29 protein-coding genes and 4 pseudogenes are annotated in these 57,671 nt (G+C 69.8%); 7 read left to right on the forward strand and 26 right to left on the reverse strand.

Going from position 1 to position 57,671, the window contains the following annotated elements:
• Positions 1 to 733: 733 nt before the first annotated feature.
• A pseudogene (locus AB0915_RS14620) lies at positions 734 to 1,015 on the forward strand (IS630 family transposase); the annotation flags it as partial.
• Positions 1,016 to 1,064: 49 nt separating this feature from the next.
• Here the strand turns inward: AB0915_RS14620 and AB0915_RS14625 are convergent.
• The 5 genes and pseudogenes from AB0915_RS14625 to AB0915_RS14645 all read right to left on the reverse strand — a co-directional run bounded on the left by AB0915_RS14625 (position 1,065) and on the right by AB0915_RS14645 (position 4,164).
• Positions 1,065 to 1,463, reverse strand: a complete 399-nt coding sequence (locus tag AB0915_RS14625) for a hypothetical protein (RefSeq protein WP_366691419.1) — start codon at positions 1,461 to 1,463, stop codon at positions 1,065 to 1,067.
• Positions 1,464 to 1,691: 228 nt separating this feature from the next.
• Positions 1,692 to 2,081 (reverse strand): hypothetical protein, encoded by a 390-nt coding sequence (locus tag AB0915_RS14630; protein WP_366691420.1) that lies wholly within the window; start codon positions 2,079 to 2,081, stop codon positions 1,692 to 1,694.
• 32 nt (positions 2,082 to 2,113) lie between these two features.
• Positions 2,114 to 2,515: pseudogene (locus tag AB0915_RS14635) on the reverse strand (transposase); the annotation flags it as partial.
• Positions 2,516 to 2,691: 176 nt separating this feature from the next.
• Positions 2,692 to 3,048 (reverse strand): annotated as a pseudogene (locus AB0915_RS14640) (AAA family ATPase); the annotation flags it as partial.
• A gap of 3 nt (positions 3,049 to 3,051) precedes the next feature.
• Positions 3,052 to 4,164, reverse strand: coding sequence for a transposase family protein (locus tag AB0915_RS14645; protein WP_366691421.1), 1,113 nt, complete (start codon positions 4,162 to 4,164; stop codon positions 3,052 to 3,054).
• A 770-nt stretch (positions 4,165 to 4,934) separates the two neighbouring features.
• Here AB0915_RS14645 and AB0915_RS14650 point away from each other — a divergent pair.
• Positions 4,935 to 5,246: a hypothetical protein gene (locus AB0915_RS14650; protein WP_366691422.1), complete on the forward strand. Its 312-nt coding sequence runs from the start codon at positions 4,935 to 4,937 to the stop codon at positions 5,244 to 5,246.
• A gap of 455 nt (positions 5,247 to 5,701) precedes the next feature.
• Here AB0915_RS14650 and AB0915_RS14655 read toward each other — a convergent pair whose 3' ends face one another.
• The 3 genes from AB0915_RS14655 to AB0915_RS14665 form a co-directional block, all read right to left on the reverse strand.
• Positions 5,702 to 7,144, reverse strand: a complete 1,443-nt coding sequence (locus AB0915_RS14655; RefSeq protein ID WP_366691447.1) for a PQQ-binding-like beta-propeller repeat protein — start codon at positions 7,142 to 7,144, stop codon at positions 5,702 to 5,704.
• Positions 7,145 to 7,225: 81 nt separating this feature from the next.
• Positions 7,226 to 8,593 carry an IS1380 family transposase gene (locus tag AB0915_RS14660; RefSeq protein ID WP_366691423.1) on the reverse strand — a complete coding sequence of 456 codons (1,368 nt, stop codon included), beginning with the start codon at positions 8,591 to 8,593 and terminating at the stop codon, positions 7,226 to 7,228.
• A gap of 273 nt (positions 8,594 to 8,866) precedes the next feature.
• Complete coding sequence (locus AB0915_RS14665) at positions 8,867 to 9,154, reverse strand: hypothetical protein (RefSeq protein WP_366691424.1); 288 nt, start codon at positions 9,152 to 9,154, stop codon at positions 8,867 to 8,869.
• A 109-nt stretch (positions 9,155 to 9,263) separates the two neighbouring features.
• On the opposite strand from AB0915_RS14665, the gene AB0915_RS14670 reads away from it, so the two are divergent.
• Positions 9,264 to 9,473, forward strand: coding sequence for a hypothetical protein (locus AB0915_RS14670; protein WP_366691425.1), 210 nt, complete (start codon positions 9,264 to 9,266; stop codon positions 9,471 to 9,473).
• A gap of 679 nt (positions 9,474 to 10,152) precedes the next feature.
• Here the strand turns inward: AB0915_RS14670 and AB0915_RS14675 are convergent.
• The 3 genes and pseudogenes from AB0915_RS14675 to AB0915_RS14685 form a co-directional block, all read right to left on the reverse strand.
• Positions 10,153 to 10,469 (reverse strand): annotated as a pseudogene (locus tag AB0915_RS14675) (aldehyde dehydrogenase family protein); the annotation flags it as partial.
• 25 nt (positions 10,470 to 10,494) lie between these two features.
• Complete coding sequence (locus tag AB0915_RS14680) at positions 10,495 to 11,472, reverse strand: alpha/beta hydrolase (protein ID WP_366691426.1); 978 nt, start codon at positions 11,470 to 11,472, stop codon at positions 10,495 to 10,497.
• 190 nt (positions 11,473 to 11,662) lie between these two features.
• Positions 11,663 to 13,153, reverse strand: coding sequence for a radical SAM protein (locus tag AB0915_RS14685; protein ID WP_366691427.1), 1,491 nt, complete (start codon positions 13,151 to 13,153; stop codon positions 11,663 to 11,665).
• Positions 13,154 to 13,844: 691 nt separating this feature from the next.
• Between AB0915_RS14685 and AB0915_RS14690 the strand changes: the two genes are divergently transcribed.
• The 3 genes from AB0915_RS14690 to AB0915_RS14700 are packed head-to-tail and all read left to right on the forward strand — an operon-like array spanning position 13,845 to position 14,743.
• Positions 13,845 to 14,054 carry a hypothetical protein gene (locus tag AB0915_RS14690; protein WP_366691428.1) on the forward strand — a complete coding sequence of 70 codons (210 nt, stop codon included), beginning with the start codon at positions 13,845 to 13,847 and terminating at the stop codon, positions 14,052 to 14,054.
• Between the two features lie 54 nt (positions 14,055 to 14,108).
• The gene (locus AB0915_RS14695) at positions 14,109 to 14,366 is read left to right on the forward strand and encodes a hypothetical protein (protein ID WP_366691429.1); all 258 of its coding nucleotides are present in this window, start codon (positions 14,109 to 14,111) and stop codon (positions 14,364 to 14,366) included.
• 8 nt (positions 14,367 to 14,374) lie between these two features.
• A complete protein-coding gene (locus AB0915_RS14700) occupies positions 14,375 to 14,743 on the forward strand; it encodes a hypothetical protein (protein WP_366691448.1) in 369 nt (122 codons plus the stop codon).
• A gap of 308 nt (positions 14,744 to 15,051) precedes the next feature.
• Here AB0915_RS14700 and AB0915_RS14705 read toward each other — a convergent pair whose 3' ends face one another.
• From AB0915_RS14705 to AB0915_RS14715, 3 genes are all read right to left on the reverse strand, one after another.
• Positions 15,052 to 16,263, reverse strand: a complete 1,212-nt coding sequence (locus AB0915_RS14705) for a hypothetical protein (protein ID WP_366691430.1) — start codon at positions 16,261 to 16,263, stop codon at positions 15,052 to 15,054.
• 296 nt (positions 16,264 to 16,559) lie between these two features.
• The gene (locus AB0915_RS14710) at positions 16,560 to 17,270 is read right to left on the reverse strand and encodes a response regulator transcription factor (protein WP_366691431.1); all 711 of its coding nucleotides are present in this window, start codon (positions 17,268 to 17,270) and stop codon (positions 16,560 to 16,562) included.
• Positions 17,267 to 18,532 (reverse strand): histidine kinase, encoded by a 1,266-nt coding sequence (locus AB0915_RS14715; RefSeq protein WP_366691432.1) that lies wholly within the window; start codon positions 18,530 to 18,532, stop codon positions 17,267 to 17,269. Before AB0915_RS14715 ends, AB0915_RS14710 begins: the two co-directional genes overlap by 4 nt.
• 325 nt (positions 18,533 to 18,857) lie before the next feature.
• Here AB0915_RS14715 and AB0915_RS14720 point away from each other — a divergent pair, with 325 nt between their 5' ends.
• Positions 18,858 to 21,359, forward strand: coding sequence for an ABC transporter permease (locus tag AB0915_RS14720; protein WP_366691433.1), 2,502 nt, complete (start codon positions 18,858 to 18,860; stop codon positions 21,357 to 21,359).
• A 362-nt stretch (positions 21,360 to 21,721) separates the two neighbouring features.
• On the opposite strand, the gene AB0915_RS14725 is transcribed toward AB0915_RS14720, so the two are convergent.
• From AB0915_RS14725 to AB0915_RS14780, 12 genes are all read right to left on the reverse strand, one after another.
• Positions 21,722 to 23,350, reverse strand: a complete 1,629-nt coding sequence (locus tag AB0915_RS14725) for an MDR family MFS transporter (RefSeq protein ID WP_366691449.1) — start codon at positions 23,348 to 23,350, stop codon at positions 21,722 to 21,724.
• A gap of 109 nt (positions 23,351 to 23,459) precedes the next feature.
• A complete protein-coding gene (locus AB0915_RS14730) occupies positions 23,460 to 23,942 on the reverse strand; it encodes a MarR family transcriptional regulator (RefSeq protein ID WP_366691434.1) in 483 nt (160 codons plus the stop codon).
• A 248-nt stretch (positions 23,943 to 24,190) separates the two neighbouring features.
• Positions 24,191 to 25,558 carry an RICIN domain-containing protein gene (locus AB0915_RS14735; protein WP_366691435.1) on the reverse strand — a complete coding sequence of 456 codons (1,368 nt, stop codon included), beginning with the start codon at positions 25,556 to 25,558 and terminating at the stop codon, positions 24,191 to 24,193.
• Positions 25,559 to 25,752: 194 nt separating this feature from the next.
• Complete coding sequence (locus AB0915_RS14740; RefSeq protein ID WP_366691436.1) at positions 25,753 to 26,895, reverse strand: class I SAM-dependent methyltransferase; 1,143 nt, start codon at positions 26,893 to 26,895, stop codon at positions 25,753 to 25,755.
• Between the two features lie 274 nt (positions 26,896 to 27,169).
• The gene (locus AB0915_RS14745; RefSeq protein WP_366691437.1) at positions 27,170 to 28,090 is read right to left on the reverse strand and encodes a type VII secretion system-associated protein; all 921 of its coding nucleotides are present in this window, start codon (positions 28,088 to 28,090) and stop codon (positions 27,170 to 27,172) included.
• Positions 28,091 to 28,222: 132 nt separating this feature from the next.
• Positions 28,223 to 52,594: a hypothetical protein gene (locus AB0915_RS14750; RefSeq protein WP_366691438.1), complete on the reverse strand. Its 24,372-nt coding sequence runs from the start codon at positions 52,592 to 52,594 to the stop codon at positions 28,223 to 28,225.
• Between the two features lie 6 nt (positions 52,595 to 52,600).
• On the reverse strand, positions 52,601 to 52,936 hold the full coding sequence (locus AB0915_RS14755) for a hypothetical protein (protein WP_366691439.1): 336 nt from the start codon (positions 52,934 to 52,936) through the stop codon (positions 52,601 to 52,603).
• A 5-nt stretch (positions 52,937 to 52,941) separates the two neighbouring features.
• Positions 52,942 to 53,466, reverse strand: coding sequence for a YbaB/EbfC family nucleoid-associated protein (locus tag AB0915_RS14760; protein ID WP_366691440.1), 525 nt, complete (start codon positions 53,464 to 53,466; stop codon positions 52,942 to 52,944).
• Positions 53,463 to 56,138, reverse strand: coding sequence for an AAWKG family protein (locus tag AB0915_RS14765; RefSeq protein ID WP_366691441.1), 2,676 nt, complete (start codon positions 56,136 to 56,138; stop codon positions 53,463 to 53,465). Before AB0915_RS14765 ends, AB0915_RS14760 begins: the two co-directional genes overlap by 4 nt.
• A 57-nt stretch (positions 56,139 to 56,195) precedes the next feature.
• Positions 56,196 to 56,663: a type VII secretion system-associated protein gene (locus AB0915_RS14770; RefSeq protein WP_366691442.1), complete on the reverse strand. Its 468-nt coding sequence runs from the start codon at positions 56,661 to 56,663 to the stop codon at positions 56,196 to 56,198.
• A 98-nt stretch (positions 56,664 to 56,761) separates the two neighbouring features.
• Positions 56,762 to 57,085, reverse strand: a complete 324-nt coding sequence (locus AB0915_RS14775; RefSeq protein ID WP_189281189.1) for a WXG100 family type VII secretion target — start codon at positions 57,083 to 57,085, stop codon at positions 56,762 to 56,764.
• Between the two features lie 67 nt (positions 57,086 to 57,152).
• Entirely contained in the window at positions 57,153 to 57,488 is a 336-nt protein-coding gene (locus AB0915_RS14780) for a hypothetical protein (RefSeq protein WP_366691443.1), read from the reverse strand.
• Positions 57,489 to 57,671 lie beyond the last annotated feature (183 nt).

Consider the following 57,671-nt stretch of genomic DNA (forward strand, 5'->3'; position numbering starts at 1 on the left):
TCCGCTTCGCGATCTGGGAGCAGGCCACCGGCACCGCCGGCCTGCCCGCCACGGCCTGAGCGCGGAGCCGGAACCCGGCCCCAGCACGCCCCGACGCCCCACCAAGCGCCAACACCCTCGACAACGTGACAACGCCATCTGGCGGGACGGCCGACTGGACTTCGCGGCCGCGCAGTCCCGGGCCGCGTCGTCTGTGAGCCGGGCCCGAGCCCTGGCGGTCCGGCACCGAGCCTCATACGCGCATCTGCCAGGACTCCCACGTCGGACACCGCTGGATCGACACCATCAGCATCTCGGACACCGTCAACGACATCGACGGCATCCTCCGCGTCTACTACACCGACAACACCTGACCGTCACCGATCACGAGGGGCCACATCCAGCAGAAGAACTCCTCAGCGCGACCGGCGGGCTCCGCGCTGCACGTCACGCTTGAACCCTCGAAGGCCGTCACGGAGGTTCACATATTCCAGCGCGGCGACTATCCCGGCGCCGACCCAGCGCAGGACGCGAACCGCAACGCCTCCCAAGTCATGCACGATCTTCCCCTCCCCAAGGATCGGTGTCCTGGCCAAAGCTACACAGGCCCGCAGCTGTGTGATGGCCAAGCCGACCGTGGTGACACACGCTCGTACTCCCCAACCTCCCCACACCTTCCAAAACCAGACCATCTGGGGAAAAAAGCAGCCCTGGCCGATTTCAAAGAGCCTCATCACCCTTCACCCGTTGGTCGCTGCGCAAACTTGTCTCCTACCTGCGCAAAGTCCACGGCCGGATGATCCGCATCGGCCGCGAAGCATTACGCTGCCTGCTCGCCCGCCGCGGCATCACCTTCCAGCGCACCAAGACCTGGAAGGAGTCCCCGGACCCGGAACGCGACACCAAACTCGACCGCATCGAGCACGTCCTGGACCGCTTTCCGGACCGGGTCTTCGCGTTCGACGAGTTCGGCCCGCTCGGCATCCGCCCTACCGCGGGTTCGGTCTGGGCCGAACTACGACATCCCGACCGGCTGTGGCGGACGCCCGCTTACGACGGCGGCCTGACCTAAATGCTCCAGGCGGTCAGACCACCAGCGCCGCGTGCAGCGCACTGAATGTCTCACGAAGTTCCACCGTGGCGATCGGATCGATCTCCATCTGCAAATGACACACGTCGTCGTCACCGTTGGGAGTCAGGCGCACGAAAAAGGCGAAACCGTCCCCGACTGGCTCCGCCTTCAACGTCAGCGGATTGTTCCGACCGGGAGTCACCGCCGCCGAAAAGCGCACACCCGACGGCGCGCGCAGGCGAGAGAGTATCCGCGCCACGAAGTCCACGACCTCCGCAGCGCTGAGATCCGCAGTGAAGTCAGCTGTCAGCCAGGAGCACCAATCCGCCGTGACCTGCCAGCTGTCCGAGCCGGTCCGAGCCAGTTCCAGCCACACATCATCGTTGCCGAGGCGTATCCGCGGCTGTTCCATCGTCGCCCTCCGACATCCGTGCCTGGGCTCAAGATCCTATTGGGCAGATCTCCGTCGTCGCACGCCATCCACCCTCCCAGCAACCCGGCGAACCTTCCCGGTCAGAGCACTAGATGATCAATTCCAAGGGATGCCTGCGGAGGGTGTGGGGTGGGCGGCGGCCGAAGCCACCGCGAGACGGTCAGGCGGCGGGCTGCCGGCCCTGGTTGTCGAGGTGGCAGCGGGCGGTCAGGCGTCAGGGTCGACTTCGGGGTGTGTGAACCGCACGGGCTTGCCCAGCGACCGGGCGTAGGCGATTTCGGCTCGGGTGCTGTCTCCGATGTAGTCGCCGACTACGAGCACCTCATCAGCGAGCCGGATCTTCGCCCGGTGCAGATCGTCGAGTCGAACCTTCAGCGCCTCGGCCTCGACAGGATCGGACCAAAGTTCGTGCGGCGACTTCAGGTCACAGCCCGGTTTGACGACAATCTTTCCGGCTTTGGTCTCCCGCAGATCGGCCTCGGTCATCTCGGTCATGAAGCGGGTGGAGCCGCAGATCACGACGATACGCGGGAGGCTCAACAGCTTCTTCGCGTCGGCGAGCTTCTCCTCGGGGGTGAGCAGTTGCGGGTATGACACTGGTTCCTCCTAGGGCCTGTTCTGAGTTGAGATCACTCGGTGGGGCGGAGGCTGCGGATCCAGATGAGGGAGCCGCGTAGATGGAGCCCTGCGAGGTAGCTGGCGGAAGTCTTGTCGAAGCGGGTGGCGAGGCCGCGCCAGTCCTTGATCTTGTTGATGCAACGCTCCACGCTGTTGCGCTCCTTGTAAAGATCGACGTCGTGGCTGACGGGCCGTCCGCCCCGGCGTCCCTTCTTCTTGCGGTTCGCGGCCTGGTCCTTCTTCTCCGGAATGACGGCCTTGATGTTGCGTTTGCGCAGGTGGGCGCGGTTGGCGCGGTTGGCGCGGGAAGAATATGCCTTGTCGCCTGCGACGGCGTCCGGGCGGGTGCGGGGGCGGCCGACCGGGCCGCGTACCTTGATGCCGGCCAGGACGGCGGTGAACTGGGGTCTGTCGGCGCCCAAATCGGGCTTACCCACGGGGTCTGACCTGCGCAAACAGCCCGTTCGCGGAAAGGGAGGTTCACACCTCCGGCAGTACCTCCGGCGCAACCCCGGGCGCACCCGTACAGACAACGGTGCAGACAGCCCTGGGTGCAACCCCAAAAGGTGCAGACCAGGACATGCGTCTCCTCCAGAGCGCCGCGCAGCATCCGGTCGAACTCAATCGGCTGCGCCGGCGGGCGGCCCTGCAGGCCGAGGGCGTGGAACAGCTCGTGGCGCAGGTCTCGGGTAGAGGGGCGCGCCCGGAACTGGATCCGGCGCGTCAGCTTCGGCGCGAGCTCACGCAGCGAGGTGTTCACCGCCAAGGACTTGCCCCGGCCTGCCTGCCCGTAGATACAGATCATCGCCCGCGCCTCGATCGCGGCGCGGATGTTCTCCCGCACCATCAGCAGGGCACGCGTCGAGACCACCTGAGCTCCCGGCAGACGCATGAAGTGGTCCTCCCGCTCCCGGGGCAGCCGGCCCTTACATTCAGCAGTCGCCATTCCTCAACGCTCCTCGCTGTTCCCAGGTACGCCGGCCACTCCAGGCGGCCCGCAGTCAGCCGCTTGCCCAGCGTCCGTTTGCGAGTCGGCCGCCCGCCGAGGGCGGAGAATCGGGCGCGCCCACGAGGACGGGGGCTCCCTCGGCGGGATCAAGTCCGGCAGTGCACGGGCCGCCAAATCCGTCGCTTTCGCCCGGGCGATCTCCGCTTCGGCCTGACCGGAGGTGACCGTGCGCCGCGGACGGGGAGCGGAAGCCGTGGTCGTGGCCGTATACCGGGTCCGGCGCAGCTTCTCCGCCGCCTTCAAATCCGCCTTCAGTCCGCGGGCCTTCTGCTCCCTGACCGAACTCAGCGCGCGGCGCTGCTCCAGCGTCGCCGCCTGGGCCAGATAGGCCGTCCCCAGATGCCGGCCCCACTCCTCGGCGGCGAACACCTCGATCTGCCCGTCATAGTGCGGCAGATACCGCAGGCGGACCAGCGTGCCGACGTTCCCGGCCATCCACGGCGCGATATAGGCACGGCGCCGCCAGCTGATCCCCTTCGTCGTGATCTTCCGTTGCCGGCCGTCGTCCTCCAGCGCGAAGAACGCCAGCCGCTCCTCCGCCACCTCCTCGACCGGAGTCGGATCCGACTCCCACGCCACCAACGGCGTCAGCCCGTCCGCAAGACCCGCAGGGTGATGCTCGGTGTTCCACCACGCCACCCAGTCCAGCAGCACCTTCACGAAGTCCGGATACGAGAGCAGATCCTCGACCCGATCCGGGCGGTACACCTCCGCGGGGCGAGCACGATGCGTATAGCCCGGCAGCGAGACCAGCAGCATCTCCTCCACCGCACCGTTCAACGACTCGATGGTGCCCTTCCGGTACGGCTTGTACGCCGGAAGATCATCCACCGGGACCGCGAACGCGCCTAGCGCACGCTCCACCGTCCGGCACAGGAACTCCTTGCCGCGGTCCACCCGCACCACGGTCGGCAGACCACCGCACGGCCCGTAGGGCTCGGCGCGGCTGATCCCCGTCCGCAGCGCCGCCAGCACCGCGTCCCGGGCCGGCTGATGCGGAGTGAGGGCCACCCCCACGATGACCTTCGTCGCGACATCGATGAACCACGTCACCCACGGACACGCCGCGGACCCCTCCAGGTCCACCCGCACCGGAAGCCGCTTGTGATCACCCTCCCAACAGGCGTTCCGATGCGTCGCGGGGCGCTTCCCGTACACGTCATACCGGCGCCTGGCAGCCTCGCCTCCACGCAAACCAGCCCGCTCCCCCGCGGAAAGGTCGCGCGCTACCGCACGCTGCAACGTCGCCAACGACGGCACCGCCTCCGAATCCCCGGCCGCCCGGGCCTCAGAAAGCAACTCCCGGTGCACCGGAGCCACGTTTCCGCCCCACACCGCCAAAATCGCCCGCACGTGAGGGGTGACCGTGAAATGCGGCCGCGGCAGGGGCCCCGTCCGGCCCTGGCTACGGGCCGCCTCAACCCAACGGCGCACCGTGCGGACCGAAACCCCGAGCCCCGACGCCACCAAACGCACATGAGCCGACGTCAGCCCACCCTGGGCGTCCAACGCCATCAAACGGGCAACCGCGCCCTCACGCCCCAACCTGGACGGGAGTACCCCACCGACCAGCCCGTCGTCTTCCGGCAGCACAGCCACCGCACACCACCACCCCGGCCCGCCCCCCGGCCAACAAAACGGCTCATCCCCATGACACCGCCAGAAAACTCACTACAGGACTAAAAGCCGCGAACCAGAGAAAACGGCCAATGACCTGCGGTACAAGGCCCCCAGACCGGCCCCCGGACCCCCGCCACACCCCTGGTAGCCCGGTCTCTGACTCATCACCACGCAGATCAGTGCTCGGGTGATCTGATCAGGGCATGACCGACGAGCACTGCGTGACGCGCGACCACATCGAACTGTGGAACGGACGGGTGCTGCCGGACGGCCTGGCGTCCGTCGGCCTCGGCACTGTTCTCCGGGGTTCAATGCTGCCCATCGTGGTCTGGCTGGGAGTCGCCGCCTTCGTGTACTTCATCTACAACCCAGTCGTCGCCGCAGTCGAAGGAGGGCTCTTCCTCGCCTTCAGCCTGCTCGGCTTCACACTCCGAAGAAGGTCCGGACACTCCGCAAAGTGCAGCTTGTACGGCGCGATCGGCGGGGTACTCGACAAGTCGATGGCAGGGTTCTGAGACCGGACAACAACGGCCACCCACGAGCCCGGACGCCAACCACACCCCACAGACACCACACCCCGCTGCCCAGCGACAACGCACACCGATGACACCGAACACACCGCATCAAAATGACACCACCAGGAGGAGACCCACCCTGACCAGCAACAACGACAACAACCCGCGATGACAACTACCCCAGCGGCCAAACGACAATCACCCGCGGTGTCGCAAGCGGTGTGACGATTCGGCCGTTTGTGAGAATGTGAGTACTCGACCGTGGATCGTGGACGACGAGTTGTGGGCGCAGCTGTACGCCACCGAACACCCCAGGCGCGGGGCCCAGTTCGTTAGATCCAGCCCGGGCCGCCTCACCGGTCCGCCGCCGGCTCTATGCCGCTCGGCGCCTGATCACGTCGCTCGGCGCCCGATTTCCCGTGGGCCGGCACCCGGTCAGCAAAGTACGGAAAAGGTCAGCGGCTGACCCTGAGGAGGGGCGGCGTGACGCCGGTCCCGTCGGGGTTGACGAGGAGCCAGCCGCCGTCGCGGCCGGGCACAAGTTGAGCGGCCTCGGCGACGTCGTCGGCGCCCTCGCGGATCAGCGGCCCCTCGGTGAGGTGTCCGGTGCGCGGGTCGAGGGAGCCGATCCGCCCGCCCGCGAGGACGGCGAGCTGGTTCCCGGGCAGCCGGGTGAGGGCCGTGACCGGCCCGCCCGCCCCCGCGTGCCACAGACGCCGTCCGCCGCCAAGCCCGTAGCCGGACACGGCGCCGGGGACGGCCTCGCCCGGCTTCGTCACCGCGGTCACCAGAACGTCCCCGACGACCGCGGCGCGGAGCGCGGGCCGGGCGTCGAAGCCCCGTCCGGCGCCCACGGCCATGCGCAGGTCTTCCTCGCGCCCCGAGACCTTCACCGACCCGCGCAGGCGGTCCTGGTCGTCGAAGGCGAGCACAGCGTCGGTACCGCGGTCGTCCTTCTCCTTGAGCCAGAGCGCGAACGGCCGGGCGGAGAGGACCATGGCCGCCTCCCAGCGGCTCTCCGCCGGCAGCGCGGTACGCCGTACGTGCGTGCCGGTCGTGGTGTCGAGCGAGACCAGTTCCAGCGAGCGGAACGCGGAGCCGCTCATGCACTGGACGACCACCCGGGTACGGCCCGCCGCGGCCGAGGCGACGACCGGCGAGCAGCCCTCACCGAGGTCCAGTTTCCAGCGCGGGACGCCCGCGCGCAGGGCGAAGCCCCGTACGGCAGCGTCCTCCAGGGCGACGGCGACGCCGCTGTCGGCGGCCACCCTACCGTCGGTGGGCGGCCCGAACCCGGCGCCGCCCGTGATCTTCCGTTCCCAGAGCTTGCGGCCGCTCGTGGTGTCCACGCCCCACACTGTGTCGCACGGCTCATCCTCGCGACCGAAGGCGATCACACCGATGCCGTCGACCACGGTGTCGCTCATCGCGCACGCCGATCCGCGCACGGGCGCGTCCACGCTCCAGCGCTCACGCCCGTCGGCGAGGTCGTAGCTGGTCAGACCGTCGGTGCGGGCGCGGACGACGGCGCCGTCCAGGGCCCAGTTGCCCACGCCCTTGACGGTGCCTGGCCGGTCGACCGGCGCGTCCCAGGCCCGGTCGAGGACGGGGCCGCGCATCCACGCGTACACCTGCCATCCGGGCCAGAGGGCGAGGACCATGCCCGTCACGACGAGCACGGCGGGCAGGGCCTTGCCGGGCCGGACCCTGGTCAGTTCGGCGACCCACCAGCTGACCAGGCCCACACCCGCGAAGGTGCACAGGAACGCCAACAGGATAGTGGGGGTGGTGCCGTCGGGGCAGGGGTTGAAACTGCCGCCGCACGCGTTGCCCGGTATCGAGGTCCAGCCGAACCAGTGGAAGGCCACCGCAAGTCCGACGACCAGCCCGGCCGCCACGACGAGCAACGCCCTCCCCCATACAGCTCCCCATGTTCTGCGCGCAGGTCTGCTGTCCTCCACCACATCGCCCCCCAGGCGTCAACTGCCGTATCTTTCCCCATAGATGCGGCGTTTGATCGTAACCCCCCGAGCGATGGAGCGGCCCGAGGCAAGGGACAGCGGGGCGCCCGGGCCACCCCGGCGCAGGACTCGCCGTCCACCAGTGCCCACCGCTCTGGCATGGAACGCGTCGGCCAGGGCGCCGGCGGCGCGGGTCAGGTTGTGCGCCAGGGCTGCCAGAGCCAGCCACGCGGCATTGGCCTGGAAATGCCCGGAGGGCGCGTGGGCGAAGGCGCTGTTCTTGACATCGGCGATCACCTGCTCGACGACAGCGTGCCGTCGGTGATCACGCTCGGCATCTTTCAAGGAGAGCGGGGAGTCGGTGAACGCGGCGTGGTAGCGCCAGGTGTCAAACAACGTGCCCTGTCCGGCGGGGACGGCGCCGGCGCTCAGGCGTTTGACGCGGCGCACGATCAGACGGGCGGTGACCTGCTGCTTCTTCGGCTTGGAAGTGAAGGCGGTGTAGCCGGTCTCGGCTATCTCGGCGTCGGAGATCCAGCACTGGCCCTCCTCGTCCCAGACCGCCTTGGGGTACTTGATCGGCGTCCAGGCGTCCTCGTCGATGCGGGCGATGGCGGCCTTGACGGAAGCGTTCATCCGCACGGTGATGGAGAACCGCGCGCCCAGCGCCCGGCAGGAGTTGACGACATCGGCGCCGTAGAACGCCGAGTCCGTGCGCAGCACCAGCAGGCCGCTCGCGCCGCAGGCGCGAGCGGTGCGGATGGTCTCGGCGACGAACGCTGCCGCCCCGCGCGCGGAGTTCGATGGTCCCTTGCGCAGCCTCGTGGCGGCGATCACCGGGGCGGCCAGGGGTGTGGAGACGATACCGAGCAGCGCGTTCAGGCCCTTGACCTTGCTGTATCCGTAGCCGGCGCCCTGCTTGGCGTAGCCGTAGGTGCGGCGGATGGTGTCATCGATGTCCACGTAGGCGACCTGGTCCGCGCCGGGCAGCAGCGGGGCGTGACGGGCCAGTTCGGGAAGGAACCGGCGGGCCACAGCGTGCAGTTGCTTCACATGCCCGTGCGTGAAGGAACGCAGAAACGACCCCAGCGTGGACGGGGCCCGCACACCGGAGAACAGGCGGCCCATCGCGCCGTGCCGCAGCCAGTGCATGTCATCGATGCTGTCGGCGCCCGCGACCATGCCGCCCACCAGCGACATCACTTTCGCCGCGGGGAAGGCACCGGTGCCGTCCTCCGAGGCCGGCAGACGGATGTACTCCCCGACCAGTGCGGGCAGACCGCACCGCTCAGCCAACCGCACCACCGGCTCCAGGCCGCCGTACGCGATCAGGTTCGGGTCGTCGAACGCGGATGAGACCGCCGCTGCGGCATGGGAAGATTGCATCTCGGAAGTGCCTTGCTGATCGTGCCTGATGTGGTCCTAGAGAAACCCCATCATCGCAAGTCACAAGGCACTTCTTCGTTCCCCGAGAAACTGTCCACAGACATCAAGCCGGTGGATCCGGGCTCAGTTGATCGAGTCCCTACCAAACCCGGGGGTGGTTCAGTCCGTCTCGCCGGCGACTGTCATAGACCCTGTCTGGTTCACACCTCAATGAGGCCGATGCGCGGCCTGTGCGGCTGCCGCCGCCCGTGGTCTCTGGGCGGTCGAGCAGCGTCACCGTCGATTTCGCTCGGCATTCTTCTCTGAAAGCGCGGCACGCCATGCTTCGGACAGTGCGATTTTCTTGAGCTGGCCGACACCGAGTGCTGGGTCGCGGCGCGTTCCCGGGAGCCTGTACGCATGGGCATTGAGTTCGCTGACGGCAATGCGCAGTCCGTCGGGTCGCCAGGTGTCGACCGACCATTCGACGGCTTCCTCTCCACCCTTCTCGGGGTGGCTCCGCGTGATCTTCACACGGGTTCCGTCCGCTTCCCTGGCCGATCCCTTGAAGATCTTCTCCAAGGCCTCGTCGCCCGGCTTCCACTGTTGGACAGTGACTGCGACCAGGCACCTGCCCCGGCCGTCGTCCGCGGTGAGATGCCCGTAGCCCGCCGCTCCGCCTCTGTCCGCCGTGCGCAGGCCACGGGGCACCGACCGGCTGATGATGTCCGTGATCTTCGCGGCAGGCAGGTACTGGAAGGAGGACACGGGCGAGGACCCCGGGGGAGGCGAGGGTATCGCGGCCAGTACGGGCTTCCACCGGGCCGAGATGACGATGTCGGTGAGCTGCCGTCCACTGAGCGGCGGAGTAGGCCGGCTGGGAGAGGAACTCCTGTCGTAGCTTGTGTTGGACTCCGAGACGGCGATCTGACCGCCGTCCCGATCGGTGCGCACCGCCGTCCACCGCTTCCCCGCGGATGGCTTGGCCTCGTCGACGGGAGACTTGTCGAGGATGAGTGTGGCGCCGTTCTCCAGCCGCGTCAGAGTGCATCGGCTGTAGGGGTGTTCGGAAAGGTCCGGGCAAAGCGAAAGCTGCTGGGAATCGCGCACCGGGAGCCGGCGGACCGAGGCGGACACCTGACCGGAGCCTCTGGCATCCCTGTATGTCAGGACCGCAGGAGCCAGCGGTTCGTTCCGGGTGGCACCGAAATCGCGCACTTCGAGACCTCCACCTTGCGGAAGCAGTGCCCGCAGGGTGTGACGCACCGAGTGCGAATTCTCAGTCGTGGTGGGCGGAGAGGCGCAGCCCGCCGCAAAGGCCGCGCAGGTCACCGCCGCCGCCAGGGCTGCGTGTCTGAAGGTGCGCTGGAGTGACGAGTCATCGGCCCGCTCAACAGACGCGCTCATGCAGGTCCTCTTCCAGATCGGGGCACGGGTAACACCGGCGTGCCGTGGATGCTCTAGTACCACGGGTGTTCACACGCTCCGGGTTCACCCGGGTAGCGGGACAGGGGTGGCCGAATCGCCCAGCGACTCGGTATCCACCACAGGATTGGCACACACCTCCAGCACAGATGGACGATGCGGACGGCGTCGTCCTGGTCGTCGTAGGCGATGACGACCAGGACCGGGCCGAAGATCTCCTCCCGGGCGATCCGCATGGAGTTGTCGACGTCGGCGAAGACGGTCGAGGTGACGTAGTCGCCCTTCTCCAGGCCCTCGGGGATCTGCGGGCCGCCGGTGACCAGGCGGGCGCCCTCGTCGATGCCGAGTTGGATGCAGTTGCGCACCCGCTCCTGCTGGTCCGGGCGGATCACCGGGCCGATGAAGGTGTCGGAGTCTTTAAGATCGCCTCCTTCAGGGTCTCCACCAGCTCCTTCAGTGCGGCCACGACCTTCCCGCAGCGGTAGCGGAGGGGCCGGTCAAGACGCCTGGCGGACCTCGCGGCTCAGCAGACGGCAGAGCCAACGGAAGCGGGTCCGGCGGGCGTCTCGGGACACTTCGGTGTGTGGCGCCAGTTGGTCGAAGCCGTGGAACCCACCTGACCAGACGTGCAGTTCAGCGTCTCCGCCGGCTTGCCAGATGCGCGTCGCGTACTGGATGCATTCGTCGCGAAAGGTTTCTGCAGCACCGACGTCGATATAGGCGGGCGGCAACTGGGACAGGTCCGCTGCGCGGGCGGCCGCGGCGTAGCACGAGACCTGCGAGCTGTCCCTGTCCTTGCCGAGAAGAGCGGTCCAGCCCAGGTCGTTGGCGGGGCGGTCCCACACGCCCAGGCCGGTCATCTGGTGTGCCGAGGATCTGTCGTTGCGGTCATCGAGCATGGGACACATCAGCAACTGGCCAAGGATGCCCGGACCCTTCCGGTCGCGGGTCATGAGGGCCAAGGCAGCAGTGAGGCCCCCGCCGGCGCTGCCGCCGACGGTGATCACACGTTGGGGGTCCACGCCGAGTGTCCCGGCGTGTCGGGCGAGCCACACCAACCCGGCATAGCAGTCCTCGATCGCCGCTGGGTACGGGTGTTCAGGTGCCAGCCGATAGCCGACAGATACGACGGCCAGTTCGAGGGGCTCAGCCCACTCCTGAAGGATCGTCTGCATGCCGGTGAGGTTGGTTCCACCGATCATGCCTCCGCCGTGTATGTGGTAGACAACTGGCGCCTGTTGGCGCAGGCCGGTGGGACGTGCGACGACGAGTGAGACGTCTGGTGCTCCGTCCGGACCGGGCGCGAGGAACTTTTGGACCTCGAACCTGCCATGGTCGCGCAGCTGATCGAGTGAAGGGTCTGCCGTTGCGAGTTGCGCACGCCACCGGGGGATGTCGTCGGCCGACACCGGCGCGTTCTCGTGCGGGGGTCCCAGTTTCTCCAGGATGGGGTTCAGTTCCGGGTCGAAGGGCACGGGCGGGACCGTGCGCTGACCTCGGTCACGATGGTTGTTCATATGTCCTCCAGGACTGCGGGGCGGGTATCACGGTGCCGGGATGGGGCATGGACCAACGACGGCCGTGGTGTTGTGCATGATGCGGACGGCCGAGGCCGGGACGGAAGCGCGCGCCTCCGGTCGTCGTGCCGATGCCCCGTTCCGCGCTTCATCCGGTTGCCGTCCGACGAGACTCCGACCGGCCCGGCCGTCCGATCTGCAGCAGTCGGTCCTCGGCGGGACTCATCGGCGGAAGACCGGCGAGGGGGCCGCCGGCAGGGGCGGAGGCGGCGTAGCGGGCGTGCAGTTGGCCGCAGGCGGCATCGATGGACGAGCCGAGCTGGCGTCGCCTGGTGGCGTGGATGCCACGCTCGCGCAAGCCTGCGACGAACTGACTGACATGTGTCTTCGAGGGCGCCTGGTAGGCGGGATCCGCGCCCAGGGCCTGGTTGTACCGGATCACGCTCACATGGAAAAGCTCCGGCCGGGATCGCGACGCCACGAGTCGGGCAAGCTGCTGCAAGTGCTCGTCGGTGTCGTTGACACCCGCGATCAGCAGATACGCAAGGTAGATCTTGCGGCGTGCCGTACCCGCGTGCTCATCAAGAATCGCCAGGTTCTCGGTGAGAGGGAATCTCTTCTCCAGCGGAATCAGTTGCGCACGTTCGTCCGCGAACGGTGAATGCACGGACAGCGTGATCGTGACCTGCGGGTATTCCTTGGTGAGCCTGGACAGATTGGGCGCGAAACCCACAGTGGAAACGGTGATACGGCGCTGCGACAGTTCCCCGTAACCAGTTCCCGAAAGCAGGCGCAGTGCATCGAACACATGTGGGTTGGCCAGTGCCTCGCCCATGCCCATGAACGCCACGCTCTCCGGCAGGCCCTTATCGTGCAGTCGCCAGCTTGGGTGTACGACCTGTGCGTAGATCTCGTCGGCCGTCAGGTTCCTGGCGAGGCCGACGGCGGCCGTGGCGCAGAAAGTGCAGCCCAGTCCGCATCCGGCCTGGGACGACACACAGATCGAGGACCATCCGGCCCTGTAGCGGGAGAGAACCGTCTCGAAACGGATTCCCGGGTCCGACTCGAAGACGACCTTTTCGACCTGGTCCTCTGCCTGGCGGGCGACCGGCACGATGGGAAGTACGCGCGGCCCGAACTTCTCGGTGAGTCCCGTCCTGAGTTCGGCGGGCAACTCGCGAACAGTGTCGAAGGTCTCGGCTTCCGCGCGGCGAAGGGCGCTCACGAACTGCCGGTAGCGGAAATCGGGCGCGCCCATCGATTCGAGATGCTCCCGGGTGCGCGCGAGTCGGGTGCCGGGGGGAGGGTTGGCGAGGCCGACGCGGGACTGTCGAGCCCGGTCACTCGATGTGTTCGCATGGTGCTGGTTCGTCATGAGGTGATGCTCACAATCTTCCACGTGATCTCTCTCCCGGCGGGCCATGGCATCGCGCTGACGAGAGGCAGGCCTCGAAAGGAACGGGCGCCGTCCGACGCATGACGACGGGAACGCAGGACGGAATCGCACAGGACTGACTGCACATTGCATTCCTCGAACGACGTCAGCCGTGCCGGTCCGATTCCGGACCGGAGGAATCACGGCTTGAAAAAAATTCTCTACGTCGCTGGAAGGAGTCAGCGCATGCGGTGAACGCGCCACGAGGGGAGGCTGATTCGGGGTACTCCGGCAGGAGGCAAAAAGGAATGTGAGCGCACTGGCCAAAGGTGTGCCAGGGCCTGCACATTCAAACGCGGAAGTGTGTAATCGTGCGCGTCATACACATCCGGGCTATAGCGGACCGGAGTCAGTGGCACGGGCCGATAGTGTCATCGACGCCCGGTGGCTACGGTCTGTCAACCTCGATAAGCATGCCGGTAACTTACCACGAAAGAAATCTTGGTCCAGCGAATTACTCTGGGGCTCCACGGTCGGCCCTTGCGCGCCAAGTCCGTACCCCCACGCCGCAGCGCGGTGATCAGCTTGCCGAACCGACGGGTCGTCGAACCGACGAGGGCCCAGCCCGGTGAGGGGCCGTCCAGAACGGCTCCGACGCCGCGCACAAGAAGCCCCTCGCGAGGACATGTTTCCGCCGAGCCCACTGGAAGGCGGTTGCTCCACTCCTCAACCAGATGAGAAGCGTGAAGGACGACCCGCACCCGCTTGCCGATCAGCCGGATCGGCACCGAGCAGCGGTTGGTGTGGACCGGGATCTGGCCGCAGCGGTTGCCCCTGGGAACGCCTCCAGCGGGGCCTGGCCGGACTCGCCAGGATCTCCGGCTTCCGACCGACGACGTAGTAGCGGACCATCCACAGCTCGACCGGGGTGAACTCGAAGTTCACAGCGACCCGGATGCCCGGCAGCAGTTCGCCGCCGGGCTGGGGCGCGGGGGCCGGCCGCCAGTCGGGGACGACCGAGGCCCAGCCCTCGGGGCTGCGGGCCAGGAGCTGCTCGGTGCAGGGGGAGCTGGTGCAGCACGTGGCCGCCCGGGGTGGCGAGCACTATGTTCAGGCAGGTGCCAGGCCGACGACGGGCAGCTGGCAGGCGGTGGCGACCCTCTAGACGACGGGTACGTACCCGTACCCGTATCCTGAGGGAATGGGAAGGAGTACGACGATGTCAGATGCCAATATCCGTATCCCCGAGGAAGCCAAGGACCGGCTGGCCGCGATCGCCGCTGCCGAGGGCCTGTCGCTGCGTGCCTATCTCGCGCGCCTGGCCGAGACCATGCTCACCCCGGCCGAACGTGCCGAACGGGCGGAGAAGGCCCGTACCGCGCTGAAGGACTGGAACGGCTACGCCCCCACCCCGTCCGAACAGGACGACCTGGACAGCGAGCTGGACCGCCGCCTGGCCCGGGTGACGGCCCGGTGAGTGACGCCATGCACATCGTCCTGGACGACACCGCGATGGCCGCCGCCGGCCAGGGCAACGTCCTCGCCTCACGACTCATCCACCGGGCCCACGCCGAACCCGGCTGGTTCCTCTACGCCCCGGCGTGCGCGCTCGTCGAAGCCGATCGCGCACGGCCCGGCACGGCGGAACATCTGGCCGCTCTGCCCGGTATCACTGTCCTGGACCTGGATCTGGCCGCAGCCCTGGCTGTCGCTCGGCAGGAGACATGGGCGGCGGCCCACAGTCAGTACGCCGCCCAGCCCACCGCGGACCGCCCCGACGGAGCGATCATCGCCACCACCGCTCCGAAGCGGTGGGAAGGCGAGCCGGTCCGCGTGCTGGACCTCAACGCCTGATGAGTTAACGCCGCCGGCCGGCCGCCGACCTCGTTCCGGACAGGGTTGGCGGCCTCATTCCGCGGTGTCGAGTTGTGTGTGGACGCGGGGAGCGGCGGCGCTGGGCCCCAGGGGCCGTAGGCGGGTCGTCACGCCCGGGTCGAGGCGTCCTCGGCTGGCGCCCGACGCACCCGCCCCTCGTACATACGGCTACGGCACAGGGGCGCAGGAAGGGGGCCCCGGACCGTGACTCCGGACCGTGACTCCGGACCGTGCCGGGACGTAAAGGGCGTTCGCCCCGGGCGTGTGAGGGACGGCGCTGTCGCTGGTCAGGATGCTGCCGTACGTTGGGTCTCCGCCGGGGGCATGGTGTGCAGCAGTTCCAGTCGGCGGTGGGCGGCTTCGACCGCTCCGGGGCGTCGGCCGGGTACGTGGCGGCGTAGTGAGACCAGGGGCGGGCCGAGTTTGCGGGCCTGCTGTGGGTCGCGAAGTTCCTGCCATTGGTGGTGGGCGCGGTCTACGGCGCCTTCTACGGCGGGGTCGTCCGGGGGCTGTTGCCGGGCGAGGCGGGCGTTGGCGGCAGCCATCCACAATTCGCAGCTGCGTGCCGGATCGTCGGCCAGACGGGCGAGGTCGGCCCGGACCTCGATCCAGTGGGTGGTCTGCACGGAGCCCGCGCCGTAGGTGCGCAGAGCCCACCCCTCCCACATGGCTGCCAGCGACGCGGCCTCGCCGTGCCGCCCGGCGTGGGCGGCGGCAAAGATCGCAGGCAGCGGGTCCTCCTCGGCCGCCCCGGTGCTTTCCGATACCGGAGCAGGCGCCGTCGGAACAGGTGCAGGCTCCCGGTGTGGCCGGTTCGGTACTGGCACAGCCGTTGCCGCAGGGGTGGGGACGGTTGTGTGGTCGACGGCCAGGAACAGTGCGTCGTCGGGGCCGGCCTGGGCGGCGGCCTGTTCGTGGAGCTGAGCGAGTGGCGGGTTGATGCCACTGCGCCAGGCGGCGGCGAGGGCCTTCAGGTAGGCCGGTTCTGCGATTCGACGGCGGGGCGGCGGCGGGGTGATCCGGCCGTATACGCGGATCCCATGGCCGAGAGCGAGGCCCTCGGTGCGCAGCTGCTGCCAGGCGTCTGGGGCGGCGACCACGTCGATGACGACGGTGGTGGTGCCCGGTCGGCGCAGTTTGAGCTCGCCGGCCAGCCAGTGCCAGGGCAGTGCGGTGTAGCGCAGGGTGGTTGGCGTGGTCCGGGCGAGTGCGAGGTGGATCAGGCGCTGCTTCTGGTCGAGGTGGAGTTGTCCGGTGATGTAGAGGGAGAGTGGGCCGGGTGCGGCGGCTGCGGCGCGGATGCGGGTGAGGACGGTCTGCGGGTCGGCCGGGTCGGTGAGTTCAACGATGGTGGCTGCCGTCGTGCCGGTCAGGATGCTCGGCGGGACGGCCGCGAGCGTGGGCAGGACGCTGGTTGCGTCGATGAGACAGCCCTTACCGGCCGGGGCTGCCGCGATCAACAGCGCTGTCCCGGATGCCGTGTCCCTGTTGATCGTCACAACTGCACCGTAGCGGCTGCCCGGGTTGTGAACGTAACCAGCGGCCAACTCCTCTCCGATGACCAGGACGTAGACCTACCCGGCAGGCGTTCGACCCGGGGCGCGGGAGCCTGCATCGACACAGGGTTAAGCATGCAAGAATCCACCCCCGAGCCGTCAGCAGTGTCGTGGCGATGCACGAAACCCTGGGGCGTCGTCGACGACGACGATGTCGATGTACATGACCTCAGCATGCCCAACCGCCTCACGACCGGACCATGGGGGAGCCCTGCGGTTTGCGTGTCCCCGGCGCCCGGTCAGCCGTCGCCCGGTGTCTCCCTGCTCGTGCAGATGCCGTTCTCCCAGGCCCAGGCGGCGATCTCGACGCGGTTACGGGCCGCGAGTTTGCGCTGCACGCTGCCGAGATGTGTCTTGACGGTGGCGAGCGTGATGTGCAGTTCAGCCGCCAGCTCCTCGTTGGTACGGCCGCGGGCAACCAGCCGTACGACATCCAACTCACGTGCGGTGAGAGGGAGTTCCGGCATGCCGGCTGAATACCGGGAGCGGCCGGCCGGCTTTCCGGAGGCGGCCTCGGATGCGGCGTCGGTCAGGTACCTCAGCAGGCGAACCGTGACCGCCGGGGAGATGAGGGCGTTGTCGGCGGCCACGGCCCGCACGGCCTCGATGAGCAGCGCGGGGGAACCGTCCTTGAGGAGGAAGCCACATGCCCCGTGGCGCAGCGCCCGGTACACGTAGTCGTCCAGGTCGAAGGTGGTGGCGATGAGAACCCTCAGCGGGTCGGCCGCCTCCGGGCCCGCCAGCAGCCGGGTCGCCTCCAGGCCGTCGAGGCCGGGCATCCTGACGTCGAGCAGGCACACGTCCGGACGCAGCCGCCTGGCCTCCCGTACCGCGGTCGCCCCGTCGGCCACCGAGGCGACGATCTCCATGTCGGGCTGGGAGCCGAGGATCATGCCATAGGCCGAACGGATCATCGGCTGGTCATCGGCGATGAGAATGCTGATCGTCATGCGTCCAGGGTGGCATTCGTCCGGTCGTCCCCGGGCCCAGGAGGCGGTTCGGGGAGCGGGCCTGGAAGCGGGATACGTGCCTCGACGATCCAGCCCACACCTGCCTGCGCGCCCGCGGTGACGGTGCCGCCGACCATGGCCGCGCGCTCCGACAGCCCGACCAGGCCGTAGCCGGAGCGTGGGCCGTCGCCGAGGTCGGCGGGTTCGCCGGTGTGTCCGGCGGTGCCCGGTCCCTCGTCGGTCACCGACACCAGAACGGCCGGGCGGGCGGTGTCGCCGTCCAGGCGTACGTCGACGGTGACCGCCTTGGCGCGGCGCGCATGCTTGCGGACGTTGGTCAGCGACTCGCGGACGATCTGGTGCACGGTGGTGGCGATGCCGGGCGGCAGGCCGCCGGCGGCGAGACGGGGGTCGAGGGCGAGGGTCGTGGCCGGTCCGGTCCGCGCGAACCGCTGTGTCAGGGTGCGCAGGTCGGCGAGTTCGCCGCCGGGCGCCGTCGCGGCGCCGGGGCCGCCGGGGCTGCGCAGGACCGCCACCATGCTCCGCATCGACTGCATCGCCTGTGACCCGGCCTCCTCGATGGCCGCGAACATGCCGTCCAGCTCCTGGGTCGACGGCGGGCAGCCGGCCGCCGTGGCGAAGCGTACGGCCTTGGACTGGGCAATGATCGCGGTCACATGGTGGCCGACGAAGTCGTGCAGTTCCCGCGCGTGGTCCAGGCGCTGCGCCTGGAGCCCGGCCCGGTGCTCCTGCGCCCGGTACCGGTCGAGCAACCGGAGGTACAGGCCGAGCACGGCCGCCAGGGCGGCCGCGAACCAGAGCGCCGGGACGGCGAACGGCACCAGCCGTTCGTACTCGGACGGAGGCAGCCGCAGCACGATCACGGTCAGCGCGACCAGCGCTCCCCCGGCCAGGGCCGTGGCCCGCAGCGGCGGGCGCAGGCGCACCGCGCGGACGACGACCAGCAGCAGGGCGCAGGTCTCGACGAGGCCGAAGGTCGTCTCGGGGCGCGCGCCCGTCCGTGTCTCCAGCAGGGTCACCAGGCAGGACGCGAAGACACCCGCGAGGGCCACCGCGTCGAAGCGGTCCCGGCGCGCGGCCAGCGCCGCCAGCGGCAGTCCCCCGGAGACGGTCCAGGCGATGGCCACCGGAACGGAGCCGGTGTCCGCGCCCTCGGTGGCCACCGCGGCCGTCAGCAGCACCGCCGCGCAGACCGCCGCGATCCGCCTGCCGCCCGCCGGTACGCCGAAGAACTGGTTCATGTCTGTGGAGGTTACGGCGCTCCGCCGGGACACTGCCTCAACCGAACGGACGAGGCGCGGGAGGCCCACCGCTCGGCATTCGGTCGTCCGGTTGATCCGCACGGGCGGCGGCCGGGTCCAGGATCGGATCGTCCACCGACGACCAACGGGGCGCTGTCCGCCGTGCCGACGACTCGCCGTCCGCCGGCAGCACCGGGCCATGGACCACCGGTTCGCCGACCACCGGCAGACCGGCCCTCAACACCACCGGACCACGGACACCGGCTCCGTCGGCCGTCGGCCGCTACGGCGCCGTGTCCTTCACCCGCAGCACTGGAAGGGCCCCATGCTCCCCACCGTCGTGCGTTCCGTCCTCCGTGACCTGCGCCGCTTCGTCCTGCCGGCCCTGGCGGTGCTGATCGGGGTCGCCTGTGTCAGCGGCTCGCTGCTGTACACCCAGTCCCTGGCCCGGGGCGCGGCCCGGCTCCAGCAGGCCTCGCGTCCCGATGTGTCGGTGGAGGTGCGCCCGGCCGGGGACGGCGCGCCTCCCGGTGAGACGGTGCGTCAGCGGCTCGCCTCGCTGCCCGGGGTGGCGTCGGCGCGCGGCACTCTGCGGGGGCGGGCCTTCCTGGTGGCGCGCGACGGCACCCTGGTCGGCCCGCCCTCCGCCGACGTGGGGGTCGGCTTCGTACCCGACGGGCACGGAGCCGATCCGCGCTGTCCGATGACCGAGGGACGCGGCCCGCACGCCCCCGGAGAGGTCGCCATCGACCGGTTGTCGGCCCGGCGTGCCGGGCACCGGGTCGGCGACCGGGTGCGGATCGTCGTCGCGGGCGAGGTCCGCACCGTCCGGCTCACCGGGGTGTTCACGGTGTACGACCCCGCCACCGCCGCCGGCGGCACGGTCACCGCGTTCGACGTGCGCACCGCGCGCGCCCTGTTCGCGCCCGCCCCGGGCCGGTACGCGTCGGTGACGCTGACGACCGCCCCCGGTACCTCCTCCGCCGCGCTCGCGAAGCGGGTGGCACGGGCGCTGCCACACGGCCTGGAGGCGGTAACCCGGGCCCGGCTGGACGCGGAGGCCGCCGCGGCGCCCGACCGGAAGAAGCTCGGCACACTGCTGCTGCTCTTCGCCGGGATCGCCCTGTTCGTCTCCGCGTTCCTGGTGAGCAATACGTTCACCATGCTCAGCACCGCCCGTGCCCGTGAGCACGCCCTGCTGCGCGCGGTGGGCGCGAGCCGGGGCCAGGTGCTGCGCACGGTGCTCGCCGAGGCGGCCCTGGTGGGCGTCGGGGCGGCCGTGGCCGGATACGCACTCGGCGTCGGTGTCGCCGCCGCGCTCGCCGCCCTGTTCGGACCGGCCGCCGGACCCGCGGGGTCGGCCCCGCTGGACGTCCTCTCCCCCCTCCCGCTGCTGGCCGCACTGGGGGTCGGCGTGGGGTTCACGACGGCCGCTGCGTATGTCCCCGCGCTGCGGGCCTCCGCCGTCGCCCCGGTGGCGGCGTTGCGCACTGACGTGCCGGTCCCGGCCGTGGCACAGGGGCGCCGGGGCCTGCTGGGACTCGCCGTCACCGTGGCCGGCGCGCTGCTGCTGGCCGCCGGCGAGGGGGATCTCGCGGTCCTGTCCCTGGCCACGCCGGTGCTGCTGGCCGGGCTGATCCTGCTCACTCCGCAGTTCGCCCGGGCCGTCACCCACGTGCTGCGGGCGCCGGTGCGGCGGCTGGCCGGGACGCGCGGCACCTTGGCGTTGGCCAACGCCCGCCGCAATCCCCGGCGCACCGCCGCGACCGCCGGTGCCGTCACCGTGTGCGTGGCGCTTGTCAGCGCGGTCACCGTGGCGCTGTCCTCGCTGAGCGCCACGGCGGGGCGGGAGGCCGTGGCGGCGGTGCCGACGGATCTGCGGATCAGCGCGGTCGACTTCGCCGAGATCGGCGCGGGGACGGCCGGGCGGGTGGCGCGGCTGCCGCACGTGGCGGCGGTCAGCGCGGTGCGCGAGGCCGGTTTCCGCCTGAGCGACGGGGCCGATCTGTGGGCGGTGGCGGTGGATCCGGTGGCTGTGGGCCGGGGCCGCCTCGCCGACCTCACGGTGCGCTCCGGCGACCTGGACAGCCTGTCCCACGGGATCGCCGTCACACGGAAGCTCGCCGCGGAGCACGGATGGCGGGTGGGCGACCGGGTCACCGGCGAGGAACTCTCGGACGCGGGCGTCCCCGACAGCCGGGCGCTGGACCGCGAAGTCGTGGCGGTCTACGACGGACCCGAGGCCCTCGGCCCGGCCCTGCTGCCCGAGAGTGCCGTGGCCGGGGGCGGTACCGTGATCTCGGTGCTGGTGCGTGCTGAGCCGGGACATACGGCGGATCTGAAGAAGGAGATCCGCCGGACCCTGCGCAATCCGGTGCTGGTCGTCCAGGACCGGGAGGACGTGGGACGGGACGCGGAGCGGGGATTCGGCTCTCTGTTGTCCGTGCTGTACGCGATGCTCAGCGTCACGGCCGCCGTCGCGGCGCTGGGCGTGGCCAACACCATGGGCATGGCGGTCTTCGAGCGGGCCCGGGAGGTCGGCCTGCTGCGCGCGGTCGGACTCGACCGGGCGGGGGTGCGATCCATGCTGCGGCTGGAGTCGGTGGTGGTGTCGGCGCTGGGCGCCGGACTGGGCATCATCGCGGGCGGTGCGGCCGGGGTGGCGGCGGTCGCGGGGCAGGCGGGCGCGGTGATCTCGGTGCCGTGGACGTCCCTGCTGGCGCTGCTCGTGGGTGCGAGCGTGGTCGGTGTGCTCGCCGCGCTCGGCCCGGCGGCGCGGGCGTCCACGATCCCGGTGCCGCGGGCTGTGGGCGGCGAGGTGGGGTGACCGGCACCGCGGCCATGTCCGTCCACGCGCCGAGCGATCACATCTGTCCGTCCCAGAGCACCCCGGCAGGGCTGTGTACGAGGGTGACTCCGCCCCGCGCCGTGGGCCTTCCGCTTCCGGGCCGCCCTTTCGTCGGTGGCCAGGTCGGACCGGCTTGCGGAACGTCCGACCCGTGCGGGCACAAACCTCTTTCTCCCTTTGGGACACGTATCGCAATCACTTATCAGGCCGGCCACCATCACGCGCTCCCCTCGCAGCGTGGAGTCCGTGACAACAGGGGATGTTGGTTGTCATGGCGGGGAAGCTTCAGGGTGTGCCGCTCCCCAGCGCTGGACCCAGCACACGGTGGTCCTTCTGACGGCTCAGGATGCGCCGTCCTGAGTCTGAGGGGTGTGCCGGGCGGGAGCGGCCGGTCCTTCCTCTCCTTCGAGGGCCGTGCGAGGCTCCACCCCTGTGCTCGTCTTGACGGCCCGCGCCGCCTGAGCGAGGCCGCTGGAATCCCGCAGCGGGACTTCCTTGATGAACAGCGTCACCAGGAAAGCGATCAGGGCGATCGGGGCGGCGTACATGAAGATGTCGCCGATGCCGTGCCCGTAGGCGCCCTCCAGCCACGTGCGGACCGGGGCGGGCAGCATGGCCAGGTCGGGCAGTTCGCCGCTGCCGGAGGCCTTCGCGGCCGTCGCCTGGTCCTGCGGGCCGAGCCGGGTGATGGTCTCGCGGGCGTAGTGGCCGATCCGGGTGGTGAGGAGGGAGCCGAGCACCGAGACGCCCACCGCTCCGCCGAGAGACCGGAAGAAGGTCACCGTGGAGGACGCGGCGCCCAGGTCGCTCGGGGACACCTGGTTCTGGGTGCACAGCACGAGGTTCTGGAGCGTCATGCCGACGCCGAGGCCCATCAGCGCCATGCACAGCGCGATGAACAGGTACGGGGTGTCGTAGCGGAGCATGCCCAGCAGGGCCAGGCCCGCCGTCAGCAGGATTCCGCCCGCCAGCAGCCAGCCCTTCCACTTGCCGGTGCGGGTGATGATCCGGCCGGAGACGGTGGAGGAGACGAACAGGCCGGCGATGAACGGGATGGTCATGACGCCGGACTTCGTCGGGGAGTCGCCGCGCGCCAGCTGGAAGTACTGGCTGAGGAAGACGGTGCCCGCGAACAGTGCGACGCCGACGAACAGCGAGGCAATCGAGGCGAGGGTGACAGTGGGGTTGCGGAACAGGTGCAGCGGAATGATCGGCTCGCTGGCCTTCGTCTCCACGAACAGGAAGATCAGTGTCAGCGCGGCGGACGCACCGACCAGCGTGTACGTCTGCCAGGACAGCCAGTCGTACTTGTCGGCGGCGAAGGTGACCCAGATCAGCAGGGTGCAGACAGCCGCGGTGACGAAGAAGGCGCCGGCCCAGTCGACCTTGACCTGCCGCTTGACCGTGGGCAGGTTCAGCGTCCGCTGGAGCACGACCAGCGCGACGCATGCGAAGGGGATGCCGACGAACAGGCACCAGCGCCAGCCGAGCCAGCTGGTGTCGGTGATGACACCGCCGAGCAGCGGGCCGCCGACGGTGGCGACGGCGAAGGTGGCACCGAGGTAGCCGGAGTAACGGCCGCGCTCGCGCGGAGAGATCATCGCAGCCAGGACGACCTGCGCCAGCGCGGACAGACCGCCGCCGCCCAGGCCCTGGATGACGCGGGCGCCGATCAGGGTCGCGGGATTCTGCGCCAGACCGGCCACCAGGGATCCGACCACATAGACGACCAGTGCCGACTGGACCAGGATCTTCTTGCTGAACTGGTCCGCGAGCTTGCCCCACAGGGGGGTGGAGGCGGTCACGGCCAGCAGGGAGGCGGTGACGACCCAGGTGTAGGCGCTCTGGCCGCCGCCGAGGTCGTTGATGATCCTCGGCAGCGCGTTGGTGACCACGGTCGAGGAGAGGATGGCGCAGAACAGGCCGAGCAGCAGTCCGGACAGGGCGCGCATGATCTGCGCGTGGGTCATCGGCGTCCGGGCCGACGGATTCTCGGCCGTCGGCGTCAGGGATTCTCCGCCACGGTGGACGTGGGCCCGTACACCTGGTCGTGGGGTGGTTGTCATGGGTCGTGTTTCCTTACGTGGTGACTGCGGGTGTACGGGGGGAACGGGCGGGCCCGGGCGGCTCGGTGCACGGGGCGTCGAAGCTCGCCCGGAACCGGGCCAGGAGCCGGGTCAGGCTGGCCACGTCCTCGTCGCTCCAGTCGCTGAGCCGGGCCGCGAGCAGCTCGGTGGTGCTTTCGGACAGTTCGGCGAGGCGGGCCCGGCCCTCGGGGGTCAGACGCAGGATGCGCGAGCGCCCGTCCGAGGGATCGGGGCTGCGGTCGATCCAGCCCCGCGCGGCCAGGTGCGCCACATGGCGGCTGGCGACCGACATGTCGACGGCGAGCAGGTCCGCGAGCCTGCCGATGCGCATATGTCCGTCACGGCCGAGCAGCGCCAGCACCGCGGCGGAGCCGCTGGAGCAGTCGTACGGAAGGATCCGGCCCAGCTCCCGCCGTACCGATCCGATGGCGCTCAGCTGGCGCATCAATTCCTCGTACGGAGCCATCTTGGCCACACGTGCCTCCATTGTCATTACTTGAGGCAACTATGTGTTACCCGGTTGCCTTGGGCAAGTTATCAAGGTGTGCCGTAACACACATATGTCATCAGAGGCATGTATTCGGATCTCGGGTGTCGCTGCTCGGGTGTCAGCGCAGGATCCGACGGGCCACGTTGGTGGTGACGGCCTGCGCTGAACGGCCGAGGGTGCCCGCCCCCTCACGGGAGCGGGCACCTGCTCGTGCAACGGGACGGCAAAGCCGCCTACGGGGTGCGCGTGCTCCACTTCTGGTTGGGCGTGCCGGCGCACTGCCACAACTGCAGACGCGCTCCGTTGTCGGTCCGCTGATCGATCACGTCGACACACTTATTACCGGACTGCGGGTTGGTCAGGTCGTGCGACGAGTTCAGACGGAACTGCTGCGCGCCCGACCCGTTGCATGTCGTCCAGTTGATGACGGCGCCGTTGTTCGTCGCGCCACCGCTGACGTTCATGCACTTGCCCTCGGACCGCACGGTGCCGTCGACGAACTTCCACCGCTGGTAGGACTCGTTGTAGCAGTCCCAGATCACCAGCTTGGAGCCGACAGGCGCGCCCGGGCTGTTGGCGATGCCGATGCAGCGGCCGGAGGCGTGGCTGTAGATCTGCACGCCGCCGGACCAGGACTCACCCGAGGTCGTCTGGGACGTGTTGTTCGACTTCGCCCCGGAGCCGGAGGAGGTGTCGCCCGAGGTACCCCCGGAGCCGGAGGACGTCTTGCCCGATCCCTCCTTCACGCTGACCGGTTTGTCCCCTCCCGTGGACTTCTTCCCGCCCCCCGACGCGCCGGCCTTCGGCGTCACCGTCACGACGACGGGCTTGCCGTTCGGACCGGTGGTGGTGGTGACGCTCTTCGGCTGCACGCCGCCTTTCGCCTTGGACGCGTGCGGCGAGGGCGACTCCGAGCCGACCACGCCGGGAGCCGCGTCTGCGGCCAGACTCTCCAGCACCGTGCCCGGAGCGGCGCCCGGCTTCGCGGACGACCGTCCGTCGTCGCCGTCGCCGCCACTGATCATGAAGGGTACGGAGATCAGCAGTGCGCCGACGATGGCGGCGCCCGCGAGCAGGCTCTTGTGCGGTCGGCCGGGGGCGGCCTTGACCGCCGTCCTGGCGGAGTCGCCGGTGGAGTCGTCGGATCCGGTGACCTTCTCCGCGGTCGTGTCGGCGTCCGCGTCCGCGTTCGCCTTGGCAGTGTCCGCGGTGTCCGCCGTGCCCGCGGTGTCCGCGTCCGCCGTCGCCTTCGGGTCGGCGGACGTCCGGGCGGCCGGCTCGGCCGTGCTCGTCGACTGCCCGGAGGCGGTCGCGGGCGCGAGCGTGCCGAGGGCCTCGGGATCGGCTTCGGCTTCCTCGGTTTCCTGGTTCTCCTCCCGTTGCTCGGGTTCTTCGAGTTCTTCGGGTTCGGGCTCGGGCTCGGCCATGGCGGACGGCACAGCCGAACGCCCCGGGGGCCGCGCCGGGGTCAGGATGCGTTCCGCCATCGTGGCGGCGCTCTCCGGCTTCCCCTCGGCTTCGCCGACGCCCTCCGCCTCGGCCTGCACGGAGGCCACGGCTGTCGGCTCGTCGGGAGAGTCGTTGGGTTTGGAAGTCGTCATGACACCTTTCCGGTGGGGTCGGTGTGACACGTGGATACGACGCTCTGATGTGACACCACGGGCGGGCCGACCTGGTGTGCCGATTGCCTCAGAACACGTGCTGTCGATGACCCGCCCAGTGTTCAGTCGCTGATTCTAGGGTTGGCAAGCCCTCTCATGAACACACCTGTGCCCCGGGCAGGTTCACCCGCTCCTCATGGGGTGTCGGCGGTCAGCCGCCAGAGGGACGTGGTCTCGGCGCTTCGTGCGGCGTGCAGTGGATCGCTGGTGTCCCTGGACCGCGGATGCCGGGGTTTGATGTCGATCTTGTCCTCGACTCTGAGGTGCGCTGCCCGGATCGCGTCGAGCAGGTGCGTACGTGTCCTGAGGCCGAGGTGTTCTGCCAGGTCCGACAGGACGAGCCAGCCCTCGCCGCCCGGTCGGAGATGGCTGGACAGTCCGGCGAGGAAGCCTCGGAGCATGGTGCTGTCCGGGTCGTAGACACCTTGCTCGATGGTGCCGGCCGGACGGGCGGGGAGCCAGGGCGGGTTGCACACGACGAGGTCGGCGCGGCCTTCCGGGAACAGGCACGGGCCCGTCACGTCGACACGGTCGGTGAGTCCGAGCCGACGGACGTTTTCCTTGGCGCAGGTCAAGGCGCGCGGGCTGATGTCCGTGGCCACGATGCGACGGATCCCCCGGCGGGCCAGGACGGCAGCCAGGACGCCGGTCCCCGTACCGAGGTCGAATGCCGTACCGGTGGCGGCTGCGTTCCGGGTCACCGGAAGGGGCGCCCGGGCGACCAGGTCGACGTACTCGCCTCTGACGGGCGCGAACACACCGTAGTGCGGGTGGATGCGCTTGCCCAGTGTCGGCACATCGACGCCTTTCACTCGCCACTGGTGCGCGCCGATCACTCCCAGCAGTTCTTTGAGAGAGACCGCCATGGGCCCCTCCGGCGGGCCATAGGCTTCCCGGCACGCCTGGCGAACGTCGGGAGCCCGGCGCAACGCCAGGGTGTGGTCGTCGCCCAGCAGCACCAGGAGTTTGCCGAGGACACGGGCGCGGTGGCTGCCGGCTCGGCGGTGCAGGTGGAAGGACTCACCGGCGGAGGTACCGGTTCTGGGCGGTTTGCGATCGATGCGGCGGCCCATCGCCTGCAGGAGTTGCCGGGCGTTGTGGAAGTCGCCTCGCCACAGCAGGGCCGTTCCTTCGCACGCCTGGCGGTAGGCGTCGTCGGCCCTCGTCCGGTCGTCGGCGACGACGACGTGTTGCGGACGGGCGGTGCCGTTCTCGGAATGCCAGCGGGCGGACTGGTGGGTGGGACCTTGGCCTTGGGTCCAGTGGATCGTGGACACCACGTACTCCTCGTGGTCGAACGTGCAGGGGTATGAGAAGCACTTCGACGAGGAGCAGACCGAACCGACACCCGGCCGTCGGACAGGTGTGTGCGTTGAGGCAGGCGGCCGCTACCGCTCTCGCGTCGAAGCGCGAGAGCGGACGTCCCAGACAACCATGCCGAGCATCAGGGCCAATCCTTTCGAATGAGAGAGAGCAGACTCGCACAGGTGCTGCCCGGCTGCCAAAACACGGCAACCGTCACACCTCACGGCCGGGGATCAGCACACCTGCTCAGCCGGCTCCACCGCTCAGGATGTTGACGAGATGTTCCTGCGTGGAGGAAACCGGTGTGCGGCTGCCGTTTCGGGGATCGCCGTCCGGCTCGGGGTCCGGATCGGGGTCCTGCTCAGTGTCCGGCTCCGGGTCCGGTTCGGGATCCGGCCCCGTGTCCGGCTCGCCGTCCGACTCGGGCTCGGCGTCGGGCAGGCTGACGGTCTCCACGCGTCGTATGGGGTCGTCCGGGGGCTGCGAGGAGGAAGGATCACTCGCCGAAGATTTGCTCGCGGGAGGGGCGTCGTCGTCCACCCCGGTGTCCGGCTCGGCCTGAGGAGCCGCCGCGGTGGACTCCGCCGGCTGCTCGGCCACGGTCTCCGTCGCCAGTTGCTCGGGGGCAACGGTCATGCTGACCGCGCCCGCGGGATTCACATGGAGATAGGTCTCTTCGTCGAGTTCCCGCACGAGGTCCCGCACCGGGACGGTGCGCGCCGCGTACCGCCCGCCGGACCAAAGCTGGGGGTCCGAGGTGAAGACCGGAACGACAGGGGTGCCGTCCGGACTGCATGCCTCGACCGGGCTCCCGTCGGGCGCGAGCATGACGCCGACCTCCGCGTCGGCGAGCAGGCGGAAGACCTCGTCCTGCGAGCCGTACCCGGTGGCCGCGAGCTGGATCGCCTCGTCGACCGGATCAGTGGGCGCCGACCAGCCGTTCGCGCTCGGGGAGGGCCGGTAGTCGTCGTTGTACTGCCACTCCACCACCTCCCCGTCGGCGTCGGACCGGTACTGTCCGACCACCGCCCAGGCCGGTGGAGTGTCCTCTCCCCGCCACGCAGGATCTACCATGCCGAACCAGTGGTCGGGGGCCGCCCTGGCAGCCTCCAGAATCGATTCCGGGACGTCTGTCAGCGGTTCGTCGCGCTCAGGTGTTTCAGCCACGTCGGGCATCCGGTTCCAGCCTCTCACAGACGAAGTGGTTCACATCCGCACACTGGTCGGCAGGCGCGGGACGTACGCACGTGTGTCGGCCATGTTCACACACCGAGTCGTCACCTCGATGCCTACGCGGCCCTAGGGCCTGTCCTGTCGATCTTCGCGGGCCTGTTCCTCCTTCTCCTTGCGCTCCCGCACCTCTGCCTCCGAGCGCACCACCACCTTCGTATGCTGCAGCCCGAGGGCGCCCATACGCATCAGATACCTATACGTATTCGGATCAACTTGCGTATGCCCCAGCCGGACATTCCGAACCCAACGGCCGAGTCTTCTCGGTTTCTGCGGGGTGGGCGTGAAGGGGCCGATGGTGTCCACGTAGGTGATGCCCCCTCCTTCTCCACTTTCGACGTGCGCGGCTGCGGCCAGTGCCATCAGCCGCTCCTCCTCCGGCGCCCCGTCCAGCAGCGTCACAGACGCCCCGCTCCGTGACGTCTCCCCCTGCGAAGCCCCCGCCGTCTCCGCCGTGGCGGGGCCGCGCGCCCCCGCCACGCCGCCCCGGGTCGCCTGGGTGCCGAACTCCCGGCGCAGTTGCTCGGAGAGGGTCTGGGCCTGTTGCACCGCGTCCGGTCGGCCCGAGTAGTCGTAGAGGGACTCGGCGATCAGAACGGTCATGTCGTGGTGCAGCGTGCTGTACGGGTGCTCGGGCGCACCTGCGGCGCCGGAGCGGTCGAGGGGTGGCGCCTGGTGACGGCCGGCCATGATCTGCCCCGCCTCGGCCAGAAGCGGGCCCTGCATCCGCGGGTCGAGGCCTTTCAGGGTCCGCCAGGCGTGCTGGAAATGGTCGGCCCAGCGCTCGCGTACGTCCGGGTCGACAGGCGGGTACGGCGTCACCGACGCGGCCGCCGACGCCACCTCGGCCAGCGCGCTCTCCGGCCTGCGGGTGGCACCTCTCCTGTCCCACAGGGAGTGCGCGTACTGCGCCAGTGCCCCCGTCAAGGCCGGGTTCGGTGCGTCCTCCTGCGGCAGCAGGTCCCTGAAGTGCTGCAGGATGACGGGCCCCTGCCGCAAAGCCCGGGAGCCGATCCGGCCCCGTGCCTCCCGCGCGCCCTGCTCCAGTTCGTCCTGCGCCTCGGCCGCCTGGGTGCGGTGCAGCCCTGAGGCGAAGCCCATCTGGTGGGCGACGAGCTCGTTCGCCAGCCGTTCGATGCTGTCGTCGGCCCAGTACCGCTCCAGCTCCGCGGCGTGCGCGGCGGCGTTGAAGCCCTCGTCCATGAACGCGGTGTCGTTGTCGATCGCCGTCACCCGGCGCTCTCGGGCGCTGTAGAGCACGTTGTCCCAGTTGATGACCGTATTGCCGGAGGGGGCGACCCAGAGACGGTCGGACCTGCCGAGGAAGGGGTCGGTCACCATCATCAGTCCACCGATGCGGCGCAGCGAATCGGTGTCGGCGAGCAGGGCCCGGCGTTCCGTCACGCTCAGCCGGGAGAGGGGGGTGCCCTCGGCGAACTCACTGACCGTGACATGGGTGTAGTCGTTCAGCAGTTCGCGGTGCGCGTTCGGCCAGTAGGGGTCGTGCCTCGCGATCATCGACTCCAGCGCCTGGGCATCGGTGGATCCCCGGGGCAGCACCCGCGAGGCGGGGATGTGCACGTCCGACACACTGCGGATGAACTCGTCGGCGTAGACGGTGGAAGCGATGTCGGTGTGGAACTTCACCACCGCCTGTCCACCGGTGCCCGAGCCGACGATGTGGACACCGCCGTTGTTGCCCTCCCGCCACTGCACGGCCACCCCGGTCGGCCAGTTCCGGGGGCGCGTGCTCGCGAGCGGCGCGGGGCGGTGCTGTGCCTGCTGCTGCGGCACGGAGCTGCCCGAGGCGTCCGGCTGCGGACCGTGCCCACCGTACGCGGCCTGCGGAGCGCCGTACGGAGCCTGCGAGGCGGAGTGCGGGGCCTGCGGGACCGCGTACGGGACCTGCGGCGTCGTCCAGCTTCCCTGGAGGTGCGGTCCCTGCACGTACGGTCCTTGGGCGTACGGGGCCTGTACGTACGGGGCTTGTGCGTACGGGGTCTGTGGATGCGGTCCCTGCGGATACGTGTACTGCCCGGGTGTGCCGTGCTGGCTGGACGGGCCGGGCTGGAAGAAACCGCTCGTGCCGGAAGGACCCGCCTCGGGCGGGTCCGTCTCGGAGCGGCGGCCGGTCAGCCGCTTCTTGAGCCACTTCCCAGGACCGCCGCCCACGCCACCACTGGTGGCCCGCGTGCCGAACTCCTCGCGCAGCAGTTCGGACAGCAGCCGGGCGGGCTGCCGTTCCGGCGGGAGGTCGGGGCGCGGCGAACGGCGCAGTCGGGCGGCGACGAGCGCCGCCATGTCGTCGTACAGGGAGAGGTAGGCCGCCTCCGGCGAGCCGGGCGCGACGTCCGCGCGAACAATCGGCGGCGGCTGGTGACGCCCCGCCATGATCTGCCCGGCGCCCGCCAGCAGTCGGTCCCGCTCCTTCCCACCGAGCAGGCCCAGGTCCGTGTGCGCCTGCGCCAAGAGGGGGGCCCAGCGCCGCCGGACGTCGGCGTCCGTCGTGGCACCCGCCGCCCCCGCCTCCTGCGGGAACAGCTCCTGCCGCAGCCGCTGTGTCAGCGCCCGACGCTCCTGCACCGACATCTCGTGCGCCTCCGAGGCCCGGGTCGAAGGGAGCAGGCTTCTGACCGGAGACGACCAGAACGCCGGTCGGCCGGTGCCGGTGTCACGATCCCGGCCACCGGTTCCACCGGCGGAAGCCAGACCGACGCCGGACGCTTCGAGCGCCTTCACCAGGCCGTTCGTATAGGCCGTGCCGATCTCCCCGCGGGCCACCGCGTTCACCAACGCGTCCTGGAGCACACGGCGGGACTTGGTCTCCCAGTCCGCGTCCGGGCGGTACGGGTAGGCACGCGTTTGCCCGTGTCCGCCGGAAGGGCCGGGGGTGCTGGAAGAGCCGGGGGCGGGCTGGGCCAGGAGTTGGGGCAGTTCGGTCGTGAACCAGTGCACCGTATGGGGATGCAACTGCTGACGGGGCGCCGGATCCGGGTCGTAGAAGGCCGCGTACGCCTCGGCGAACCACTCCATCGGCTTGGAGAACTGGTAGTTGGACACCGCGTGGTTGTCACGCTCCGACCGCAGGTAGCTGACCCACTGGTTGTCGTTGGTCACGTGGTACATCCGGCCATGGATGTCGAGCAGGTCCCCGCCACCGTCGGGAAGCATCCATGGGTGCGCGAATGCCATCTGCCCGAAGCGGATGACATTCTCGAGCCGGTTCCTGAAGTCGGCGGGCTGATGGGAGAAGACCGCGCGCAGCTCCCTGAACATCTTGGCCCTGTCCGGCTTGTAACGCGGGTGAAGGGGCGATGCTGCCTCCGCCAGCAGGCTCAGTCCGTTACTGCTCAGGGGTTCGCTGCCGTCACCGAGCCCGAATTTATCCAGGACAAGCTTGACCAGCATGACGCTGCTCAGGTTGTCATATACTCGCCAACCGCCGAAATGTGTTAGCTCGATGAGATTCTGCATCCAACTGCTGAGTTGGTCGACATGGTGACCGACTTCGTGCCGGACCAGCCACTTCATGAAGTTGCCGTGCGCCAGCACGTCGGACACGCCGCCCATGATCTGGCGCCGCTGTCCGGACACGCCGATGGTCCGGTCGCCACGCCGGCTGATTCCCTCGTATTCGCTCATGGAGACTCGGTCCATCGCCCGTCGCTGCCAGTCACTGCCCCGGTTGAACTGGGCCATGATCCAGGACGGCAACCCGTACGGGGCTACGACGACGACGGTCTGAGTCTCCGAGTCGTACTCGCTGGCAGCGCTTCCGTCGCTCGACGGTCCGGGTGTGATGGCGACCAGGCCGTTGAAGTGTTCCCGCGGCAGACTGGCCAGGACACTTTCGATCCTGCTGAGCGTGGAGTGGCTGAAGTGCATGTTCGGGCGCTGGCTCGAAGGCCCGATGGTCACTCCGTAATGGGCACTGAGGGCTCTCTCCCGTTCGACGACACCCTGGTTCCACAGCAGGCCGCCGACCCCGTGTCCTGCCGACCCCAACTGGAGCATGCGGGAAGGTGTCCCCGTGTTGTGGCCAGGCCGTGGCGGCCTCATCCCGGCCCGCACGCCGTCGAGTTCGGCGAAGCGCGGATCGGTGACGGCGCGTTCCCTGCGCTCCTGTGCGACGGCGTCGGCCACGTCATGGGCGTCCGACTCGTCCCACAACCCAGCGGTCGAGGAGTAGTCGGGCCCGAGGGCCGCGGCCACACGTTCGACCCAGCCGGTCTGCACCTCACGGAACGCCACGGTGTCGTCGTCCATGCCAATGACCAGCCGCAGATGCACCCGGTGCTCGGCCAGAATCTCGACCGCCCTGGCCGTCGCCTCGTCCGGACTCTCGACGGAGTCCTCCCCCGTGACGTCGTCGGCCGTGACGTCGTCGGTCGTGTCCGCAGGTCCGGTCCCGGCGCTCCGGTGCGGCTGTGCGGGCGGCGTGGCCGCCGACCGCGACGGGCCGGGTGCCCACGGATCACGCTCGACGGTGCCGGTGGACGGATCCGGCCGCCCTTCGTCGGCACGCCCCTTTCCGGGATCCGGCCGCTCGCCACCGGTGGTCGTCGAACCGTCGCTGATCGTCGAACCGTCGCTGGTCGTCGAACCGCCGGCGGATTCCACTGCCCGGATGTCGCTGAGCAGACGCCCGACGTCGATGCCCGCGGGTGCGCTGACCGGGCGGGCCAGACGTGTCAGCGGCACGGTGAGCATGCCGGGCACGGCATGCGCGCTCATGGGGGTCGTCGGTCCGGCGGTCAGGGGGGACGGCAGCCCCGGTCCCGATTGCTGCCCCGGAGTCGACGGGGTGCGCGGCGACCTGTCGAGGAACGAGGCGATCAGCGGCGAGCCCTGGGCGAGGCGGTCGAGGGTGTCGGAGTACGTGGGTGCGGGCCGCTCCCCCGCCGGGTGGGTTTCGATGGTGAACACGGCCCGTCGGCGCAGTTCGCGAGGGTCGGCAGGCACCCGGGACCGTGACTGCGCGGTCGTCTCGGGCAGCCGCCGTCCGCGGTTCTCGCGCTGCACCTCGAAGTCCTTCGCCGTCACCGCGGTGGCAGGATCCGCGCCCTTCTGGAGGTTGGCCAGCGCCTGGTCCAGCTCGTCGAGGAACATCGCGCGCACCGAGTCCAGCCTCCGCCCGCCGGTCACGCGTGCCCGTCGGTCCCGGTCCGGGAGGGCGGGCATCCCGTCACGGACGCCGTTGCCGCCGGCCGAGACGCCGATGGTGGGCAGGGGGAGCCGGTTGTGGTGGTTCCACAGGGCGACGCGGGCCACTCGGCGGGCCAGGAAACGGAGCTTGGGCCGGTCGTCCTCGGTCAGGTCGGCCGCCCTCTCCGCGAAGGTGAACCGGCTGCTCAGCTCGTCGGGCGAGCTGTGCGCCCCGACGACCACCGCGGTGAGCGGGTTGACGACGATGCCCGGCCTGTCGTGCTCGTGCATGCCTGCCAGCTGGTCGTGGAAGGTCTGGTTGCCCCACTTTCTGACGAGCCGCATGTGCCACAGGGTGCTGGGCGTCTTCAGCCCCTGACCGCCGGAGTACCGGTCGAGCGCGCCGACGGCGGCCCGCTCCGCCGGCGTCGGAGCCTGCGGTGCCGTGCGCGTCGCGTCGGCCGTGCCGGGTCCGGCCACCGCCGCGTGCGCCCGAGCCGCCCGCTCCTCACGTACGGCGATGAGCGCCTGCGTCGCGAGGACGCCGGCCCGCGCCGAGGCACGGGCCCGTCCGGTGGCCGTGCTCTCCTCGGCCTCGTAGGCCGCCCGCATCTCCTCCAGGCGGTCGCCGTACCGCTCCAGATTCCGGCCGACGGCGTCTCTGAGAGCGCGTTGAGTACTGCCGCGCCGTGCGTAGTTCTCCAGCGTGACGTGCGAGCTGCCGTCCTCGGCGGCCAGCACCACGGCGGCGTAGTGGTAACCGAAGGGGTTGTCGACCGGGTGGAACGCGCCGGCGTGGTCCTCCAGCGTGAACTGGCCCTGCTCGTTCTGCGAGCCGATGGACTGCGTGAGGTAGCCCTCGCCGACGGCCGGCCAGGCGTCCTGGTTGATGTCGACCCGTGGCCTGGTCCCCGCCGGAGCATGCGGGCGGGTGTTCAGGAGAGCGCCGTAGCGCTGCCCCGGCAACGGCGTGGTTGCCGACGCCGGGGACGACGCGGCGGCGGCGCGCGCCCCGCGTCCGCGCGCCTTTCCGGCGGCCCAGAAGGTGTCCGGGACGACGCCGGGACTCGCCTGGCCGTCCACGACCTGAACGATGGCGTGCGCGAGGCGGTGCAGTTCACTGACCTTGAGCCCGTCCGCGGCGTTCATCGGTCCCAGCGCGGTGTGCCCGTCCGGATCGCGGAAGACCAGGTGGTCCGGCATGCCGCCCAGCACCTGACCGGCCAGGTCGCGGCAGACGTCCGTGGGGTCTTCCAGGAAGTCGGGGCGAACCCGGTACAGGGTGCGCTCGGTTCCGTTGTGCCGGACGGTGACCGAGACGTTCTCGTCCAGGGCGAGCCGTACGGAACCCCCGGTGGCCTGGAGCAGGGCCTGGGACCGCTCGAAGGCGGCCCGGCTCGCGAACGCCTCCCGGCTTTCGTTCTCGGTGCTCACGGCGAGGGTGCCGTCGGCCGACACCTGGAGTGCCGGGTGTTCCGGGGCGGCCAGGTCCTGCCGGACGCCGACCAGGCGCGGCACGCCGTCGTCGCTGTGCTGCGGGGCGTTCGACTCCTCGGCACCGGACAGGCCGATCGCCGTGACGTGCTGGAAGACCGGCCCGCCCGCCGGGTCCGTAACGTTCACCACGTAGTCGGTGGTGGCGCCGGGGGGCAGGTCCTGTGTGCTGTCCGTGACGGTGATGTGCAACGGGGCCGGACGCCGTCCCACCCGGGTGCCCGAGGGTCGGGTCTCCTCGGGTCGGGTCTCCTCCGGGCGGGTCTCCTCCGGGCGGCCGGATTCGGGCGTGGCGCCGGACAGTCCGCCGTCGGTCCCGGGGACCTCCTCGGGGATGGAGTACAGCGTCCTCTCCACGCGCACCGGCGCGACGGAGGTGTCCGTACCCGCCTCGTCCGAGAGGGACGACGCCGACGTGTGGGCCCGGTACCGCACGACCAGACCCTCGGGGTCGGTGTGCCCCCACGCGCGCAGCGCGTCCTCGTCCATGCGCAGTCGCATGCGTGCGGCACTCTGTGCGATGGCGTCCCTGGCCGGGGCGTCGGCGTCCGGCACCGGGACACCGCGGGCCGCCTCGATCCGCCGGCGCCGACGGAGCGCGTGCACTTCGGCGACCCGTTCGTGGGACGCGCGATAGCGCTGCCAGGCCGCGGCCCGTGTCGCGGGGAAGTGGTCGGGCCGCCCGGCGCGGTCCGGCACGTACCCGTCGGCGTCCTGGTCGAGCTGCTCCAACCAGGGCCGCAGGTCCTCGGGGGTCTGTGCTTCCGGGTCCGCCCGCGCTTCGTCCGACGCTCGGAGAGCGGGCACCGTACGCAGTTCCGCGGCCAGTTCCTCGTCGAGTTCCGGTCGGCGCAGCAGCAGGCGGGCCCGGTCCAGGGGCGTCAAACCGGCGTCCTTCACGCGGACCGTCGCGTCCGGGTTGAGGGTCCAGGTGACGTCGAGTGCGGAGTTGTGGCTCAGGCCGGCCAGGTCCTGCCGGGAGACGTGTGTCTCCATGAAGGGGGAGGTGTCGAGCCGCTCCGTCAGCCGGTCCCCGAGCCCGCCTTCCTCCGGGGCGGGCTGCGCCGGCCTGGTCTCGGGCTCGGACTGCGGGTCGGTGGCAGGGGTACCGGGCTCGGGCGGGGTGGGCTCCGGGGTGGCGGGGGTTTCGGTGTCGGGCGAGGCCTGGGCGGTGGCGGGCTTGTCGGGCCGGCCCAGGAGGTACTCCGAGCCACGCCGGAAGAGCGTGATCCGCCGGCCGGGGTGCGGGTCGGTGGAGTGCGGGGCGGCGGGGCGATGGGCCTCGTGGGTGCCGTCCTCGTTCACGACGACGATCTCGGCGCCGTAGCTGTTGGCGGCCACCTGGGCGGCGGTGGCCGCGGTGGCGGCGTTCCAGTGGTTGCCCAGGAACAGCTGGGCCTTGATCAGGTCTCGGCGCTGGCGGGGGGTCAGCTCGACGTCGTCGGGCAGGCGTCCGCCGTTGGTCCGGAACTGCTCGCGCTGCTCGTCGGTGAGGGTTCCCGCGCCACGCCGTATGGCATCCTGCTCGGGGTTGGGGACGGCGCCCCTCTTGGGGGGCACCTGCCCGACCCTGGACGAGTCGACCTTCGCCCACAGCAGGATCTCGTGGGGGAAGGGGGTCTCGCGGTCGAGTACGGCGTCGTCGGGGAGCCGCTGGCCGACGACGCGGTTGACCGGGAGGTGGTCCCTCCGGCCGAGGGACCTCTCCACGCCCTGCCAGAAGCCGTCGTCGTTGCCGTCGCCGTCGCCGCTCGGCTTCTCCGGGAGCCGCTCCCCGGTGACGGGGGCGTCCGGGGCGAGGGACGTCTCCAGTGCCTGCCAGAAGCCGTTGCTGTCGCCGGTCGGCTCCTGGAGCCGGTACTCGGTGCCGTCGGGGCCGACCAGCAGCGCGGACTCGCGTCGCGTGTAGCCGGTCCCGTCGGCCGGGCGGGTGTTCCAGGGAGCGTTGGTGTGGGCGGGGCGTACCACCCGCCGGGGCGGCGTGGGCGACGGTTCCCCGGAGCGGGTGACGACGGTTTCCCGCGCCGCCTTCTTCGCGGGTTCGGGCTGCTCCTCTCGCGCCTCGGCGGACAGGACGTCACCGGACGGCAGCACGCCTGTGGGCAGCGCGAAACGGAAGTGGCCGCCCGCCCGCTGCAGCACGAAATGAGGTGCCCCGGCTCCCGTGGCTCCCGTGGCACCCGAGGCACCCGAGGCACCCGAGGCACCCGAGGCACCCGAGGCACCCGAGGCACCCGAGGCACCCGAGGCACCCGAGGCACCCGAGGCACCCGTGCCGAACTCCGTGACGAGGCCTCCGGTTCCCACCACGGTCACCCGCGCGCCGAAGACCCGGGCGGCGAGGGCGGGCAGCAAGTCGGCGGCGCTCGCCTGCCAGGCGGTGTCGTCGGACCGGGTGCCGTCGCTCTGGAGCAGTACGGCGGCCAGGCGGGCCCGCTGGTCGGCGGGGAGCCGGTGGTGCAGAGGGATCCGGCGGGTGTCGGTGAACTCCTTGTGCTCGGGGCTGCCTTCGCGGAACGTGATGCCGGCTCGGGCGATCTCGTCCGCGGTGAGGGTGCCGAACGCCTCCGGGTCGAGGCTCTGCACCAGCGACTGGTTGTCGTTCGCGGTCAGCGTGTCCGCGAACAGCGACCGCAGCACCGCGACGGTGGTGTTCGCGCCGTCGGCCCGGGCGCCGTCGGCACCGGTGTCATCGGCACCGGCGTCGCCGGTCCGGCTGTGGCCGGGCAGAGCCGCGGGCGCGGTGTGACTCAGTGCTCCGGCGAGTGCGTGGAAGAAGCTGTCGCGGTGTTGCGGGGTGTCGTGGACGGTGTACTGGTCCGCGCCGGGCCACGGGCTGCCGCCGACCGTCGGAGGGGACGTGAGCGTGCGGACGCCGTCGTCCGCCGTGGTGTCGCCAAAACGGTCCGGAGCGGGCTCGGGAGCGGCCGGTGCCACGGGGGCGGGCTCGCGGTAGGTGACCTCGGACGGCCTGGGCACTCCCTGCCGGGGCGCGTCCGGGCCCTGCGCCGCGTCGTCGAGCGGCAGACGGTGCCAGCGGGTGAGCCGGTCCGCGGCGGCCCGCACCCGGTGGTACTCGGCTGCCGCGTCCACGGCGGCCGTGTGCCAGGGGCTCAGCCGCTCCATGTCCTCGCTCAGCGCGGCCTGCGAAGCGGCGACGGCCTCCTTGGCACTGCGCACGGCCGCACGGCCCTGGGTCGCCTCCGGCGAGCGGCCCCCGAAGCTGTCGATGTACTTCTCCAGCCTGCGCTTCGCGGAGCTGAGCCGGCTCTGGGTCCCCCGGTACTCGTCGCGCAGCTCCTCGCGGCCCGTCTGCAGCGAACGCCGTTTGTCCCAGTAGGTCTTGTCCGCCTTCTCCCACGCCTTGCCCGCCTTGGAGACCTCTGCCCAGGCGTCGGAGACGTGGGACGGGAAGTTGTCGTCGGTGATCAGCCCGTGCTGTCGCGCGACGTCCTCGCTGAGCCAGGTCAGGACGTGGCTTCGGGTCTCGACGGCCTGCGGGCCGGGCCGTACGCGCCCGAAGGGGCCCAGCAGGCCGGAGAACCACCGCGCCGGCTTGCTGTCCTTGATCTGGTGTTCCACCTCGGTCACCGCGAGCCAGGCGGTCGGCACCTCGAACAGGAACGCCTGGCCGACCGTCGGCTTGAGGGTGATCTGCCCCGCGCCGGCGTCGACCTGCTTGCTGCCCTGGGCCTCGGTGCCCGACCCGTCCGCGGGCGAGAAGCCGGGCAGGGCCCGCCCCGCCTCCGCCGTGCTGGCGGAGGCACTGCCGGCGAGCACCATTTGCTGGTCGTGGCTGATGCTGATCGAGCTGTCGCCGCCGGCGGTGTTCCTGACCGCGCTCTCCATTTTGGCCGTCGGGGCCACCGACAGCAGCCGGGCACCGGCGAGTTCGGGCCGGGAGTAGAGGCGGAACACGCCCGATGCGCTGCCGACCAGCGCGTCGTCCGTAAGTCCGAGCACCTGGTGGCCGCGGGCCGTGGTGGTGTCGTCGTAGAACGCGGTCAGGCTCGCGTTGCTCATGCCTTCGCGCAGCGCCAGCGCGGACGCGGTGCCCGCCCTGGTCAGTCCCGTGGTGCGGGCCTTGGCGAGGGCCTTGTCCAGTTCCTCACCGGTCGCCCGCTGCCCGCCGGAGAGGCCGAGCTGTGCGCCGTAGGCGCGGGCGACAACCACGGCCGCGGCTTCCTCGAGGGTGTCCAGGCCGGTGACCCGACCGGGGAACCAGCCGGTCTCGGCGGGGGTGAAGGGCCGGCCGCCGGGAAGACCGCGGGTGCGCCACTCGTCGATCTTCTGCCGTGTGACGTCCCCCGACGCCCACAGGGTGACCGCCCGCTCCGGCTGCGTCGGCCGCGGCACACCCAGCGGATCGTCGGAGACGGTCGGCGCGTCGGACGTGGCCGGAGCGCCAGGGGTGGCCGGAGCGCCGGACGTGGTCGGGGCGTCCGCGGCCGGCACGCTCAGGCTCATCGGCACCTGGTCGCGGATGCGACCGACCGGCCCGGAGTGCTCGATGGGCGGCATTCCGTCACCGCGGTGGAAGGAGAGATGGAGGTCGTACGACGTCAACTGCTCGGTGTACGGCTCGTCGAGGGTGAGCGCCTTGCCCTTCAAACGCGCCTCGGTACGGCTGTTCGCACTCTGGCGGGTACTGGTGCCACGCTCGATGAAGCTCGGGCCGGCCGCCCTGAACAGCCCGTTGCCGGTACGGATGTTGTGGGCCACGACCGCCGCGACGGCCCAGTTCTTGAGCTTGCCGGAGGACTGCTCGCCCGTCTCGGTGGCCTGCCGGCCGATCTTGAGGACCGTGCCGTGCCCGAGACCGTCGAACTGTGGCATGCCGGGAACCAGCCGGATCTCGACCGCCATGTTCCCGCCGAGGCTCAGCCTGGTGACGGACACACCGGCGCGCACCTGTGTGTGTTTCCCGGTCGAGGACATCTGACCGCGCAGGGCCCGCACGGGCCGGGAGCCGACCAGGGAACGAATGCGCTCCCTGCCGGTCTGGCCGACGCCGGCGGCCCGCAGCTTGCGTTCGAACTCGGCGAGCACGGCGCTGGTGTCGAGGCTGTTGACGGGGTAGACCGCGAGCGAGTCGCCGGGCAGCAGCGGTTCCCAGCGCCGCTCGGTGTAGAGCGGTACGTCGCCCAGGTGGTCCTGGAGGAGACCGAGGCGGTGGGCCGTCTTCTCGGAGACGTGGCCGTACCAGCCGGAGGGGATGTCCAGTCGCCGTGCCGCCCAGTGGTCGCGGTGCAGGGTGGCGAGGGTGTGCACGGGTTTGAGCAGCCCGTCCACGTTGGCGTGTGCGGCGACTTCGTGAACGGTGTCCCCGCTGACCATGACCTGACGGCCCTTGATGGTCGCGTTGACGTCCTCCAGGGCCGAACGGGTGACCGTGTCGGATGTGATCGACGACATGGTCCTGTTGACGAGCCCGCCGTAGGACCCGTAGATCCCGGGGCCCTCGTCGTGGGTCCGCCAGTACGAGAGCGCGACGCCCCAGGTGACACCGTCGATGTTCACGAGGGAACCCGACGTCTGGGTGTCGGCGCCGAGGATCTGCTCGATCTCGAGGTGCATCGGGTCCGTCACCACCCTCGGGTACTCCACGCGCAGGCGGTGGAGCAGGAGGCCCCGCCGGTCGAGGTAGGGACCCGCGCCGAAGAGGCCGTTGACAGAGTGGCCGACGGGGCCCGTGGACTGGTCGTGGTTGGCCGTCAGGTACTGCGACAGCAGGGACCGCAGTGCGGTTTCGTAGGCGGGCGCGCCGGGCTCGCTGACGTGCCAGGAGCCGTGGGACGCCTCGTTCAGGGCCGCCGCGGCCGCCTCGACGAGTTCGGGGTGTGCCCCCACGCCGAGGACGTGGTACGGCAGGTCGCGGAAGGGATTGTCGGGTGCGTCGGTGCGGGAGCCGGTGATGAGGCTCCTGGCCCGGTGGGCGGTCAGCCTGGTGACACGCGGTTCCACCGGTCCCTGCCGCTGCCCCGGTTCCCATCCCGGCCCCTGACCCGGCTCCCGTCCCGGCTCCTGGACGGGGTCGGGCCCCGGGGTGGTGTGTTCGTCGGCCACGGCCAGGAGTACGCGTCCCGTCGCCTCGTCGCCGCCGACCAGATCCGTCAACGGCTCGTGGAAGACGAAGGGCTGGGTGCCGAGCAGGCCGAGCGACACGGTCCCTCGCAGCAGGCTGCGCACGCGCCAGTATCCGCCGATCTGCGCCCGCAGGGAGAGGCGGTAGGAGTACAGCTGGGACGTGGTGGTGCCGATGTGCATCGTCTCGTACGACGCCGTGGAGCCGTAGCCGGTGCGGCGGCCGGTGCTGAGTACCTTGCGCGGCCCGACTCCGAGGTAGCCCATGTTCTCCGGGATCCTGAGGTGGTCCCGGTCGCTGTCCCGCACCCCGAGCGTGAGGTCGACGCCGAACTCGTCGGTGTGGACCACGTTCTGCGCCGCGTCCAGACGTGCGGTGGCCGTGGTGCCCACGCGGAGCATGCGATCGTCCTGGACGCCTTCGTGGCGGAGGTCGGTCAGGTCGGCGCTGATCCGGATGTAACGATGGGCCCGGCTGACGCGGCCGGGACCGGGGCCCGGGGCGACCAGCGCGATGTGCACCCCTGTGGTGGCCAGGGTCTCCAGGTTCGCGGCCACGGCGTCGGGAGACAGCGCATTGAGGACGGTCAGCGTGTTCTGGAGTTTGAGCTCGTACCGCTCGATCTCTCCCGTCAGCGCCTCCGGCGCCTTCATCCACCCGCGGGCGGACGGTGCGCCCAACGCGCTCAGCGGGGCGACCATGTCCGGGTATCTGGCGGCGGCCTCCTCGATGACACGGTCGACGAAGACCTGCAGCGGGGTGGGCCGCAGGGGATCGGCGGCAGGCGTCTTGGCGTCCGTCCGGGCGGAGTCGAACAGCAGGGCCTCGGGCCGGCTCATGCCCAGGACGACCGGACGGTCCCGCTTCAGGTACACGGGCGGAACCGGCGCGGTGCCGTCCTGGGGCGAACGGGTCGTGCCGTCGTCCCATCCCGCCAGCCTGCGGGCCTCGCCGCGCGGGAGCCGGTCGAGGCTCCACACCCGGAACTTCTGGGGCTCCGCATCGCCCGTCCGGCGTACGTAGACGTCCTTGAAGACGATGTACAGATCGGTGGGGGTGTCCTTCACCTGACCCGCGATCTTGCGGGTCGCGGTGCCTCCGAACGCGTGCGCCTTCGTGCTGGACCGCCCGTGCCGGGCGTAGAGCGCGAGCAGGATGCGCAGTCCGGCCGGGCCGCCGAAGAACTCGTCGAAGGTGATGCTGGGCCCCGCGCTGCCGAAGACCTGCTGGGAGAACGCCCTCCCGATCACCTGCTCGTTGCGCACCGCCTGCTGCACGGTGTACCGCATTTCCGCGGCCGTCGTCTCGTTGAACAGCAGACCCTCGACCGGCACCATCCGGTCGACGACGAACGCTCCGAGCGGGCGCTGTCCTCCCTCGCCCCGCAACAGGCCGGTCGGGACGGGCCCCTGAACCGCCCGCTGGGCGATCAGCCGGAAGTTGTCCGAGCTGAAGAACGTGGTGATCGCCTCGTGGGCCGGGTCGCCCGCCTTGGCGTCCACCTGGTTCAGCGCCCAGACGCGGAGCGGACCGACGGGGCCGAACTCCTCGGTACGCACGAAGCGGACGTGGGCGTCCGGGGCGAAGTGCAGGACGCGTGGCGCCCAGGTGCCGGTCTGCGGCGAGGTGACGCTGTCGGGCAGACGGACCGTCAGGCCGGAGCGCACGGCGAAGGAGAGGTGACTCTCCCCCGGGAAGACCTCGTCCGTCGACCTGTGCTCCGGACTGACGACCTGAACCTCGTAGTGGACGTCGACCAGATGCAGGTGCGAGCCCTCCTGGGACCGGGTCTCGCTCTGCTGCAGCGTCTGGTCGTACAGGGCGTAGTCGTAGGACTTCGTCAGCCCCATGCCCGCGCCGATCCGGACGGCGGCCCCCATGCTTCCGGGCGTGGGGCCGAGCCCGAACGAGGGAGCCACGCGCCGCGAGGAGCTCTGCATGACGTTGGAGCCCACGGAGAACTGGCTCCGCTGCACCGTGTCGAACTTGAACGGCTTGCCGAAGTCGTCGGCGAACCGCTCCCAGTCGTCGTACGGGCGGGTGGTGACGTGCAGGACGCGCGGGCGGCCGTGCCGGTCCAGGAACGCGGGCGACCGGTACCCCTCGCCGTGGAACACCGAGGGGGTGTCCCGCAGTGCGCGCAGGAGGTCGTCCAGCGCACGCTGCTGGCCGGTACCCCCTTCCGTGCGGGAAAGGCCGGTCCGGGAGGCGGTCTCCTCGACGACCCCGTCCGCGTTGCGGAGCGTGACGTGCGCGTGCCCGTAGGCGCCGCTGGCGACGCCCTGGACGCCGTTGCCCGTCACGTAGACGGGCATCTCGCTGCCGTCGCTGAACACGACGCGCCGGCCGTGCGTCGGCGGCGCAGGCAGCGAGCGGACGATGCGGGCCGGTCGGCGGGTGTCGAGTTGGGCGTCGACGGTCAGCACCGGCTTGTCGGTCACGGACTTGGGGCCGGTGCCGTCCGCGAAGCGCACGTGCCTCTCGGACGGCGGCTCAAAGGGCGCGGGACCGGCCGGGCGCCCGGCCTCGCCCGGGTCCGGGTCGGCGGACGTCTCCAGGGCCGCGGCGACGGTTCGTACGGGCTCCGGGCCGTCGTCGGAGGGAGTCACGACGATGGTGGGCAGGACCGGGGAGCCGTCCACCTCCGGATCCGTCTGCCCGGGACCGGCATCGACGACACCCTCATCGGCCGAGGAAGGAGTGTCTTCGCCCGATGGACCGGTGGTTCCGGGCGCCGGTGGTGACTGGGCAGGGGACGGTCCCGCCGTGCCGTAGGTGTCGAGGACCCGCTGGAAGTGCGTCCGTTGCTCGTCGGAGAGCGTGACCTTGGCCAGTTGCCCCTCAAGGAGCCTCTTGTACGGGTTCTCGTCGACGCGAGCGGCCATGACCGTGATCGCGGTGTGCGCCGGCCGGGCCCGGGGCGGGACGGTGACTGGCGGGTGGTCGGCGAGCATGGCGACCACCAGGTTCCCCACCTGGACCGTGTTCGCGTCGATGATGACGATGTCCTGGTCCGGCCCGACGACGGCGTCGGCGAGCAGCCCGGTCGTGGGGACCGTGCCTGAGGCGCCCGACTCGCGGAAGCGTCGTTCGGCGGCCTCCGGCGTGGTGGACAGTTCCACGAACGCGGTCGCGTCGACGTCGTCGTGCCGGGGGAAGTCCTCGGTGCCCGCCGGGACCAGGGTGACCGGCTCCCCCTGGTATCCCGTCCTCGGCGCCGGCTGCTGCTGCACGCGGAACAGGGGCAGGCCCCCGTTGACGAACCTGGTGACGAGGTTCTCCACGGCCGGGTCGACCTTCTGCCCGTCGAACTGGGTGTCACTGATGTAGACGGTTCCGCCGTCGATGGGGACGGCGAACCGGTGGAAGCCCCTCTCGTGGGTCATCTCCTGCACCGCACCGTTGATCGGCACCTGGCGTGTTTCCGGAGCATCGGGTGCGGTGGGTGCCACGAGGGCTGCGGGGGCGTCAGGTACGACGGGCGCGGCGGGCTGGACGGGGGGCTGTTCCGGCTCCGGGGCGGGGGGCGCGGCCGGCGGATCCGACGCCAGCAGCGGAGGCAGCGTGTCCGTGGACCGCCATGTGCCGTAGTCCAGACCGAGACGCCAGGAGAGCTGGCGGGCCGCCCGTTCGCCCGCGAAACGGTGTTCCGCCGCGATCAGGCGGGTGAACGCCCGGAGCAGTTTGCGCTGTTCCGACGCGACAGAGGCCGATTCCTCGGACACCGTCGGCCGCTGGTGGTCGAGTGCCACCCGGAGTTTCGCCCACGACCGCCAGGTGTCGTACTCCAGCGCGATGTCCTCGTCCGGTTCCAGGGGGAGTCTGTCCAGCGCCTCCTGGTCTCTCTTGGACAGTTCGGTGACCGGCGCGGCGTGCTCGCTCCAGGAGCGGTCGGCTTCGGACCGCATCGCTTCGAAGAAGGTGTCGGTGGATTGGGAGGGGAAGTAGGACTCGACGAGATGGGAGAAGTAGGACTTGGACGAGGCGTGTGCGCTGATGTAGGTGCTGACCGGATCGCTACCGGTCCCGTCCTTGAGGAAGCCCCGGACGAAACCGGAGGCGTTCGACGTGGCCTCGCTGTGCGGGGCCGAGATGTGGGCCAGGACGTGCGGGAGGCCCTTTCGCAGTTGGTTGGCGCTGACCGGGTATGTCGCGAGGACCTCGATGTCCGGGTCGAGCACCCGATCGGGATGTTCGATGAACAGTGCGCCGGGGTTCGTGTCCCACTTGGTGCTGCCCGGGAACACCTGCTCCGCCCCGAACCGGAAGGCGATCACGTCCGGATGGTGCGGAATCTTCACCGCGACCGTCGGCTGTCCCTCCGGGCCGGTCATGACAACGACTTCCGCCTCGACGGCGTCCGGGTCGGCGGCGTTCTCCACGTAGGCGTGCAAAGGTTCCAGCGCCTGCGTCACCGTCGGCTGAACATGTCCGTCGTGATGCCTGGCCGTGCCGTACCTGTCGCCGAACTCGTCCAGCAGCTTCAGTGCGGCCTGCTCACCCTCCTCGCGCAGCCTGTGCGCACCCATGAGGGCAAGGTTCGCCAGCATGTCCAACTGCCGTTGCTGGGTCGTGGTGGCCCCCGACTTCCGCACCAAAGGACGCTGGTGGTCGAGGAAGACCCGGTTCAGTGCCCAGTCCAGTTCCCTCGGGCTTCCCTCACGGTCCAGCCACGCGCGGGCTCTGCTCAGCAGCAGCTGGTCCTCCGGGGTGAGCTGCAGAATTCTCGGATTGTCGGCCCAGTCCCGGCGCGTACCTCCACGCATGTACTCGATGAGGGAGTTCGGTGCGACGGTGCCGGACCGGGCCACTTCGTGGCCGACCGCGGCCCGCACGAAACCCCGCGCGAAGGCGACGCAGTTGTACGACACCAGGTTGTAGGTGTGCTGGGCGTTCTCCGCCGTGTACGTGTAGGCCGCTGCCAGCTGGTCCGCGTTGACCTTGTAGGTGCCGAGGATCTCGGCCCGGGGGTCGTTGAACGGGTCTCCCGGTTCGAGGGTGACGATTCCGGGCGCCTTGCCGTCCACGAGATGCACGGGCGCGACGTCCTCGGCCATCCGGAAACCGAGGCTGACGAACCGCTGGTCCCACGGAAACCTCAGCCCGACCAGCGCGTGACCCGTGTCCTGTGTCTGGACCATGTCGACGAAGCCGAGCGCTCCCGGATAGGACATCAGAACGACGTCCACGTTCGGCGCGGAACGATCGATGGTGTGCTCGGCGTAGAACCGGATCGGGCTCATCAACCGCTCGACGCTCGGCGGCAGCCGCAGCCCCGTTTCCACGGACACCACGGCCGTCTCCGCGAACATCGGTGCGGGGACGTCGTCGGCCGCGGACTGCGGCGCGGGCGTCCGGTCGGACTCGTCCGTCTCGTCCGTCTCGACCGTCTCGCCCCGCACCACTTCCACCGACGCCCTGTGGTCGTCGGGGAGGAAATCGAACACGAGGACGTCGTCGTCCGCCGCATCGTCCGCGTCGAACAGGGCGTTGGTCTGCGGCGGCTCAATCGTCTCGGCCGGGGTGTGGACCTCGGCCGGGGTGTGCACTTCCACCTGGTCCGGGTCCCCGTGAACCGATTCGTCGGGGTCATCGAAGTGCCCCTCCCGCAAACCGAGTTGGATCTCCTCCAGCAACCGTTCGAGGTCGCCCACGACCCTGCTCGGTCCAGGTGTCGGGAGATCGGCGTCGAACACAGGATCCGGTTGTTCCGGGTCGGCCCCGCCGACCAGGCCCGTGGTCCGCCGCGTCCGGTAGCGGTGGGCCAGCTCCAGGGAGAGCTCGCGGCTTCTGTCCGCGCTGTCCGTGAGCCGGCTGTGGCTCAGCAGGGTGACGAACGCCTCGATGAGTTCGCGTCGCCGGGCGGCCTCCGGATGGTGGGCGTCGATGAACCAGGTGTGGTCCACGGACACCTGGATGTGTGCCCAGCGCTCGGCCTGCGCCAGCTCGCGCGGGGGGACACCCCGCAGGAACACCTCCGCCTCCTCCAGCGCGGCCCGGTCCTCGGCGGTCAGCCCGGCCGGACCCGTCCGGACAGCACTAGAGCCCGGCGACGGCGCGGAGTGATCGTCCTCAAGGACCGTGGCATCGGCCGACCTCGCCCGCTCCAGGGCTGCCGTGACCTCGCCGGAGGTGGAGCGCAGCATCCGCTGGGCCACGACGGCCACGTGCTGGTCCGTCAGGGACAGCTGGTCGAAACCGTCGGCGTTCTCGTCGAACCGCGCGACGAGCCGGCCCACCCGGTCCGGCGATCCGCCCAGGGCCGTGTAGGCGTCGGTCAGCGCGGTCAGGACCGGGCCGGGCAGCCTGCGATCCGCCGATGTCTTGCCCCAGAGCGTCTCGAACAACCGCAGCGCCTCTGCGTTCTCGCTCTCCGGGGCGATGGACCCGGTGCTCTTGCCGAGTTCCGCTTCGGGATCCGTCTTGTACGGGCCTGTGTCGAAGGAGGGGAAGGCGATGGGCGCGATCGAGTTCTTCCGCGAGAAGTTGCCTGCGTACGTCGGCGGGCGATCGTCGTTGAAGAAGGAGACGACCTTCTCGTCTCCCCTGTCTATCGGCTCGACAATGCTCTTGTAGATCGCTTTGCCATCGGGGTCCGTGGGATTCCAGTACATGGCTGCGCCGTGTACGACCGGACTGAACCTGTCCTTGATCTCCTCTATGGCGTTTTCGTAGGTCCGCGGCGTGAGCGCCGTCCCCCCGATCGGCGTGAAGAGGTCCAGCAGGTCGATGTCGGCGGCCACCGGCCGGAGGGTGTCGCCCTCCTTGTGGTAGATGATCCCGCCGACGACGGAGAAGGCACTGTCCGGCTCCGCCAGCTCGGCCGAGTACTTCGCGAACTCGCTCTTGCGGCTCTCGTACCGCTGCTGGATCTTTGCCTGCTCCTCCTCGCTGTACGACGAAAGGTCGGCGGGCAGCTGCGGATCGAAGAGCGCGCCCAGGCCGAGCTGCTTCTCCGAGAACCGGGAGTCGCCGAGTATCCGGTCATGGGGGTTGAGCGACTTCGCCTTGATCTCCAGCGGCTTGGGCATCGCTCCCTCTTCGAGCCGGGGCGCGGCGTACTCGTTCACCCCTCGGGTCACGATGATGAGGTTCATCTCACGGCTGATCTGCCGCAGCCGCCCGGAGTTCTTCGCCGAGATGCCGCCGATGGCCTCGGTCGACTCGTCGAGATCGGGCTTCCACCCGCCCCAGTCGCCACCGAACCCGGTGCCGGTCGCGGTATCGCCGCCGTCCGGCTGCCGGACGGCGAGCGGTCCCGCCTCGAACGTGGGCGGCGCGGTTTCGTGGGGCGCGACCAGCGCGTCCCACCGGTAGGGGGCGGGAGCGGGGAGTGCGGGTCCGGCGGATGTCGGACCGGCCGGTTCCGGCACTGTCGTCGTCGCCGCCGTCGTCGTCGGCCGGGGCGCGTCCGGTGCGGTGTCCTCGTCGTCGAAGTTCCCCTCCCGCAAACCGAGTTGAATCTCCTCCATCAACCGTTCGAGGTCGCCCACGACCCTGCTCGGTCCGGGTGTCGGGAGATCGGCGTCGAACACAGGATCCGGTTGTTCCGGGTCGGCCCCGCCGACCAGGCCCGTGGTCCGCCGCGTCCGGTAGCGGTGGGCCAGCTCCAGGGAGAGCTCGCGGCTTCTGTCCGCGCTGTCCGTGAGCCGGCTGTGGCTCAGCAGGGTGACGAACGCCTCGATGAGTTCGCGTCGCCGGGCGGCCTCCGGATGGTGGGCGTCGATGAACCAGGTGTGGTCCACGGACACCTGGATGTGTGCCCAGCGCTCGGCCTGCGCCAGCTCGCGCGGGGGGACACCCCGCAGGAACACCTCCGCCTCCTCCAGCGCGGCCCGGTCCTCGGCGGTCAGCCCGGCCGGACCCGTCCGGACAGCACTAGAGCCCGGCGACGGCGCGGAGTGATCCTCCTCAAGGACGGTGACACCGGCCGACCGCGCCCGCTCCAGGGCGGCCGTCACGTCTTCGGGGGTGCCACGCAGCATCCGCTGGGCCACGACGACCACGTGCTGATCCGTCAGGGACAACTGGTCGAAACCGTCGGCGTTCTCGTCGAGCCGCGCGACGAGCCGGCCCACCCGGTCCGGCGATCCGTCCAAGGCCGTGTAGGCGTCGGTCACCGCGCTCAGAAGGGGGCCGGGCAGCCTGCGATCGGCCGAGGTCTTGCCCCAGAGCGTCTCGAACAACCGCAGCGCCTCGGCATGCGCGCCCTCCGGGTCGACGAGCCCGGTGCTCTTGCCGAGCTCCGCTTCGGAATCCGTCTTGTACGGGCCGGTGTCCGAGGAGGGGAGGGCGATGACGGGCGCGAACCCGCCCCCCGCACTCAGGTCATCCCCTGCGGCCGGGTCCCCCGGCCGTGGTCCGGTGAACATCCGCACCGTGGGGTCCTCGGCCATGGCTCCCCTGGAGCGCGGCTGAGGCGCTGCCGGGTCCTGTGACCACTCGACCGTCCGCGTGAGCTCGTTCCATCTCCCGGTTCGCCCGGTGTGCCGGTCGAACACCGAGACGACGGCCTGCGCCGGGATCTCGACGACGAAGGCCACTTCCTCCTCGTCGTCCCGGTAGGTGGTGAGCTGGGGCATCTCCTCTTCGAGATCCGGGTCCTCTTCCAGCAGCTGATCGAGCGTCGCTCCGACATCGACGCCGGAAACGCCGCCCTGGATCTCGTACTGGTAGCGCCGGTCGGTGTATTTCCGCAGCCGCTTGTTGCGCGTGGTGGAAACGAACTGGGCCCCCTCCGCGGGAGGGGAGGTCACCCATTGGACGATGTCCACGATGTTCTCCGGGCTGCGTGCCTGGAAACCATTCCGGAAGACGGTGTGCGGATCCTCTCCCGTGTTCCTCCACACCGGCCGGCCCGGGTCGCTCCAGGAGACGTAGGGCTCATCAATGCTGTGGACATGATCAGCGTGCCGGTCGTAGTGCTGGGCCCCCGTGAACATCCTGACCGTGACCTCCTCGGCGGCGACAGCGCCAAGGGGGTACGGCTTCCCACCGGCCGCGGCGACGAGATCGTGCGACCCGTCGGCCACGGTGCTGAGGCTGTCGATCCACCGGGAGATCTCCTCCCGCGACCGGGGCGGCGGCGCATCCTTCGTGGCCTTCCTTGCTCCGCTCCCCGGCTTCGTGCCGTCGGCGGACTCGACAAGCGTGTCATCGGAGTCCGACACGGTGTCGACGACCGTGATCGCGTCGTCCGCGGCGGAGTCGTCCGCGGCGTCCGCGGCGGAGTCGTCCGCGTCGGAGTCGTCCGCGGCGGAGTCGTGCGGAGTCGCGGGCGAGTCGCTGACCACGGCCGTGTTCTCCGCCTGGGCTGCCGGTGGGTCGAAGGCCCGGAACACGGTGGGTATCGGGACAGGAGCGGCGTCCTCTTCGATCTGCGTGCCAGTTCCCTCAGGGGCGGCCGGCGAGGGCTCGGTGGAAGGCGTGTCGGTACCGGTGGCCGCGTCGGTCTTCCGCCCGGGTTTCTTGCGTTGCGCGGTGCCGACGACGGTGGTGAGGCCCGTCACGGCAGGGCCCGTCCGGGGAGTCTCGGACGTTCCCGGACCTTCGTCCGTCGTGACGCCGTCCGTCGTGACGCCGTCCGTGGCGCTGTCGTTCGTGGCGGTGTCGTTCGTGGCGCGGCTGTTGGTGGCGGTGTCGTTCGTGGTGCGACTGTTCGTGTCACCGGACGGGCGGGAGGAGGCCGGGGCCGAGACGGTCGCGAGGGACGCGGTGGCGGGCTGGTCGTCGTGCGCACCGGCCGGCTCCTCGGTCCGGACGTCCTCGGACAGGCCGGCCGGGCGCGTCTTGGCAGCCGATCCGTCAGCGGCGGTCGCGTCCGCCGCCGTTGCCGGGCGGCTCGGGTCCGAAGCGGGCGTGACGCCGTCCGCGGCGCTGTCGCGTTCCGCGCCGCGGTGGGTGGAGCCGTTCGTGTCGGCGGCCTGGCCGGTGCCGTGGGTCTGGCCGGTGCCGTCGGTCTTCACGGCGGCCGGGCCGTTCGCGCCCGTCACCGCAGCGGTGTCGGTACCCGTGCCCGTGCCGGAACCGGTGCCCGTGCCGGTGGGCGCGGGGGTGGCCTGGCCGTGCTGGGACGGGGCGGTCGTTCCGGGGCCGGAGGCTGTCACCGGGCCGGTGACGGGCGTGGTGCCCGGCTGGGTACCGGGGGCGTCCTCGCTGTCCTGGTCGCCCGGGGCATTCTGGGCCTCGGCGTCGGCCCCTGCGTGGGCAGGCCTGGACCCCGGCCCGGTGTGGGGTGCGCCGGACGAGGTGGCGCCGGTGGCACTGTGACCCGAAGCGGGAAGCGTGCCGCCTTCCGTCTCCGCCGGGGACTGCGCGCCCGTCGCGTCGCCGCCGGGAATCTCGAACGCCGGGTCAAAGCTCCCGTGCGCGCCCGTGTTCCTCGCCGGCTGGCTCCCGCCGCCGCCGGACACGGTCGCCGGGCCCGGTGACTGCGCGGCGCCCGCGGCGACGGAGGACGGGTTCGGGACGTCGATCTGCGAGGTGGTGGGGACCGGCGCCGGAGCGGCACCGGTGAAGTCGCCGGAGTACTCGGGGTGCGGGCCCGGCAGACCCGATCCCGTGGCCGGGACCTGCGTGGCGGGGCCCTGCGTGGCCAGGCCCGGATTCGTGTCGGCGAGGTGCTGCTTCCCGCCGGTGCCGGTGCCGGTGCCGGTGCTGGTGCTGGTGCCCCCGGCCGATGTCTTCGAGGGGGCGTACGGGTCGGTGTTGAGGTTCTTCAGGAACGAGAGGTCCGGCATCTTGATGCCGGACCTCTGGGCCCCCAGGGCGAGTGCGGACATGGACAGGGTGCTGACGGCGCCGCCCCAGAAGTCCATCGAGTTGAAGCCGGAGATGGCACCTCCGGTCAGGTACTCCGACAGACCCGCGCTCGCGGCGTCGAACGTCTGGTCGGCGGAGGTGGCCGCGATCTTCTGTCCGGTGGTCAGCGGCGGCTTCTTGCTCGGCGTCGGCACCGGCAGGTTGTTCTTGTCGTTGAACTTCTTGTTGAAGCCGGGACCGAGGTCGGGCTTGTCCTTGAAGAGCCCCTTGAAGATGTTCTTGCCGCCGTGGAAGAAGTGCTCGAAAACCGCGTTGAGCGCTCCGGCCGCTCCGCTGAGGAACAGGTCCTTCACATCGATGCCGTGCGGCTTGCGGCCGGGCGCCGCCGACCACATCAGGATCAGACGGGACGCGAGCGCGGTGAACATCTCTTCCAGCATCTCGCTGATGGTCGGCATGAGATGAATGCGATCGAGCAGCAGCGTCATCATGCCCAGGATCTTGTACCGCGCGGTGAGTCTGGCCGCTGCCGCCAAGGATTCCGTGCCTCCGAAGACGAAGGCCGCCAGTGAGTCCAGGAAGGACAGAATCGTCGCCAGAAGAGCAAGCTCGACAATGGTGTTGATCTTGTTCTCGGCGATCTGGATGGACGTCTGTACGCGCCCTTCGGCGATGTCGTCCAGCTGCTTGGCGAACTCGGTGACGTAGTTCTTGCCACCGTCGTTGGTCACCATGTGGGTGGCGCGGACGTAGCGTTCGGCGATCTCGGGCGGGAGAGCCCCGCTCGAGGCCTTGATCGACTCCTCCAGGAGCTCGGACAGTTTGTGCAGCCGCCCCGAGAAATTCTTGAACGACTCGTGGCTCCGGTAGGCGAGGTCCTCATCGGCCTGCGGCATACGCTCACCAATGATGATGAAGAACAGGACGTTCGCCCATTCAGGAACCACGATCGCCATGACGGATCAGTGCTTCCCCGACTTGGACGACTCGTCGTGGATGGCCTCGGAGGCGTTGTTCTGAGCGCCCTGGATGACGTTTCCGTTCACCCTGAGCGCCGTCGAGATGCCGGCGATGGCCTGCATCAGCGACGTGCCCGTCTCCGTGGTGTCCTTGCGCTCCTTCTGGTCCCGGGGCCTGAGGTCCTCGGACATCGAGTCGTCCCTGCCGACCCAGTCGAGACAGCTGCGGGCCTCGGCCTCGAAATCACGCACAGCATTGTCCGTGATGTCCGTGATGTCGCGCATGAGATTCTGCCACTGCCGGATGCGCGACACATCCGCCGAGAAGACATCGCCCACAGCGCCTACTCCTCCCCGTCCTCGTCGATCTCGTCCCGCAACCGTGCGTCGCCCTTGCGAAGCGCCGCCTCCGGCTCTTCCAGAACACCCGGTCCGAAGAGGTCGGCCCAGTCGATGTCCATGCCGTCCATGAGCGGCACACCCGGCAGGGGCTGCGTGAACGGAGCCATGGTGGACATCACTTGACGGGCCATCGAGTCCCTCGCCTGCGACACGGCCTCCAGCACCGAGGCGGCGAGCTCGGTGGAACTCATGGTGCGGTACTTGTTGTCGAGGAACCTCAGGTCCATCAGCTGCCCCTGGTGTCCCACCGTGGCCTCCACCGTGCGGTCCCGGGACCGCACCACGTAAGTGGCCTGGCTCAGTTCCGCCTTGGCCCTGGCCATGTCGCCGGTCACGGACTCCAGGGCCAAGAGTGTCTCGGAGAGGCGCGCGTTGAGCGACTCCGTGAAGGGGTTCGCCGCCACGGTGGCGTTGGGCTCGTCCTGCCGGGCGCGCGCCGCGCCGGTGCCGTACTCGGTCCCGCTCATCCGATCACCGCCGGCGTTCCGCCTTCCTCGGTTCCCCACACGTCCTCTTCCTCCTCCACCCAGTTGGTGCGCTGCCGTTCACCGCTCTGCGTGGACTGACCGCCCTGCGTGCCGCCACCCATCGGAGCACCGCCGCCCATGGGCGAACTGGTGGTCTGGGTCCCGTTCTGCCGGAAGGGCATGGCCTCGCCGTCGATGGCCGACGCGACGGAGCCGTTGCGGCGCGACGCGGACATGTTGTTCGCGTCGCTCAGTACCGTACGCACACGTTCCCCGTTCGCCCCGCCCGCTCCCGCGCCACCCGCGCCGAAACCTGGGTTGAGAGGTGTTCCTCCCGCAGGTGCCTGCGAGGTGTTGGCACCGGCAGTATCGTAACCTCCCACATGTCCGCCCAGCGTACCGCCCGTGAAAGGTGTGCTGTCGTAGTCCAGGTAGTCGAAGTCCGGGTCGTCGTGGACGTTGCTGCCGCCGTGGTCGAGGGACCTGCCGTTCAGCGTGGAGGTTCCACCATTGTGCGAGAGGTTGTTTCCGGCGCTCGTCAGATCGGGTATGTCGATCGGCTTGCTCAGGTGGGTCGTGCTCGTGTGACCGTCTGGCTTGGTGGTCTGCAGGCTGCCGTGCGACGGGTCGAACACCGTCTTGGTGCCGTCCTTGAACTCCGTCGTGACCGTGCCGTCCGCGTTGAGCTGGGTGTGACTTCCGTCGGGGTTGGTGATGACGTGGCCGGGGTTGAGCTGGGTGGTGGTCGTGTGACCGTGTGGGTCGGTCGTGACGAGCCGGCCGGTCTTGGGGTTCAGCACCGTCTTGGTGCCGTCCGGATACGTCTGGACCAGATTCCCGTCCGCGTCGAGGTGGGGGCTGCCGTCGTCGGTGAGCGAGCGGGGGTTGAGGTGGAGTGGGGACGTGCTGCCGGTTGACGAACCGCCGGTGAGGGAGCCCCCGTTCAGGGACGGGAAGGGGTTGAGCGGCAGCGACGTTCCGGAGTTCAGGGGACTGCTGCTCGGATGCGTGCCGCCGAGGTCGCTGAGCGCGTTGTTCAGAGCGCCGTTGAGCGGCGCCGTCGTACCGCCGCCGTCGAGGTTCAGGCCACCGCCGAGTCCGTTGCCGCCGCCGTCGAGGTTCAGGCCACCGCCGAGTCCGTTGCCGCCGCCGTTGAGGCTCTGGGTGAAACCGTCGCCCAGGTTGTTCAGGCCGTTGTTGAGACTGTCGCCGAGTCCGTTCAGCCCACTGTTGAGCTGCATCTGGTTGCTGTTGGCGTCCTTCAGGCCATTGCTCAGGTTGTCGAACAGTTCCTTGTTGCCGCTGTTGGCGTCGGAGAGGTTCTTGTTGAGGCTCTCCCACGCCTTCTTGCTGTCGTTGGCGGACTTCTTCGCGGCCTCCTTCTCGCTCTTCGTCTCTTCCTTCTCATAGGTCTGCGAAAGACTGTTGGGATTGCGGTCCGTAACCTCTTTGCCGACGTCGGCGGTGGCCGCGTTCCAGTTCTTCCCGAGGTTGGAGAGAGATTTCTTCGCGGCAGCGACGAGATAGCCTTCTACGTTTCGGTTCCAGCGGGCCACCGCGTTTTCCCCGATGGTCTTCCAGGTGTTGATGTCGTCCAGGGCGCCGAACCCCGGATTGTCGCTGAACCCGGGGAAGGTGCCGAAGGTTTCGCCCGAGTCGTCCTTCACGTCCCAGAGGTCTTCCACGCCGTCGTCGTCCGGATCGTAGAAGGTTTGCCCATGGGGAACCGTGACACTGACGAGTGGAACGTTGTTGATCAATATCCACCGGGTGAGTTCGTCCAGTTCCTCGAGCAGTGCCCGGTGCGGATCGTGTTCCATCGAGTTGGCCCAGTTCAACCAGGCGGCCTGCATCTCCCGTGCCTCCCAGTGGAGGTCCCACTGGGCCTGGCGCAGGCCTGCGGCGTAGGTGGACCGGGGCTGATAGCCGTCGAGCATGGTGAGGTCGGACTTGTACTCGCGACCCCCCATCTGCTCCGCGTAACTGTCGTAGTTCTTGTAGAGGGACTGGATGAGAGTCCGTACGACGTCGGCGGACTGGCCCTTCCAGGCGGCCTCGTCACCGCCCAGCGAGTTGTACCAGTCCTCCAGCGGGTTCAATTGCTCCCGGAAGAATTGCGCCGCCCGGTCGAAGGCCGCCGCGGTCCGCTCGAAGGAAGTGAGGTCGACGGCTTCGCCGTCCGGCACACTCGCCCCGTTGTAGGAAAAGTGCGTCGTCTTGTACGTGTCCACCAAGGCGTCCAGGACGAATTTCGGAGCGGACACGTAACGCCACAGGTCGCCGTCGTCCCATTCGTCCTTGTACTTTCCGGTGAATTTGCCTCCCTCTCGGGTGGCTCCGGCATCCGTCAGATGGCTCTTGCCGTTCTCGTCGGCCAAGGTTCCGATGAAGATGATGTCGGCCGTGAACAGCCTGACCTTGTCCGAACCATGGTGCGTGTAGAAGGCCAGCCGGTAGTCCTCACCATGGGAAGCCTGCCATCCCGAAGAGGCGGCGTAGTCCAGCTTGTCGACGGCGCGCCCCTTGTGCTCAACCAAGTTGACCCGCATGAGTGGAATTCCCTCTTTGCTCTTCAGCTTGTCGAAGAGGGACTTACGACTCGGCATCGAGTAGCCGGTGTAGAGGCCGACCGCCTGAGCCCAGTAGTCATCCGTGTCGAAATTGATTGCCATGTACGCGCTCCGCTTGGTGAAAATATGGAGAAGGCCGACGGAGGAGGGGCGCTCGGACTACGAGCTGGTGCTCGTCTTCTTGCTGGAGGGGCTCATGTCGTTGTCGACGTCCTCGAACAGTTCAAGCAGCTTGTCGGCGTTGATTTCGGTGATGTTGTCGCCCTGCGTCGACCCCATGAGCTTCAACGTCTGCCGGAAATCCCTGTCGATGTCCTTGAACAGCCGCTGCTGTCTTTCCAGGATTTCATCGACCGACTTGGCCGCCGATTTCACGGCCTCGATCAGGCTTTTGCCATGGGTGGTGTCGTCGTCGACCATCGGCCCGAGTGCCAGAAGCTGGTTCTGCGCCATCGTCTCGGGAGTGGTCTCCCCGTCGACCAGACTCTTGAGGGACCTGATCGGACGCTGGTCGTCCCCCGCATATTTGTCCCTGCGGATTTCCTCCGTCTTCGTCAGGAAATCCCTGAGGTCGTTGTCGATGAACGTCTGCAGCGACTTCCCGTCGAGATGCGAAAGGTTTCCCATGGGACCTCCAGAAGTAGCGGAACGCGCGGTTGCGGGGGCAGTACGTCGTACGGGGCCGAACTGCCCGAGCGGTCAGTTCAGCCCCGTGGACGCGATGGTCAGGGCTGGACCTTCACGTCGGCCCACATCTGGGCGAGCGACCGCTCCGTGTACTTGTAGTTGTCGGACACGTCCGTGAGCAGCACGGCATGGGAATTCAGCATCCGCTCCATGTCGCCCACCGCTGTGTTCCAGGCTTGCTGACAGACTTTGTACTCGTCGCTGTCGTCACCTTCCCAGTGCGTCATCAGCGCCTGGAGCTCCGCGTCGAGGTTGGTCAGGGTCTGGTCGATGGCCTTGGTCTGCTGGATCAGGTCGTCGGCCGCGTTCTGCATGTGGTTGTAATCGACGTGGATGACGCCGTCTTCGAATGGACTGGACATGTCGGCCTCGTGGTGTCTCGAAAGGGGTCAACGGTACGGTTGCGGGGGGTGTGGCACCGGGGCCGGGTCAGGCGCCCATCAGTGTGTGGTACGTACTGTTGCTGGCGTTCCTGATGGCGTCGTTCGACGCCTGCTGGTTCTTGTCGATCTCCGACAAGCTCGTGGTGAGGGTGTCGATCATGTGCTTCAGGTTGTCGAGGATCTTGCCGCACTGCCCGTCCCACTGCACGATGAGATCCGTGTAGGCACGGCCGTCACTGCCCTGGTAGCCCGTGGTCAGGCTGGTTCCGGTGGCCTCCACGTCCTGACGGCACCTCTGCACCCCCTTCATCGCAGACTCCAGGGCCTGGATGCCGTTGCGCGCGGCCCACGCGTCTGACCTGCGAAGGTTGCCTTCGGCCATGTTCAGCCTCCCGATTGCTCCGTCGAGGAGTTGACACTCTCCCGACACTTGATGGTGAGTGGTGTCCGGTGTGTTGCGGAACGTCTGTCACCGGGCGGATCGACACCGAGGTGTTGCCTGCTCCGCTTCCCGAAACAGCGACGGCCGAACCCGGCGCGCATCCACCGTACCGCTTGAGGTGTG

Source organism: Streptomyces sp. NPDC048411 (assembly GCF_040704695.1).
Lineage (GTDB): Bacteria > Actinomycetota > Actinomycetes > Streptomycetales > Streptomycetaceae > Streptomyces.

Excerpts from the sequence above, each read along its gene's own strand:
- AB0915_RS14775 (WP_189281189.1), bottom strand. The coding sequence starts at position 57,085 with ATGTCCAGTCCATTCGAAGACGGCGTCATCCACGTCGATTACAACCAC.
- AB0915_RS14660 (WP_366691423.1), bottom strand. The coding sequence starts at position 8,593 with ATGCAATCTTCCCATGCCGCAGCGGCGGTCTCATCCGCGTTCGACGAC.
- AB0915_RS14690 (WP_366691428.1), top strand. The coding sequence starts at position 13,845 with ATGCCCGGCAGCAGTTCGCCGCCGGGCTGGGGCGCGGGGGCCGGCCGC.
- AB0915_RS14765 (WP_366691441.1), bottom strand. The coding sequence starts at position 56,138 with ATGGCAATCAATTTCGACACGGATGACTACTGGGCTCAGGCGGTCGGC.
- AB0915_RS14750 (WP_366691438.1), bottom strand. The coding sequence starts at position 52,594 with ATGGCGATCGTGGTTCCTGAATGGGCGAACGTCCTGTTCTTCATCATC.
- AB0915_RS14780 (WP_366691443.1), bottom strand. The coding sequence starts at position 57,488 with ATGGCCGAAGGCAACCTTCGCAGGTCAGACGCGTGGGCCGCGCGCAAC.
- AB0915_RS14735 (WP_366691435.1), bottom strand. The coding sequence starts at position 25,558 with ATGACGACTTCCAAACCCAACGACTCTCCCGACGAGCCGACAGCCGTG.
- AB0915_RS14715 (WP_366691432.1), bottom strand. The coding sequence starts at position 18,532 with ATGAACCAGTTCTTCGGCGTACCGGCGGGCGGCAGGCGGATCGCGGCG.
- AB0915_RS14700 (WP_366691448.1), top strand. The coding sequence starts at position 14,375 with ATGCACATCGTCCTGGACGACACCGCGATGGCCGCCGCCGGCCAGGGC.
- AB0915_RS14695 (WP_366691429.1), top strand. The coding sequence starts at position 14,109 with ATGTCAGATGCCAATATCCGTATCCCCGAGGAAGCCAAGGACCGGCTG.
- AB0915_RS14725 (WP_366691449.1), bottom strand. The coding sequence starts at position 23,350 with ATGACCCACGCGCAGATCATGCGCGCCCTGTCCGGACTGCTGCTCGGC.
- AB0915_RS14720 (WP_366691433.1), top strand. The coding sequence starts at position 18,858 with ATGCTCCCCACCGTCGTGCGTTCCGTCCTCCGTGACCTGCGCCGCTTC.
- AB0915_RS14760 (WP_366691440.1), bottom strand. The coding sequence starts at position 53,466 with ATGAGCGGGACCGAGTACGGCACCGGCGCGGCGCGCGCCCGGCAGGAC.
- AB0915_RS14770 (WP_366691442.1), bottom strand. The coding sequence starts at position 56,663 with ATGGGAAACCTTTCGCATCTCGACGGGAAGTCGCTGCAGACGTTCATC.
- AB0915_RS14625 (WP_366691419.1), bottom strand. The coding sequence starts at position 1,463 with ATGGAACAGCCGCGGATACGCCTCGGCAACGATGATGTGTGGCTGGAA.
- AB0915_RS14710 (WP_366691431.1), bottom strand. The coding sequence starts at position 17,270 with ATGACGATCAGCATTCTCATCGCCGATGACCAGCCGATGATCCGTTCG.
- AB0915_RS14650 (WP_366691422.1), top strand. The coding sequence starts at position 4,935 with ATGACCGACGAGCACTGCGTGACGCGCGACCACATCGAACTGTGGAAC.